This window comes from Peribacillus huizhouensis (assembly GCF_014138605.1).
Classification (GTDB): domain Bacteria; phylum Bacillota; class Bacilli; order Bacillales; family DSM-1321; genus Peribacillus; species Peribacillus huizhouensis.
The window spans coordinates 57,672-115,342 of sequence record NZ_JACJHX010000007.1 but is presented as its reverse complement, the minus strand read 5'-3'; the positions used below and the strand labels follow the sequence as shown (position 1 = coordinate 115,342).

At 38.2% G+C, this 57,671-nt stretch carries 58 protein-coding genes, 1 riboswitch and 1 other annotated feature (2 of these 60 cut by a window edge); of the genes, 40 read left to right on the top strand and 18 right to left on the bottom strand.

Features of this window, described 5'->3' with window-relative positions; genetic code table 11:
* The 3 genes from HNP81_RS12650 to HNP81_RS12640 form a co-directional block, all read left to right on the top strand.
* Nucleotides 1–316, top strand: partial view of a M20/M25/M40 family metallo-hydrolase gene (locus tag HNP81_RS12650; RefSeq protein WP_028391669.1) — the end only. Its footprint begins 806 nt before the window's first position; the window shows 316 of its 1,122 coding nt (coding positions 807–1,122); its start codon lies off the left edge, out of view; its stop codon occupies nucleotides 314–316.
* A 1,564-nt stretch (nucleotides 317–1,880) separates the two neighbouring features.
* Entirely contained in the window at nucleotides 1,881–3,188 is a 1,308-nt protein-coding gene (locus HNP81_RS12645) for an MFS transporter (protein WP_028391668.1), read from the top strand.
* 289 nt (nucleotides 3,189–3,477) lie between these two features.
* Nucleotides 3,478–4,734 carry a DNA polymerase IV gene (locus HNP81_RS12640; protein ID WP_182502850.1) on the top strand — a complete coding sequence of 419 codons (1,257 nt, stop codon included), beginning with the start codon at nucleotides 3,478–3,480 and terminating at the stop codon, nucleotides 4,732–4,734.
* 223 nt (nucleotides 4,735–4,957) lie between these two features.
* Here HNP81_RS12640 and HNP81_RS12635 read toward each other — a convergent pair whose 3' ends face one another.
* The 3 genes from HNP81_RS12635 to HNP81_RS12625 all read right to left on the bottom strand — a co-directional run bounded on the left by HNP81_RS12635 (nucleotide 4,958) and on the right by HNP81_RS12625 (nucleotide 6,065).
* Nucleotides 4,958–5,290 (bottom strand): ArsR/SmtB family transcription factor, encoded by a 333-nt coding sequence (locus HNP81_RS12635; protein ID WP_028391666.1) that lies wholly within the window; start codon nucleotides 5,288–5,290, stop codon nucleotides 4,958–4,960.
* On the bottom strand, nucleotides 5,290–5,721 hold the full coding sequence (locus HNP81_RS12630) for an SRPBCC family protein (RefSeq protein ID WP_182502849.1): 432 nt from the start codon (nucleotides 5,719–5,721) through the stop codon (nucleotides 5,290–5,292). The genes HNP81_RS12635 and HNP81_RS12630 overlap by 1 nt, the downstream gene beginning before the upstream one ends.
* 170 nt (nucleotides 5,722–5,891) lie before the next feature.
* Nucleotides 5,892–6,065, bottom strand: a complete 174-nt coding sequence (locus HNP81_RS12625) for an asparagine synthase (protein ID WP_182502906.1) — start codon at nucleotides 6,063–6,065, stop codon at nucleotides 5,892–5,894.
* Nucleotides 6,066–6,273: 208 nt separating this feature from the next.
* On the opposite strand from HNP81_RS12625, the gene HNP81_RS23650 reads away from it, so the two are divergent.
* Nucleotides 6,274–6,393: a DUF4407 domain-containing protein gene (locus HNP81_RS23650; protein ID WP_220478573.1), complete on the top strand. Its 120-nt coding sequence runs from the start codon at nucleotides 6,274–6,276 to the stop codon at nucleotides 6,391–6,393.
* Between the two features lie 49 nt (nucleotides 6,394–6,442).
* Here the strand turns inward: HNP81_RS23650 and zwf are convergent, their stop codons facing one another.
* Nucleotides 6,443–7,945, bottom strand: a complete 1,503-nt coding sequence (gene zwf, locus HNP81_RS12620) for a glucose-6-phosphate dehydrogenase (protein WP_312859677.1) — start codon at nucleotides 7,943–7,945, stop codon at nucleotides 6,443–6,445.
* A gap of 364 nt (nucleotides 7,946–8,309) precedes the next feature.
* Here zwf and rnz point away from each other — a divergent pair, with 364 nt between their 5' ends.
* From rnz to HNP81_RS12595, 5 genes are all read left to right on the top strand, one after another.
* On the top strand, nucleotides 8,310–9,263 hold the full coding sequence (gene rnz, locus HNP81_RS12615) for a ribonuclease Z (RefSeq protein ID WP_182502848.1): 954 nt from the start codon (nucleotides 8,310–8,312) through the stop codon (nucleotides 9,261–9,263).
* A gap of 91 nt (nucleotides 9,264–9,354) precedes the next feature.
* Nucleotides 9,355–10,173: a squalene/phytoene synthase family protein gene (locus HNP81_RS12610; protein WP_182502847.1), complete on the top strand. Its 819-nt coding sequence runs from the start codon at nucleotides 9,355–9,357 to the stop codon at nucleotides 10,171–10,173.
* Between the two features lie 173 nt (nucleotides 10,174–10,346).
* Nucleotides 10,347–11,357 (top strand): ABC transporter substrate-binding protein, encoded by a 1,011-nt coding sequence (locus HNP81_RS12605; RefSeq protein ID WP_182502846.1) that lies wholly within the window; start codon nucleotides 10,347–10,349, stop codon nucleotides 11,355–11,357.
* Between the two features lie 45 nt (nucleotides 11,358–11,402).
* A complete protein-coding gene (locus HNP81_RS12600; RefSeq protein WP_028391658.1) occupies nucleotides 11,403–12,428 on the top strand; it encodes an ABC transporter permease in 1,026 nt (341 codons plus the stop codon).
* A complete protein-coding gene (locus HNP81_RS12595) occupies nucleotides 12,403–13,197 on the top strand; it encodes an ABC transporter ATP-binding protein (protein ID WP_028391657.1) in 795 nt (264 codons plus the stop codon). Before HNP81_RS12600 ends, HNP81_RS12595 begins: the two co-directional genes overlap by 26 nt.
* Before the next feature lie 205 nt (nucleotides 13,198–13,402).
* Here HNP81_RS12595 and HNP81_RS12590 read toward each other — a convergent pair whose 3' ends face one another.
* Genes HNP81_RS12590 through tenA form a run of 4 tightly spaced genes read right to left on the bottom strand, consistent with a single transcriptional unit; the run spans nucleotide 13,403 to nucleotide 16,962 of the window.
* The gene (locus HNP81_RS12590) at nucleotides 13,403–14,173 is read right to left on the bottom strand and encodes an energy-coupling factor transporter transmembrane component T family protein (protein WP_182502845.1); all 771 of its coding nucleotides are present in this window, start codon (nucleotides 14,171–14,173) and stop codon (nucleotides 13,403–13,405) included.
* Nucleotides 14,174–14,185: 12 nt separating this feature from the next.
* Nucleotides 14,186–15,646: an ABC transporter ATP-binding protein gene (locus tag HNP81_RS12585; RefSeq protein WP_182502844.1), complete on the bottom strand. Its 1,461-nt coding sequence runs from the start codon at nucleotides 15,644–15,646 to the stop codon at nucleotides 14,186–14,188.
* A gap of 12 nt (nucleotides 15,647–15,658) precedes the next feature.
* Nucleotides 15,659–16,243 (bottom strand): ECF transporter S component, encoded by a 585-nt coding sequence (locus HNP81_RS12580; RefSeq protein WP_220478572.1) that lies wholly within the window; start codon nucleotides 16,241–16,243, stop codon nucleotides 15,659–15,661.
* Nucleotides 16,244–16,278: 35 nt separating this feature from the next.
* Complete coding sequence (gene tenA, locus HNP81_RS12575) at nucleotides 16,279–16,962, bottom strand: thiaminase II (protein WP_182502843.1); 684 nt, start codon at nucleotides 16,960–16,962, stop codon at nucleotides 16,279–16,281.
* Between the two features lie 239 nt (nucleotides 16,963–17,201).
* A riboswitch (TPP riboswitch) is annotated at nucleotides 17,202–17,355 on the bottom strand.
* 205 nt (nucleotides 17,356–17,560) lie between these two features.
* Between tenA and HNP81_RS12570 the strand changes: the two genes are divergently transcribed.
* From HNP81_RS12570 to HNP81_RS12560, 3 genes are read left to right on the top strand one after another with little or no spacing between them, the layout of a single operon-like run.
* Nucleotides 17,561–19,057, top strand: a complete 1,497-nt coding sequence (locus HNP81_RS12570; RefSeq protein WP_182502842.1) for a spore germination protein — start codon at nucleotides 17,561–17,563, stop codon at nucleotides 19,055–19,057.
* Between the two features lie 36 nt (nucleotides 19,058–19,093).
* A complete protein-coding gene (locus HNP81_RS12565; protein ID WP_028391651.1) occupies nucleotides 19,094–20,185 on the top strand; it encodes a GerAB/ArcD/ProY family transporter in 1,092 nt (363 codons plus the stop codon).
* Nucleotides 20,182–21,243 (top strand): Ger(x)C family spore germination protein, encoded by a 1,062-nt coding sequence (locus tag HNP81_RS12560; RefSeq protein ID WP_182502841.1) that lies wholly within the window; start codon nucleotides 20,182–20,184, stop codon nucleotides 21,241–21,243. Before HNP81_RS12565 ends, HNP81_RS12560 begins: the two co-directional genes overlap by 4 nt.
* 441 nt (nucleotides 21,244–21,684) lie before the next feature.
* Here HNP81_RS12560 and HNP81_RS12555 read toward each other — a convergent pair whose 3' ends face one another.
* Entirely contained in the window at nucleotides 21,685–22,191 is a 507-nt protein-coding gene (locus HNP81_RS12555; protein ID WP_182502840.1) for a MerR family transcriptional regulator, read from the bottom strand.
* A gap of 322 nt (nucleotides 22,192–22,513) precedes the next feature.
* Between HNP81_RS12555 and HNP81_RS12550 the strand changes: the two genes are divergently transcribed.
* Together HNP81_RS12550 and HNP81_RS12545 are read left to right on the top strand one after the other, a co-directional pair.
* The gene (locus HNP81_RS12550; protein WP_182502839.1) at nucleotides 22,514–23,695 is read left to right on the top strand and encodes an acetyl-CoA C-acetyltransferase; all 1,182 of its coding nucleotides are present in this window, start codon (nucleotides 22,514–22,516) and stop codon (nucleotides 23,693–23,695) included.
* 220 nt (nucleotides 23,696–23,915) lie between these two features.
* A complete protein-coding gene (locus HNP81_RS12545; protein ID WP_182502838.1) occupies nucleotides 23,916–24,152 on the top strand; it encodes a hypothetical protein in 237 nt (78 codons plus the stop codon).
* A 462-nt stretch (nucleotides 24,153–24,614) separates the two neighbouring features.
* Here HNP81_RS12545 and namA read toward each other — a convergent pair whose 3' ends face one another.
* Complete coding sequence (namA, locus tag HNP81_RS12540) at nucleotides 24,615–25,631, bottom strand: NADPH dehydrogenase NamA (protein WP_028391646.1); 1,017 nt, start codon at nucleotides 25,629–25,631, stop codon at nucleotides 24,615–24,617.
* A gap of 75 nt (nucleotides 25,632–25,706) precedes the next feature.
* Nucleotides 25,707–26,558, bottom strand: coding sequence for a pyrroline-5-carboxylate reductase (gene proC, locus HNP81_RS12535; RefSeq protein WP_028391645.1), 852 nt, complete (start codon nucleotides 26,556–26,558; stop codon nucleotides 25,707–25,709).
* A gap of 702 nt (nucleotides 26,559–27,260) precedes the next feature.
* On the opposite strand from proC, the gene HNP81_RS12530 reads away from it, so the two are divergent.
* The 11 genes from HNP81_RS12530 (at nucleotide 27,261) to HNP81_RS12480 (ending at nucleotide 41,697) form a co-directional block, all read left to right on the top strand.
* On the top strand, nucleotides 27,261–28,220 hold the full coding sequence (locus HNP81_RS12530; protein WP_182502837.1) for an MBL fold metallo-hydrolase: 960 nt from the start codon (nucleotides 27,261–27,263) through the stop codon (nucleotides 28,218–28,220).
* Between the two features lie 15 nt (nucleotides 28,221–28,235).
* Nucleotides 28,236–29,027, top strand: a complete 792-nt coding sequence (locus tag HNP81_RS12525; protein WP_182502836.1) for an SDR family NAD(P)-dependent oxidoreductase — start codon at nucleotides 28,236–28,238, stop codon at nucleotides 29,025–29,027.
* Nucleotides 29,028–29,876: 849 nt separating this feature from the next.
* Nucleotides 29,877–30,767: a nitrilase-related carbon-nitrogen hydrolase gene (locus HNP81_RS12520; protein WP_182502835.1), complete on the top strand. Its 891-nt coding sequence runs from the start codon at nucleotides 29,877–29,879 to the stop codon at nucleotides 30,765–30,767.
* Between the two features lie 341 nt (nucleotides 30,768–31,108).
* Nucleotides 31,109–32,482, top strand: a complete 1,374-nt coding sequence (locus tag HNP81_RS12515) for an NAD(P)-dependent oxidoreductase (protein WP_376766744.1) — start codon at nucleotides 31,109–31,111, stop codon at nucleotides 32,480–32,482.
* A 35-nt stretch (nucleotides 32,483–32,517) separates the two neighbouring features.
* Nucleotides 32,518–33,795: an NAD-dependent dihydropyrimidine dehydrogenase subunit PreA gene (gene preA / locus HNP81_RS12510; protein ID WP_182502833.1), complete on the top strand. Its 1,278-nt coding sequence runs from the start codon at nucleotides 32,518–32,520 to the stop codon at nucleotides 33,793–33,795.
* A 37-nt stretch (nucleotides 33,796–33,832) separates the two neighbouring features.
* Entirely contained in the window at nucleotides 33,833–35,245 is a 1,413-nt protein-coding gene (gene hydA, locus HNP81_RS12505; protein WP_028391639.1) for a dihydropyrimidinase, read from the top strand.
* Nucleotides 35,246–35,571: 326 nt separating this feature from the next.
* On the top strand, nucleotides 35,572–37,044 hold the full coding sequence (locus HNP81_RS12500; RefSeq protein ID WP_182502832.1) for an NCS1 family transporter: 1,473 nt from the start codon (nucleotides 35,572–35,574) through the stop codon (nucleotides 37,042–37,044).
* A 208-nt stretch (nucleotides 37,045–37,252) separates the two neighbouring features.
* Nucleotides 37,253–37,483, top strand: a complete 231-nt coding sequence (locus HNP81_RS12495) for a hypothetical protein (RefSeq protein WP_182502831.1) — start codon at nucleotides 37,253–37,255, stop codon at nucleotides 37,481–37,483.
* A gap of 93 nt (nucleotides 37,484–37,576) precedes the next feature.
* Nucleotides 37,577–39,043, top strand: coding sequence for a CoA-acylating methylmalonate-semialdehyde dehydrogenase (locus HNP81_RS12490; protein WP_182502830.1), 1,467 nt, complete (start codon nucleotides 37,577–37,579; stop codon nucleotides 39,041–39,043).
* A gap of 20 nt (nucleotides 39,044–39,063) precedes the next feature.
* The gene (locus HNP81_RS12485) at nucleotides 39,064–40,416 is read left to right on the top strand and encodes an aspartate aminotransferase family protein (RefSeq protein ID WP_028391635.1); all 1,353 of its coding nucleotides are present in this window, start codon (nucleotides 39,064–39,066) and stop codon (nucleotides 40,414–40,416) included.
* A gap of 36 nt (nucleotides 40,417–40,452) precedes the next feature.
* Nucleotides 40,453–41,697 carry a M20 family metallo-hydrolase gene (locus HNP81_RS12480; protein WP_182502829.1) on the top strand — a complete coding sequence of 415 codons (1,245 nt, stop codon included), beginning with the start codon at nucleotides 40,453–40,455 and terminating at the stop codon, nucleotides 41,695–41,697.
* 259 nt (nucleotides 41,698–41,956) lie between these two features.
* On the opposite strand, the gene HNP81_RS12475 is transcribed toward HNP81_RS12480, so the two are convergent.
* Nucleotides 41,957–42,490, bottom strand: coding sequence for a TlpA family protein disulfide reductase (locus tag HNP81_RS12475; RefSeq protein WP_246399333.1), 534 nt, complete (start codon nucleotides 42,488–42,490; stop codon nucleotides 41,957–41,959).
* A 235-nt stretch (nucleotides 42,491–42,725) separates the two neighbouring features.
* Between HNP81_RS12475 and HNP81_RS12470 the strand changes: the two genes are divergently transcribed.
* The 8 genes from HNP81_RS12470 (at nucleotide 42,726) to HNP81_RS12435 (ending at nucleotide 48,340) form a co-directional block, all read left to right on the top strand.
* Nucleotides 42,726–43,325, top strand: coding sequence for an exosporium leader peptide (locus tag HNP81_RS12470; protein WP_182502827.1), 600 nt, complete (start codon nucleotides 42,726–42,728; stop codon nucleotides 43,323–43,325).
* Between the two features lie 356 nt (nucleotides 43,326–43,681).
* The gene (locus HNP81_RS12465) at nucleotides 43,682–43,798 is read left to right on the top strand and encodes a YjcZ family sporulation protein (protein ID WP_082675207.1); all 117 of its coding nucleotides are present in this window, start codon (nucleotides 43,682–43,684) and stop codon (nucleotides 43,796–43,798) included.
* 322 nt (nucleotides 43,799–44,120) lie between these two features.
* Nucleotides 44,121–44,372: a binding site (T-box leader), on the top strand.
* A 79-nt stretch (nucleotides 44,373–44,451) separates the two neighbouring features.
* The gene (locus tag HNP81_RS12460) at nucleotides 44,452–45,813 is read left to right on the top strand and encodes an amino acid permease (protein ID WP_182502826.1); all 1,362 of its coding nucleotides are present in this window, start codon (nucleotides 44,452–44,454) and stop codon (nucleotides 45,811–45,813) included.
* Nucleotides 45,814–46,317: 504 nt separating this feature from the next.
* Nucleotides 46,318–46,788 carry a DinB family protein gene (locus tag HNP81_RS12455; RefSeq protein ID WP_182502825.1) on the top strand — a complete coding sequence of 157 codons (471 nt, stop codon included), beginning with the start codon at nucleotides 46,318–46,320 and terminating at the stop codon, nucleotides 46,786–46,788.
* A 276-nt stretch (nucleotides 46,789–47,064) separates the two neighbouring features.
* The gene (locus HNP81_RS12450) at nucleotides 47,065–47,634 is read left to right on the top strand and encodes a GNAT family N-acetyltransferase (RefSeq protein ID WP_028391630.1); all 570 of its coding nucleotides are present in this window, start codon (nucleotides 47,065–47,067) and stop codon (nucleotides 47,632–47,634) included.
* 39 nt (nucleotides 47,635–47,673) lie between these two features.
* Nucleotides 47,674–47,889 carry a DinB/UmuC family translesion DNA polymerase gene (locus tag HNP81_RS24645; RefSeq protein WP_182502903.1) on the top strand — a complete coding sequence of 72 codons (216 nt, stop codon included), beginning with the start codon at nucleotides 47,674–47,676 and terminating at the stop codon, nucleotides 47,887–47,889.
* Complete coding sequence (locus tag HNP81_RS12440; RefSeq protein WP_182502824.1) at nucleotides 47,865–48,011, top strand: hypothetical protein; 147 nt, start codon at nucleotides 47,865–47,867, stop codon at nucleotides 48,009–48,011. Before HNP81_RS24645 ends, HNP81_RS12440 begins: the two co-directional genes overlap by 25 nt.
* Entirely contained in the window at nucleotides 48,008–48,340 is a 333-nt protein-coding gene (locus tag HNP81_RS12435; protein WP_182502823.1) for a YolD-like family protein, read from the top strand. The genes HNP81_RS12440 and HNP81_RS12435 overlap by 4 nt, the downstream gene beginning before the upstream one ends.
* A 213-nt stretch (nucleotides 48,341–48,553) precedes the next feature.
* Here the strand turns inward: HNP81_RS12435 and crcB (HNP81_RS12430) are convergent, their stop codons facing one another.
* Entirely contained in the window at nucleotides 48,554–48,919 is a 366-nt protein-coding gene (crcB, locus tag HNP81_RS12430) for a fluoride efflux transporter CrcB (RefSeq protein WP_028391628.1), read from the bottom strand.
* Entirely contained in the window at nucleotides 48,916–49,305 is a 390-nt protein-coding gene (crcB, locus tag HNP81_RS12425) for a fluoride efflux transporter CrcB (protein ID WP_312859676.1), read from the bottom strand. The genes crcB (HNP81_RS12430) and crcB (HNP81_RS12425) overlap by 4 nt, the downstream gene beginning before the upstream one ends.
* A 265-nt stretch (nucleotides 49,306–49,570) precedes the next feature.
* On the opposite strand from crcB (HNP81_RS12425), the gene HNP81_RS12420 reads away from it, so the two are divergent.
* Nucleotides 49,571–49,903 (top strand): iron-sulfur cluster biosynthesis family protein, encoded by a 333-nt coding sequence (locus HNP81_RS12420; RefSeq protein ID WP_028391626.1) that lies wholly within the window; start codon nucleotides 49,571–49,573, stop codon nucleotides 49,901–49,903.
* 101 nt (nucleotides 49,904–50,004) lie between these two features.
* Here the strand turns inward: HNP81_RS12420 and HNP81_RS12415 are convergent, their stop codons facing one another.
* Nucleotides 50,005–50,934, bottom strand: a complete 930-nt coding sequence (locus tag HNP81_RS12415) for an alpha/beta hydrolase (protein ID WP_182502822.1) — start codon at nucleotides 50,932–50,934, stop codon at nucleotides 50,005–50,007.
* A 127-nt stretch (nucleotides 50,935–51,061) separates the two neighbouring features.
* Between HNP81_RS12415 and HNP81_RS12410 the strand changes: the two genes are divergently transcribed.
* Nucleotides 51,062–51,313: a YqkE family protein gene (locus HNP81_RS12410; RefSeq protein ID WP_028391624.1), complete on the top strand. Its 252-nt coding sequence runs from the start codon at nucleotides 51,062–51,064 to the stop codon at nucleotides 51,311–51,313.
* 96 nt (nucleotides 51,314–51,409) lie between these two features.
* On the opposite strand, the gene HNP81_RS12405 is transcribed toward HNP81_RS12410, so the two are convergent.
* Nucleotides 51,410–52,330 carry an aldo/keto reductase gene (locus HNP81_RS12405; protein WP_182502821.1) on the bottom strand — a complete coding sequence of 307 codons (921 nt, stop codon included), beginning with the start codon at nucleotides 52,328–52,330 and terminating at the stop codon, nucleotides 51,410–51,412.
* Between the two features lie 146 nt (nucleotides 52,331–52,476).
* Complete coding sequence (gene mciZ, locus HNP81_RS12400; RefSeq protein WP_084552325.1) at nucleotides 52,477–52,638, bottom strand: Z-ring formation inhibitor MciZ; 162 nt, start codon at nucleotides 52,636–52,638, stop codon at nucleotides 52,477–52,479.
* Between the two features lie 190 nt (nucleotides 52,639–52,828).
* Between mciZ and HNP81_RS12395 the strand changes: the two genes are divergently transcribed.
* Entirely contained in the window at nucleotides 52,829–53,380 is a 552-nt protein-coding gene (locus HNP81_RS12395) for an NUDIX domain-containing protein (RefSeq protein ID WP_182502820.1), read from the top strand.
* The gene (locus HNP81_RS12390; protein ID WP_182502819.1) at nucleotides 53,381–54,556 is read left to right on the top strand and encodes an endonuclease Q family protein; all 1,176 of its coding nucleotides are present in this window, start codon (nucleotides 53,381–53,383) and stop codon (nucleotides 54,554–54,556) included.
* A gap of 373 nt (nucleotides 54,557–54,929) precedes the next feature.
* Here the strand turns inward: HNP81_RS12390 and HNP81_RS12385 are convergent, their stop codons facing one another.
* The gene (locus tag HNP81_RS12385; protein ID WP_182502818.1) at nucleotides 54,930–55,493 is read right to left on the bottom strand and encodes a GNAT family N-acetyltransferase; all 564 of its coding nucleotides are present in this window, start codon (nucleotides 55,491–55,493) and stop codon (nucleotides 54,930–54,932) included.
* A gap of 210 nt (nucleotides 55,494–55,703) precedes the next feature.
* On the opposite strand from HNP81_RS12385, the gene spoIIM reads away from it, so the two are divergent.
* The 3 genes from spoIIM to HNP81_RS12370 all read left to right on the top strand — a co-directional run.
* Nucleotides 55,704–56,351 carry a stage II sporulation protein M gene (spoIIM, locus tag HNP81_RS12380; RefSeq protein WP_028391619.1) on the top strand — a complete coding sequence of 216 codons (648 nt, stop codon included), beginning with the start codon at nucleotides 55,704–55,706 and terminating at the stop codon, nucleotides 56,349–56,351.
* Nucleotides 56,352–57,005: 654 nt separating this feature from the next.
* Entirely contained in the window at nucleotides 57,006–57,470 is a 465-nt protein-coding gene (gene fur, locus HNP81_RS12375; RefSeq protein ID WP_028391618.1) for a ferric iron uptake transcriptional regulator, read from the top strand.
* A gap of 171 nt (nucleotides 57,471–57,641) precedes the next feature.
* Nucleotides 57,642–57,671: the start of a DUF4227 family protein gene (locus tag HNP81_RS12370; protein ID WP_028391617.1), read on the top strand. It continues 198 nt past the right edge of the window; only the first 30 of its 228 coding nucleotides appear in the window; its start codon is at nucleotides 57,642–57,644; the stop codon falls past the right edge of the window.

The window sequence follows — 57,671 nt, the reverse complement described above, 5'->3', positions numbered from 1 at the left end:
ATCCGTTGCATCTGAAATGGGTGGAAGAGCTGAAGTTGAAGTAACGGTTATGTACCCTGGTTTTAAATATGGCGATGGTGATCATGTTGTTGAAGTAGCCAAGAAAGCAGCAGCAAAAATCAACCGTCCATCAAAGCTACTTCAAAGCGGCGGTGGAAGTGATGCGAACGTCATTGCTGGCTTCGGCATTCCAACAGTAAACCTTGCTGTAGGCTATGAAGATATCCACACAACTAATGAAAAAATTCCTGTTGAAGAATTAACGAAATTAACGGAAATGGTCCTAGCCATTATCGAAGAAGTTGCAGGAGAATAATCGAACGAAATATGCCTGGAATTTAAAGAGATTTATATATCAGATATAGAATTTGATGTGACAATAAAAAACCATAGAGTGAAATTAAACTGCACCCCCCATTGTTAGACACGATCTAACAATGGGGGGTGCATTTTTTTATGACTAAATTTACATTGAATCAAAAAAATAGATGCTGTTGTAAGATAAAAGTGCAAAATTATTGGGAGCGAATTATCAAGTCGTTCGAATGTGGGGGAAGCAGTTGAATATCACGGAATAAGTGCTTTTGAAAAAAGCTATACAGTTTATTCAATGCAGTATAAATCAGACGTTCTTAACTATATAAATGAAAATGGAACGTCTCCGAATGAAACCGCCGTCATTTTTAATATTTCATCACCTGCATGGATTAGAAAATGGCGATTTCAACTAATTACAAAAGGAATTGAGTCCCTAGAATCAAAGAAAAAGAGATGTTCACCGATGAAAAACTAAAATCAAGAATACATTAAATTTGTAAAATATTGCATGGATGTGGGAGCAAAAGGTGTTGCAGTTAGTCGAAATATTAAACAGAATCAAATCCTTATTGGAGTATGTGCTGGTTTAAATACTAATATTCATAAAAGTGGAACTGGAAAAGAGGCTAATAATGTTTATCAAATGTAAAACATCCATTATTAAAAATATTTTAAATATTTGGAAAAGTATTGAAGAAATAAAAATGAATGATAAAATAATAAACAAGTTAAATATAGAAAATAATTACAAAATAAAGATAAATTGGTATTTTTGGTAGTTTAAAGGGAGGTGGTGAAAAATAAGTTTATATGTCACAGCTCAACGAGGCAATCTGATTTCGACAAGGAAATCAGATTATTTAGAATGTATTATCGCTGAAGTGAGCAAAGCTGGTTTTAAAGGGGTTGATGTTCAGATCGCTTTGTTAGAAGAATATTAGAACTCACAAGAATGACTTAAGGAACAAATGGTTAGTAAGGAAATTGAATTAGCAACTTTGACTTTACTATTTATCTGGGAAAATGATAAAAATTCGAGGGTGAGGAAGAGAAGGGAATGGAATGGCGGATTAATATATTAAGTATTTGAGGCAATTTCCTAATGCTCTATTGAATGTACTAGCAGGGGTGGACCTAATCGGAATACTTTATTGAAAAGGCAATGAGAGGTAATTAGCTGGGCAAATGCACTAGGGAAATAAAGGAGTAAACGGTTTGAACCTTCATTTCTAGTGCCAGAAGTCTATTATCCTATAAAAAATGAAAGGGGTTTCAATGCTAGTTTGATAGAGAAATTAGTTGAATAAGGGAGTTATCGTTCTTTCAAGATCAGTGATGGATATGCTAAATAAGAGAGTTATTAACAATTCTGTTAGAAGTACTTCAATTAAACAGATAAAAATATATATTTCCTTTTTAGTTACAAAATTGTGTTGACATTAACAAGTGAGCGTTCATTAGGAATAAAGTTGCAATATTTCAGGGTTATCAACTATATCTCTCAGAAGCACCTTGTTTTAGTTAAATTTGGTTTGTGATTTTTAATAAGAGGAGGAATTATTATGGAGATGAATACCGCCCCAAGTTTGCCGACACAAACAACTCAAAAGAAATATCGTTATACAGTCTTAATTTGGTTGTTAATAGGTGGAATGCTCAATTACTTAGATCGTTCTATTCTCTCCATTGCGGCTCCGAAAATGATGCCGGAACTTGGATTAAGTGTAACGGATATAGGTTTACTTGGCGCTTTTTTTTCTTGGTCGTATGCTATTATGCAATTGCCCTCTGGATGGCTTATTGACAGATTTGGTGCTAAAAAACTTTATTCGATAGGGATTTTAGTATGGAGTGCATCAGTCTTTTTTAGCGGAATGGCCAGTGCGCTTTGGGTATTCATTTTATTACGAGTTATTTTAGGGGTTGGTGAAGCACCTTGTTTTCCAACATCAGCAAAAATTACAGTTAACTGGTTTGCGAAAAAAGAGCGAGGACTTGCTGCAAGTATCTGGGATTCGTCTTCTAAATGGGGACCTGCGATTGCCCCTCCAATTTTAATTTTTATCATGATCACATTTGGATGGCGGGAACTATTCTATTTTGCAGGGGGCATTGGGATTATATTTGGATTTATCTTTTTGAAGTTTTACCAAAATCCAAATGATAGCAAGAGACTATCAAAGGAAGAATTAGAATATATAAAAGCAGATGGAGCCGGTGAAGAACAGAGTAATAAGAGTTCAAATATCAAATGGCTTTCCTTATTTAAGTACCGTAGTGTCTGGGGAATGATTTTGGGATTTTTTTGTACGATTTGGATATGGAATATCTTTCTCGTTTTTTTACCTTTATATCTCTTGGATGAATATCAAATATCATTGGCACAAATGGGGATTTATGCAAGTATCCCATGGATAGGTGGAGGAATAGGTAACCTTACAGGTGGATTTATGACAAAAAAAATGGTGGAGTCGGGATTCGCTTCACCAATGAAATCAAAGCAGATTTTAATTAGTATTTGTGCTGTTATGGCAGGCATTTCTGTAATTTTATTACCCTTTGTTAACAATATTGCTTCAACGATCGTACTTCTTACATTTGCGTTATTTTTTGTATCAGCGATTACGGGGAACGCATGGGCATTGGCCACAGATGTTGCTCCTTCATCAATGGTAGCGTCCGTTGGTTCAATACAAAATTTCGGCGGATACTTCGGAGGAGCCTTCTCACCAGTGGTAGCAGGGCTAATTGTACAATCCACCGGTTCATATTCGTTAGCTTTTATTAGTGGTGGTATTATAGCATGCTGTGCAGCTATTTGTTATTTGTTTATTGTGAAAAACCCAATTGAAGAACCAGCAAAGGCATAAATTATTGAAATTAGCTCAATGAAATAAAGTGAAATAAACTATTACATTTAAGTAAAAAGATAGGTTGGTATGCATGCGTAAACAAAATTCCTAGAATCATCCACTAGTAGAAGTAGATAGTTTATAGATTTATAAAACGACACTAGGAGAATAATTGAATAAATATGACTGGAATCTGAGATATCTTAGATTCCGTTTTTTTGTGTGGGAAATATTCTGGGAAATGGGGTCTGACCCCTTATTATGTTACAATAAGTATATCTGCTGTTTGTAAGGAAGTGACAGTTGAATGGATGAGATGTATCCTAGAAATGGAAAAGTAATTCTTCATGTGGATATGAATAGTTTTTTTGCTTCTGTAGAGATGGCGTATGATGCTGGACTTAAGGGGAAGCCGCTTGCAATCGCTGGGAATGTTGAGGAGCGCCGTGGAATTATAATCACGTGTAGCTATGAAGCAAGGAAATTTGGAGTGAAAACGACGATGCCGATTTGGCAAGGGAAAAAGCTGTGCCCTGAACTTATCATATTAAAGCCTAACTTTGATCGATACCGGAAAACTTCCATTGCCATTTTTGAACTGATGAGACAATATACAGACCTAGTAGAACCGGTTTCAATTGATGAAGGATATCTAGATATCACAGGTTGCGCGGAACTAGGTTCTCCAATTGAAATTGCCGATAGTATTCAAAAGCGGATTTTTGAAACGATGGATTTGCCTTGTAGCATCGGAATTGCCCCGAATAAATTTCTAGCTAAAACCGCTTCAGATATGAAGAAACCGATGGGCATCACGATTCTCAGAAAAAGAGATGTTCCGTTGAAACTTTGGCCTCTTGAGGTTGGTGAAATGCATGGAGTCGGCAAGAAAACAGCAGAGAAGCTTAATAGTATCGGAATTGAAACAATTGGCGATCTCGCTAAAGCTCATGATGTAACACTCAGGCAAGTTCTTGGTATTAATGGGCTAAAATTAAAGGAACGAGCGCAAGGAATAGACGGGAGAGCAGTCGACCCAGAATCCATATTTGATCATAAAAGCATTGGCAACTCAACGACATTGCCAAAGGATATAACGAATCAGAAAGAATTAATCGATATATTAGAGCAACTTTCAACAAAGGTAGCTCTTAGGTTGAAAAATAAAAAATTAGTAGGGCAAAAGATTGGTGTTACCATTCGTTATAAAGACCGAAGGACGATAACGAGAAGCAGAATTGTCGAAAATCCTTTTTTCGAGAAACCTGAGATTCATCAGCTTGCAGTCGATTTGTTTAAAAAGCATTGGAATGGAGAGAAAGTGCGTCTACTTGGAGTGACCGCTTTCGATGTAATGGATAAGGAAGCTGCCTATAAACAGCTAGATCTATTTTCTTATGAAGAAGATGCGGAAAAAGAACCGCTTTACTACGCTATGCAAAAACTGCAAAGCAAATATGGCAAGGAAATCATCAAAAGAGGAGTCGAAGCTGCTGAAAAGAAAGGGCAAGCGGAGACGAGTTTCAGCAAGGATTTTCTTGATAACTTGCGATTAACGGAATAATAGAGCAGATAATAATTGTTTGGTTCAGGAACAAATAAAAGGGATGTCATAAGGGTCTGACCTCGCACTCTAAATCAGTTTGTAGTGTTTCATACACGTATCTTACTCTGTATTTAGTGATTGTGGGTCTGACCCTTTGTTTTTGGGACACCCCGGTTACCTTTGTTGTGAATCAGACTTTAAAACTTAACCTATTGATTTTCAAGATCTGTTTTGATGACTTTTAATCTTTTTCATTCTGATTTTCAACAATATGTTTAAGGATAGATAACTTGTTATGCCAAAATTGTTCGAAATAGGAAAGCCATTGTTTCAATTCATCCAATGAATCTGGTTGTATTCGAAAACGTTTTTCTCTTCCTATTTTTCGTCCATTAACTAGTTTTGCTTCTGAAAGAATATGAAGATGTTTTGCAATAGCTGTACGACTCATTGGGAAATGCCCGGTTATTTCTAAAATAGATAATTCTTTTTCAGCGAGTAATTTGAGTATATCTCTCCGAGTAGGATCCGCAATAGCTTGGAAAACATCATGCTTTTGTGCTGAAGCAGACATTAATTAGTCACAATCTTTCTCAACTTTTCAATAATTCCTGTCCAACCTTGACTCATCCGGTCACGAATAATGGAGCTTTTCTCGTTCGGTTTCGGAAGGATGTAATCAGGGTTTTTCCATCCTCCATGAATAAGTGTAAACTCTGTCTTACCATCTACCTCTTTTAAGATAAAAGAAACGACCCAGCCATCTTCATCCCATGAAAAAGAAAGTCGATTAGGTGGATCTAATTCAGTGACTTTGCAAGGCGAAGGTCCGAACGGTGATTGTAAATAGAATTCCTGTCCTACTTTCGGTTGAAAATCATTGGGCATGAACCATAAGGCAATTCCTTCTGAAGTTGAAACTGTATCCCACACTTTTTGAATGGGCGCATCAATAATGACTGTTTGCTTAATATCTTGTAATGTAACCTGATAATTTTCTACCAAAATAATTCTCCTTTTTGTATAAATATAAAACCAGATGGTTTTGTTTTTATAATATATAACACCTTTTGGTTTCGTGTCAATGGTAAAAGAGGCTGACCCGTAATGATAGGGTCAGGCCTCACAATTCTTTTAGTACGTTTATAAAATTGTATAAAGCGTAAGGTCCTCTGTTAATGTCGATGCTCTACAAGATCAATAACACCGAGAACGATATGTGCTAAACCGAAGCCAAATAGAGTGTTGGCGACCATTTTGTTGGACTTCCTATTTTGTTTCATTGCATACCCAGTTGCCGTTACCGCTGTGCCTAGAGCAGTAGGGATTAAGCCTTCTCGAATGTGTATCATGTTATCCCTCCACACAAGCGAAATTTGATGTTACATCAATAGTTTAACCTTTTTGATAGTCACAAATCAGGTGAAAACAGGAGTAAGTACCTAGTATGAATTAGGGATTTTGGAATTTGAAAATTTTGGTGTATGTCAGATAATGTAATCAATATAGTAGCGAGGCAGAAAGAGTAGATTAGATCATTCAAGGAGGGCGTAATAAATGAATTCTAGCTGGATTTTTGGAGTGTTATTTTTATTTTTCATTGCCATCGAAACAGGAATCGCTTTTTGGCTTAACTTAGGAAAAGGGGAGTATGTAGACCGAGAACAACATGAATAAACAAGGCTGATTCTTAAGTGAAAGAAGTCAGCCTTGTTTTTTATCTATCTTAATTATCGATTTCTAGATTTTCAACTGGCCACCAGAAATGACCGTCTTTTTCCAGTAGGTTATCTGCACATTTTGGACCTATGCTTCCAGCAGCATAATTCGGGAAGCTTTCATCTTTCGTGTTTTCCCATACATCTGAAATGATGTCAACAAATTTCCAAGATAAAGCGACTTCATCCCAATGGGTGAAATTGGTGGCATCTCCACGCATACTGTCGAATAATAATTTTTCATAAGCTTCTGGAGTATTCATTCGGTCAATGCTTGTATTGGAGAAGGAAAGTCTAACTGGTTTCGTTTTCATTTGGTTGCCATTTTTCTTAGCGTTTAAGAGTAGGGTGACACCTTCTTCTGGCTGGATATGGATGACAAGCAAGTTAGGATGGACGTTTTCTTCTGGTTCTTTGCTATAGTATAAATTCATCGGAATATCTTTGAATTGGACAACAATTTTCGTTGATTTAACATCCATCCGCTTCCCTGTACGAATATAGAACGGTACTCCTGCCCAACGGAAATTATCAATGAGTAACTTACCAGCTACATATGTTTCGGTATTGGAGTTAGAAGCGACAGATGACTCATTTCGATAGGCAGGAAGTAAGGAGTCGGAAACAGTGCCTTCTCCATATTGGCCTCGGACAAAGAAAGCGTCGACCTCTTCTTTTCTCATTGGACGCAATGAGCGCAATGCACGTGCTTTCTCACTACGAATTTCTTCGTCAGTTAATTTGATTGGCGGTTCCATTGCAAGCAATGCAACCATCTGCATCAGATGATTTTGGACCATATCACGAAGCGCTCCACTGGTTTCGTAGTAACGACCTCGTTCTTCAACGCCAAGCGTCTCACTGGAAGTCACTTGGATATTAGATATGTATCGGTTATTCCATAGCGGTTCAAACATTGCGTTTGCAAAGCGAATCACTTCAATGTTTTGGACCATTTCTTTTCCAAGGTAATGATCAATTCGATAGATTTCATCTTCAGAAAAGGCTGTACGAATTTGTTCATTAAGTTCTTTAGCTGATTCAAAGCTAGTACCGAATGGTTTTTCAATCACGAGTCTTTTGTATCCTGGCGTATCTGTTAAACCTTGGGCTTTCACTTGCTCAGCAATTGTACCAAAGAATTCAGGTGCCATAGCTAAATAGAAAATTCGATTGCCTCCTAAATCATATTGTTCATCCAGCTTATCTGCTATGTTTTTTAATTCAATGTAAGATTCTGAACTGCTCACATCATGGGAATGATAAGAAAAATGTGAGACAAATTCATCGACATTTTCATGGCTGTCAGCAAAAGTCTGAACAGAATCTTTAACATTTTCTTGAAATTCAGCGTTTGTTAAAGGTCTTCTGGCTACCCCAACCACTGCGAATTTCTCAATATTTTTTTTTTGAAACAATCGATAAATCGACGGAAATAGTTTCCGTTTGGCCAAATCTCCGGTGGCCCCAAAAAGGATGATTAATGCGGACGGTTTATTCGTTGATATCACTTGCATAACCTCACTTTTCATAAAAAATATTCTATTGTTCATATATTTAACTATAAAGATACATGTAAGTGAACGCAATATACTTGCACTTTCATTATTTAAGGATACCCATAACTTGACTATTGTATTTAACCCAGTTTAACAGCCTGTAAAACCCCTTTGGTGAGATAAAGTGAAACTTACCTTTATGGTTTTCAAAGGTATAGTTGAACCAATCGGTTTTTTAATGTTTCTATATCGAAGTGTTGGCCTTCGATATAGACACTAAAACGGGACTAACCATAGGTGGGGAACTACACTCACTTATGGAAGTTTCACTTTATGTTATAATAAAAAAAGGAAATGATACAACGGAGGTAATATTTTGGATTTTGTTTTTTTAGGAACTGGTGCAGGTATACCTGCCAAGGCAAGAAATGTGTCGGCAATCGCGCTTGAATTGCTGGAAGAGCGAGGAGTGGTCTGGTTGTTTGATTGCGGTGAAGCCACCCAACACCAAATATTAAAAACATCAGTTAAACCACGTCGAATTGAGAAGATTTTTATTACGCATTTACATGGTGACCACATATTCGGTTTGCCTGGACTACTGAGTAGCCGCTCTTTTCAAGGAGGAACTGAAGACTTAACTGTATACGGTCCTAAAGGGATTGGGGACTTTATTCAAACAAGTCTTGCCATAAGTGGCACTCATCTTAAATATTCTCTATCCATAGTTGAAATAGAAGAAGGTATCATCTTTGAGGATGAGCAATTTACTGTTTCAGCTTTAGCGCTTGATCATGGAATTCTTTCTTACGGTTATCGGATAGTAGAAAAAGACAGACCTGGGACCTTGCTTGTCGATAAGCTGAGAGATGAAGGTATAGCACCTGGCCCTATCTTTAAAGCTATTAAAAACGGTGAAAATGTTACATTGGAAGATGGACGAGTTTTAAAGGGATCTGATTATTTAAGTGAACCAAATAAAGGAAGAATCCTAGCAATCCTCGGTGACACGAGGACATGTGAACAGGCTATTTTGCTTGCGAAAAATGCGGACTATCTCGTTCATGAAGCAACTTTTTCCAAGGAAGAAGGAGAGATGGCATTTGATTATTTCCACAGCACGACAGCGCAAGCAGCTGAAACAGCAAAACTAGCTGGTGCCCATCAGTTAATTTTGACACATATTAGTGCTAGATATATGGGAGAAGACATTGCTGTACTGCAAAACGAAGCGTGTGAAATTTTTCAAAACACGTTGATTGCAGAAGATTTACTCCAGATTAAGGTCCCTTTGTATATAGAAAAACAAAGAAAGACGATTATTGAATAGACCTTTTTGTATGGTATGATAAAGTGAAACTTCCATAAGTGGGATGAATTATTAAAAAAATGAAAGTTGTACATAAAAAAGGAGCTTTAATATGAGCGAAGAAAAAGATTTACAAAAGAAGGCCCATGATTTTTTAGTGCAAACGAGCCGAACCTTTGTTATTCCAATTAGCCAGCTTCCTTCTGGATTACAGGAAACCGTGGGGGCAGCGTATTTATGCATGCGTGCAATCGATGAAATTGAGGATCACCCCTTACTTCCTGCTGAGATAAAAAGTAAGTTACTAAAAGAAATCAGCAAGTTGTTGAGAAATGGTTACAATCGTGAGGAGCTGCTGAAAATCCTCCTTCCTTATGAAGCTTCCCTTCCTGACGTTACGTTATTTCTCAATGACTGGATTGCAATCTGTCCTGAAACGGTCGTAGATAAAGTACTTGATGCTACGGCAGAAATGGCAGAAGGAATGGCAAAATGGGTTGAATTGGACTGGCAAATTCAAAATGAAGAGGATTTGAATGAATATACGTATTATGTGGCTGGACTTGTCGGAACGATGCTATCGGATCTTTGGAATTGGCATGACGGTACAGAAACAGATAAAGAACTAGCCATTGCATTTGGTCGCGGACTCCAAACCGTCAATATTCTTAGAAACAAAGCAGAAGATGCGGAAAGAGGTGTGAACTTCTTCCCGGAAGGCTGGGAGTTCGAAGATATGCTTCAGTATACTGAACAGAATTTGCAACGCGCTAATTTATATTTGGCAGATATTCAAACAACATCCATCCGCCATTTCTGTGAAATTCCATTAGCATTTGCCCATGCTACTGTTTCGGCGTTAAAGGATGGCAAAGAAAAAATAAATCGAAAAACTGTTACCGACATTGTAACAAAAATTGTTGGCAGTTAATTATTATAGAACCGTTTAAAAAAGTGTATTTCACTTTTTTGAACGGTTTTTTTGTTTATTTTTTTAAAATATTATCGGAAAAATTAGAATTGTATTGTAATTGGTCTAGGTATTTGGTTATAATTTATTTCAACAAAGCATAAAAGCGATAAAGGAAATAGGGGGATATATTCATGAGAAACACATGGTTTAAAACTGCAGCGGTCTGTTTAGCGGCAAGTGTATTGTTAGTAGGGTGCGGAAGTGATACTAGTAGTTCCGGTGACTCTGGAGAAGCGTCAAAGGAAAAAACATATCAAATTGGTGTTTCTCAAATCGTCCAACATGCTTCACTTGATGAAGCATACAAAGGGTTTCAGGAAGCATTAAAAGATAAAGGAATCGATGCAAAATATGACGAGCAAAATGCACAAGGAGATCCAAATAACTCATTAACAATTGCGCAAAATTTTGCTGGGAAAAATGTTGACTTAATCTTTGCTAATTCTACGCCAAGTGCAATGGGAGCATTAACTGCAACAAAAGACAGTAATAAGGACATCCCAATTGTCTTTACATCTGTAACTGATCCAGTAGCAGCTGAATTGGTCGCTTCGCTTGAGGCCCCAGGTGGAAATATCACTGGAACGACTGATGCACACCCTGATGCAATTGCTAATTCAGTGGAATTTATTGCAAAAGAACTTGGAGCGAAAACGATCGGAACGGTCTACAACTCAGGAGAACAAAATTCAATTGTTCAGATTAATATGTTAAAGGCGGAAGCGGAAAAACAAGGAGTTAAAGTAGTTGAAGCTTCTGCTGCGACGTCTGCTGATGTGAAACAGGCAACTGAATCACTCGTTGGTAAAGCTGATGCCTTCTTTATCGTCACAGATAACACGGTTGTTGCAGCACTTGAATCGGTTATTATGGTTGCCAATGAAAAAGATATTCCATTGTTTGTTGGAGAGTTGGATTCTGTTGGTCGCGGTGGGTTTGCGGCATATGGATTCAGCTACCACGATATCGGATATGAAGCAGGGGAGATGGCTGCAGACATTTTATTAAACGGAAAAAAACCTGCAGAGCTTCCGGTTCAATATCCGCAAAATCTTAAACTTGTCATAAATGAAAAGGCAGCAAAGGAAATGGGAATCGAATTGAAGGAAGAATGGAAATCAGAAGCAGAACTTATTAAATAAAAATAAAAAACATCTAGAATAAGCTTCTAAGAAAGGGATGAAAGGATGCCTACAGCAATCTTTAGTTCATTTGAATCGGGACTGATTTATGCCATCATGGCTCTTGGCGTATATTTAACATTTCGGATTCTTGATTTTCCAGATTTAACAGTTGATGGCAGCTTTGTAACAGGAGCAGCTGTCACAGCAATTATGCTTGTAAATGGCTACTCACCGATAATCTCAACGGGCGCAGCTTTACTAGCTGGTTTTGCAGCTGGTTCGATTACAGGCCTCTTGCATACAAAAGGGAAAATCAATCCGCTACTATCTGGAATATTGATGATGATTGCCCTATACTCGATAAATTTACGAATTATGGGTAAATCTAATATTCCTTTATTTTCTGAATCAACGATTATTACGAGTGTTAAGGAAATTTGGTCAAAAACAGGACTGGATTCCTTTTTAAATAAAGGAATGGAACTGTTAGGACTTGGAAATTCAGTGCCAAGCACATGGGCAATTATTTTTATTATGCTCGTCATTTCACTAGTCATAAAATTTGCATTATCGCTTTTCTTAAAAACAGAAATTGGTCTGGCTATCCGCGCTACTGGTGATAACCAATCGATGGTGAAAAGTTTTTCCACCAATACTGATAACATGAAGGTACTCGGACTTTCAATTAGTAATGCACTAGTTGCTTTCTCTGGGTCACTTATTGCCCAATACAATGGTTTTAGTGATATTGGCATGGGGATCGGCATGATTGTCATTGGGCTCGCTTCTGTTATTATCGGGGAAGCAATCTTTGGGGCAAAAACGATTGCACGAGCTACCCTTGCTGTAATTGGCGGTGCGATTGTATATCGAATTGTCGTTGCACTCGCGCTTCAAGTTCAATTCCTACAAACAGGGGATGTAAAATTAATTACCGCAGCGATTGTTATCGGTGCATTAATCATTCCGCAGATAAAGGATAAGCAGAAAGAAAAAAGTATGAAGAGGAAACGTTTAAAAGAATTGCAAATGCAGCAAACATTGGTGAAGGGGGCGAAAGAGGTTGCTACAGCTAAATCAAATTTATAAAGTGTTTAACCAAGGAACTCCAGATGAAAAGCTAGCGTTAAAATCTCTCGAGCTTACCCTTGAAAAAGGTGAATTTGTGACCGTCATCGGTAGTAATGGTGCCGGTAAGTCAACACTGATGAATATGATTTCCGGTAAGTTGATTCCTGATGCAGGTTCAGTGATCATAGATGGCAAAGATGTTTCATCCGTCGATGAGTATGTACGTTCAAAAATGATTGGCCGTGTTTTCCAAGACCCAATGGCTGGAACTGCTCCACATATGACGATTGAAGAGAACTTGGCAATTGCATATGGCAGAACGAATAAAAGAGGCTTGAGATTAGGTGTCACGAAAAGTCGACGTAGCTTTTATAAAGAAAAACTCGAGACTTTGCACCTCGGATTAGAAAATCGGATGAATGCGAAAGTAGGAATGCTTTCAGGCGGTGAACGGCAGGCGTTGTCGCTATTGATGGCGACCTTCACGAATCCGAAAATTTTGCTACTTGATGAACATACAGCAGCTCTCGATCCATCACGAGCCGACCTTATTACTAAACTTACAAAAGAGATTGTTAGTCAAAACAATCTTACGACATTAATGGTCACTCATAATATGCAACAAGCCCTTGATCTTGGCACCTCCTTAATTATGATGGATAAAGGTCAAATCATCTTTGAAGCAAGAGGCGAAGAAAAGCAAAAGTTAACCGTAGAGAAGCTTCTTCATGAATTCCAACGAATTAAAGGGGAAAAAATGCTGAATGATCGAGCTGTATTGATTTAAATAAGGAAGATTGTTTTTATTACATTTTTTAGAAACATATATTGACGAATGTAGAAGCAGTGAGATAATTATGAAATCTCACTGCTTTTTTATGATGATCTCAAGTGGTTTAGTTGGATGTAAGTAATCTATCAGTGCAACCTTGCTAAATATCCTTTGAATAAGATTTTTGTATCAATAAGTCAGCGCCAGATCATTGAAGATATCAAATCCCCTTAACTGCTCCATAATATCCTCCTAGAAGTAGGATGACAAAATATAATATGAATACAAGATCATGTTTAGAAAAGCCGATTTCGTAATAATATGTCCGGTCCCGAGTGTCGGAAAATCGCTTTGCTTCCATGGCTATAGCAATCCGGTGTGCACGTCGGATACTCCCTGATAACATTGGGATGGAATAAGCTTTCATTTTAAAAAAAACGGACCGTATACCTGTTTGTCTGACCACACCACGCACTTTCATAGCATTTTGAATCGTTTGAAACTCCTCCAGCATAATCGGAATTAATCTCAATGCTGCCATAAAACTATAAGCATATTTTGGCTTGAGTTTGACTTGTTGCATTAAAGAATAGAACAGATAGACGGGTCTCGTAGTTAAGGCAAAGGTCAATCCTAGCACTGCAAATAGCAAGGCGCGAAAACCAACGAGTAGTCCCCTAAAAAAGCTTTCTTCGGTAATATGAATGAGCCCCCACTTAAACCAAGTGGTGTTTCCTTGTCCAAATAAAATCATCGAAGAAGAAGTCGATAAAAATACAACAAAAAAAGGGATAAAGAGTAATAAAATTCGTTTGAGCGGCTGTCCTGTAAAACACAAAAATAAAATCAATACGATTATCGTTAAGTTTACCATGAAAAGTAAATTATGAACTAATAACACAACTATACACAACATAATTAATACGAATAACTTAAGGCTAGGATTAATTCGGTGTAGCCATGTTTCTTTACTCGAAAAATCTAATTGCATGACGTTCCTCCATTACACGGATACTAATTCAGGATTAATGCTTATACTTTGTGTTTCATCGCTGATCACTTTCCCAGCCTCTATTGTCCAAATTCTTGTTGCAAAGTTGTTTGTAATCTGTTCATCATGGGTAATCATGATAATCGTCGTACCTTTCAGTCTGAGTTCTTCAATCCATTCAAGTAACGCAAAGGTGTTTTTGGAATCTTGCCCAAAGGTAGGCTCGTCTAAAAGAATGAGTTTTTGTTCATTTACAATCGATGCAGCTACACTTAAACGACGCTTTTGTCCCATTGATAATTGATAAGGGTGCTTATCCCGATGGTCTCCTAATCGGAACCATTCTAGAAGTTCTTCGACTTTTTTTTCTATTTCTCGAGAATCCTTTTTGTCTACTTTTAATGTGTAGGCGATTTCTTCATAGACTGAATTTGTGACAAATTGAAATTCGGGATTTTGAAACACGAATGTCATGAAATCTGATTGTTTTTTCACTTTTTTAATAGCAGTCCCTAATAGCTCACAATGTCCTGTTGTTTTGATGAATTGCATGAAAGCATGTAAAAGTGTACTCTTGCCAGCACCATTTTCTCCTTTAATAACAATCCATTCTCCAGAATAGGCTTGCAATTGATCTACTCGTATTTTTTCTTCCTTTTGCCTAAATCCCTTAAAGTTTTGCACATCTAATATTTTCTCCTTTTTTTCAAAAGGCGTCCTCAAACGAAGCAGGGGGGTGGTATCTAAATACTCTTCCCAAACACCTGGAAACCAGATACCTTGTTCCCTCATTTCCTCTTGATACGTTGACAAGATGATTTCTTTTGGTCCATCGGCTATAATCTGACCAGCTTCATTAAAAAGAATGATTCGATCAATGAATTCTAGGACATGATCAATTTTATGTTCCACTATAATGACTGTTTTTTCTTGGCCGACTTCTTTTAATACATTCCAAATCTCTTTTGTTCCTTTAGGATCAAGCATTGCTGTTGGTTCATCTAAAAATAATACATCGGGTTTTAGGGCCAAAACCGATGCTATCGCTAAGCGTTGTTTCATACCCCCAGATAGTGTTTGAATGCTAGTATGAATATTTGGTAAATGTAAGCCGACCTGCTGTAAGTGATGATGGATTCGATCAATCATTTGTTGTTTTGGAACGTTTATATTTTCAAGGACGAATGCAATTTCTTCATCAACAAATGGCATGCAAAACTGACTATCTGGGTCTTGAAAAACATACCCAAAAGAAGGGGGACTTACTAATTCTTCAGCTTTCATAGGAACTTCAATGGAATGAGGTATTAAGCCGCTTAAAACTTGTAAAAGCGTTGACTTCCCGCAACCTGATGGTCCGAGCAGGAGGACTTTTTCCCCTTTATAAATGGTAGAAGATAAGTCCTTAAATATTAAGGAAGTATCTCCTGGGAATTTCAATCGTAATTTATCTACATGTGCAATTCGTTCCATAGTTATCAACCCTTACTTTTGATCCAGTTCTGCATAATCTTTACTTGATGCTGGACGAACAAGATTTGTTACGCCTGTCGCTTCTAAAACCCTCACTAGATAGTAAGCAAACACTCCAGCAAAAAGAATAGACCCGAGAAATCTAGCAATCATAAATAATGTTAAATTCCATGCCGCAAGCTTGCCGATTTCTCCATAGGCGAAATCCATAAGTACCGATCCTAAGCATGCAGCGATAGCCGATAATATCGCTACTGAAATATGAAATCGTTTATATTTGAATGCCATAAAGACAAGCTCTGCAAACAATCCTTGGACAACGCCATAAAGTAGTACGGTTAGCCCCCATGGTGAACCTAAAAGAAATTCACCAGACGCCGCTGCGATTTCGGCAAGCAATGCAACGCCAGGTTTACGGATGATCAAAAAAGCAACAGTAGCAGCAATAAACCACATTCCATACACAAATTGATCGGCATGTAAGCCAATTGGTTTTAGAGCATAATACACCGAGCCCCATAGAATATAAACAATGCCAAATGCAATGGCAATCACAATCGTCACTAATATGTCTGTCAATTTTAATCCCTTTGTCATGTTACGAATCTCCTTTATTGAGAATTTGCTAGCCTTTATACTTCCAATATTTCTTTTCGAACCGGCCATGTTTCTAACCGATACGCCATCTCCCAAAAAGAGTATTCATATTGACTACTAAGGATGAAATGCTCTTTCATTCGTAGTTTATCCTCCTCTGTCACTTTTTTCGCAATCTCATCGATTCTCTTAATCTGTTCTTCTACCAATGTCCGGAACCAATCGCCTCCATATGCAGCAATCCACTCTTGATAAATCGGTTCTTCTGGTGTACATTCTTTTAGTCTTTCACCGATTTCATAATACAACCAGTAACATGGCAGAATCGCCGCAATTACGTCACCTAAATGTCCTGAATAGGCAGCACGATACATATGTGATGTATATGCATAAGCGGTAGGTGCAGGCTTAAAATTTTTCTGTTCCTCTTCGGTAATGCCCAATCGTTTGGAAAAATTCTCATGCAGCGATAGCTCAGCTTCATACGTTCCTTGTGCATGGCTGGCAAGTCGACTCGTTGTGTATAAATCTGTTGCTTTTACTGCCCCTAAAGCTTGTACTCTAGCAAAATGAGATAAATAATAAGCATCTTGCATCACATAATAGCGAAAATTGACTAGTGGAAGTGACCCATTTCCAATTCCTTCAACAAAAGGGTGATGAAAGCTTGCTTCCCAGATGTGATCAACTTCTTTACGAATTTCCTTTGAAAATGTCATATGAATTGCCCTCCATTTTTTTAATTATTAGACATAAATGAAAATAATGATTCGGTATCATCTTTTAAAATAAGTTATGTTAAAGGTCATTGTTGATTTTGGCACTATGTTGATTGGAGCGAAAAGCCAACGCCTTTCGTTTCAATCAACAGACATACTTAATAGAGACACAACATAAAAAACCACTTCCTTTTTAGCATAAGAAAGTGGTTTAGATCGATTACAAAATAGGTATCTTCGTTAAGACGCCCCCACTTCCCTACGCTGGTATAATCCAGATCAGGTTCTAAGGGTCTTAAAGTCTCACTTTAATCTCAGCCTTTTCGGTCTACGAAGCATCAAATATCTTCTTCAGCTTCATATCCCATTCAAGAGGCACCCCTAGTGGTAAAAATTGTTTATTTAATTGGTATTTGTCTAAATACTATCATTAAATTTATAATTGTCAACCTTTTGTGAAATAAGAGTGGTATATTCCGTTTAATATAACGTAACGGATAGCTTCTTCAAGCCCATTTTTTGTTCCTCTTACCCAACTCATAATTTATCCATAAATGGAAACTATATAAGCAATGGTAGAAATGAAGGTGATGAATCAATGAAAAAAGGTTGGTTTCAAAATAAAAACGGACAAGGGGATACGGAACAAAAGAATGCGACACAAACATTAGCAAAATCAAAAGACTTTACTAAAACTTGTTATTACAATCAAAAAACTAATATTGATTTTTGTTTAACATATTTAACTACTTTAGTTGACGAAAAAATCATTGAGCAAAGTATTCTTTCATCTTTATTGGCAGGTGATTTTCATTCGATTAATGATATTAAGAAAATCATGCCTCTTTATGATGTTCAAATTTGTAATGATCCTTCTAAAATTGAGGAAAATTTATGTAGCGGTTATGTGCTACTGACGATTGAAACTGAAGAAAAGAATTATGGTTTGATTGCTGCCAAAAAGGAAATTGTTCGTGCGCTATCACCTCCAGAAGTAGAAATTTCCGTTGTTGGCCCAAAAGAAGCTTTTGTGGAATCGATTGCGACAAATTTAAACTTAATTAGAAGAAAATTGCCTGTTAAAGAATTAGTCATTGAAGAATTTACAATTGGTAGATTATCTAAAACAAAAATTGCTATCTTACACATTGAAGGCATTACAAATCAGGAAAATATAAACACCGTCAGGCAACGTTTAAAAGACATTGAATTTGATGATATATCTGACAGTTCTTACATCGTGCAAATCATATCCGATAATTCGAATTCACCATTTCCCCAGTTACTCGATACAGAAAGGCCTGACAGAGTCGCTGCAGTTTTGGCTGAAGGAATGATCGCCATTTGCGTTGATGGTTCACCACAGGTTTTAATTACGCCGACTACGTTAGTTAATTTTTTTAGTTCATTCGAAGATTATTATTTAAATTGGATAATTGCTTCATTTTTTAGACTGCTTAGGATGTTTGCGGTTACTTTTTCGATCTTGATCACGCCCCTCTATGTGGCGGTACTTACTTATCATTATGAAATTATTCCACATGATTTATTAAGTACATTGATTACATCAAGGAGAATTGTTCCTTTTCCACCAATCTTAGAAGCAATAACGTTGGAATTAACGATTGAATTGTTAAGGGAGGCTGGGGCGAGACTACCGACAAAAGTTGGCCAGACAATTGGTATCGTAGGAGGTATTGTTATTGGAACCGCTTCGGTTGAAGCAGGTCTAACAAGTAATATTCTGCTTATTCTCGTCGCACTGGCCGCTCTTGCTTCTTTTACGACGCCCGTTTATAAAATGAGCAATACGATTCGCTTACTTCGCTTTCCTTTTTTGTTGTTTGCTCAACTTTGGGGATTAGTTGGCATTGTCTTTTGTGTTTGTATTGTATTAACCCATCTAATCCGCCTTACTTCCCTTGGTAGGCCATTTTTAGATCCATTCTATCCACCAAGGTGGCAAGACTTAAAAGATTCCTTGCTCATGTTACCGTTCAAAGAGCGATCGATGCGTCCACAATTTTTAAGAACGGAAAATCCTTACCGCTTCAGTAAGAAAAAAGCAAGCGTCAAAAAAGATATTGATGAATGAAAATGATGATAACGAAAAGTAGGTGATGACTCAGTTATGCAAGAGCAAACCATTCCTGATAGACTGAAAATTTCTCCTTTTTTAATTTTTTATGTGATCATGGCCATGCAGATAGGACTCGGTGCGTTGGATTATCAGCGTATAATTGCCAAAGATGCTGGTTACGACGCATGGATTTCGATAGTGTTTGCCGGTACATGCCTACATATTATTGTTTGGATGATATATAAAATTGCTAAAATCGTGAATGGAGATATCGTAACGGCTCATATGTATGTTGCTGGGAATCTCATTGGGAAGGTTTTAAGTTTTCCATTTATTTTCTATTTTCTTTTGCATTCCTTGGCTTCTCTTCGTACATTATTCGAAATCCTCCAAGTTTGGATATTTCCTACTTTGAACCTTTTCTGGTTTTCACTAGGGTATATGTTGCTTTCTATGTATGTTGTTTTTGGCGGATTGCGGACAGTTGTTGGAATTGCCTTCTTTTCCTTAGTCTTGCCAGCTTTTCTTGTATTTACATTTTTTCCTAATTTATTGTATTCTAACTTTGAAAGTTTATTGCCAATTTTTGACCATTCGGTAAAAGATTTGATAAAGGGTTCCTTTCACATGTCACTTCCCTTTATCGGCTTTGAAGTCGTACTGTTTCTATATCCTTTTATTAAGGAATCACAAAAGTCGGAAAAATGGGCCCATCTAGGGTTACTTGCGACAACGTTTCTTTATACGATTTTGGCGATTTTAACCTTTGCTTTTTTTTCGGAAGGACAGTTGCAAAAAGTAATGTGGCCAACATTAATGATGTGGAAGATTTTTAAATTATCGTTTGTAGAGCGTTTCGAATTTATCGGCATTGCATTCTGGAATTTAATTATCCTACCTAATGTTTGTATATCAATCTGGATTGGATCCAGGCTAGTGAAAAGAATTTTTAAGATTAGGCAGAAAAAAGGGGTGTATTTGTTGATTATCGCCCAATTGGGGATGATCACATTCATTCATACACGGGAAGAAATTAATTTATTAAATAGCTTGATGGCGAAAGTAGGGTTTGCTTTTACGATGCTGTACATCCCTCTATTATTCATAGCTGTCTACATTGTAAAGAAGGTGAAGAAAAAATGAAAAGTCTTATGATGTACTTATGCATACTGTGTCTACTGTCAGGTTGTGTTGAAACGAATACGATTGATGATATTAATATCATACTTGCTGTCGGATTAGACCAATCTGATCGTAAACAAATGATGGGTACATTTCTTACTGACAATTTCATGCCTGATAAAAGTATCACAAATAAAACGTATACATCTAAGGCACCTTTAAGAAGAGATCTATTAATCAAAGCGAATCATCAAGCAGCACAACCACTTGTCACCGGTGGTGTAAGTGTGACCGTGATTGGTGAGAAGCTCGGAAAGCAAGGAATTGATGATATCTTAGATATTTATCAAGGAGATGTGACCATTGGCGCCAGAAACTTTTTCGCAATATCAGAAGGAACTGCTAAGAAGATATTACAAGGTCAATATGGGCCGGAAGGAAATGGGACTTATTTATATAATCTTTTGGATAGCAAAATCAAGAGCAAGGAATTACCTGAAACGAATCTCCATTTTTTATTACGAGATTATTATCAAAAAGGAAAAGATATTTATCTTCCTAGACTTAAACAAATAAGCACGAATCAAATTGAAATAAGTGGGGTTAGCCTTTTTAAAAAGGATAAAGAAGTAGACGTGATTCCTAGTGGAAAATTGTTTTATTTTAGATTGTTGGTGGATAAGCACAATAAAGGTTTTTTTTTCGTCCCTAAAAATAAAAAAGAAGCGGCATCTATTAAAGGTCTCAGTTCAAAACATGAATTTATCCTATCTAAAAAAAAACCTTCTGAGGTTACTGTTCAAATTACGATAAAAGGAGCCATTCAAGAATATACAGGTAAAAATTTAGGAGTGAAACAAGTAAAAGAAATACAGAAAAATTTAGAAAAGAAGGTAGAAAAGGAGTGCCTTCAGCTAGTAAAGAGTTTTCAAAAAAACGATACTGATCCGATGGGATTAGGTGCATTTTATAAAAGTAGGAATCGAGGGTTTGACTACGAAAAGTGGGCAGAAAATTATAAAAATCTGAATATTAAAGTAGTCTGCCGGGTCACAATTGAGGAACCTCTTATTATCTAAGGGAGGTTCGCTAATCTACGAAAAATAAACATATAGAATTGTGCGTTTTTTTGAATGAAGGACATGGGGCGGGGCTCCGCAATCCTATAATATAGCTCATTTTTAGAAAGTCTTCCAAAACCCAGTTCCGCACCCCCCACCATTTTGATTATGTGAGTCTAGCGAGTTCCATGATTGATCCGTTATGGTAAATGGTGGCGTATATCGCTATATGGGTTTTGGATGAATGTTTGCTAAGTTTTAGTCTGATTAGGATTTTAGCTTTTGTGCTGAGATTGAACTAACTTGCTTTTTTAGTGTATCGCTTTCAGAATACACTTTGTTCCTAGACTCCTTTTGATGTGAAAAAGTGCGTGAAATGAGTAGAAAACAAAGTGGTTATTTGTGGTAATTGTGTGAAAGGTATAAAAATTCGAGCAGTTGATTCTGCTCGAAGCTTGGTTAGCCGAATAAAAATTGGAAAATATGTCGCTTTTTCTTGCTTCCATCAATGTCAAAAGTTGAACGTTCATTTTCGTTATTTCTCCCGGTTTCAAGCACTTCGATCCGATTCGCCATGCGTTCGATCTTTTTGTTTAGATCTTCAATTTCACTTCGATGTTGAAGGAGTTGGTAAGATGCTACACCATCCGCTTTATCGTCCAGCCGTCTTTCTAATTCTTGAACCGATAACAGTAGCTTCTCTATGACATTCTGATTTTCAGGAGATTGAACCATGGGTAGGATTGTTCCTTTCCTAGTCTTTTTTTCTCCTAATGCGACTTGATGGAGCACAAATCCTTCGTTCAATTGTTGTTGTATTTGTTTTAATTGCTGTATGTTTTCATCCGTAAATAAATAGTGACCATGTGAATTACGCTCAATCTCCATATTGCATACTGTGACCCAACGCTTTACTGTACTTTGAGAAATTCCTAATTCATTTGCTACTGCTCCCGAACTTTTCATTAAAAATCCCTCCTCTTAAAGTTAATATAATTCTTCCTTAATCATGCATATCCTTTCCCTATGACAAAACAAGTTTCAATTCGGCAAAGAAAGTGCATTTGCAACGTATTTTTTAGTAGATGTCGATTTTCGATTTCCTAAAACAGCTCAATAATACGAAAGTGAGTAGGGAGGAGATAATGAGAACTCAACCAATTTTAATGTCTTATCAGCCTTCGGTGATAAAAGTTTGTTCAGAAAACTCTAGACATTATTAAATGAGCGGTTATAATCCAGTTATATAATGAATATTCTGATAATTGATGGATAAGGAGGTAGAATTATGAATAATGTGTATGTAATTGAAGGAGCAAGAACAGCATTTACGAGTTTTGGAGGATCCTTTGCGTCAGTTTCAGCTGCCGATTTGGGGGCAACGACAGCACGGGAAGCATTAAAACGAGCAAACATAGCGCCAACAGATATAGATCATGTCATTTATGGGAATGTTATTCATTCCTCTACGAATGCATCTTATTTAGCGAGACATATCGGCTTAAAGGCGGATGTGCCTTTTGAGATTCCTGCGTACACTGTAAATCGTTTATGTGGATCAGGTGTACAGTCGGTTGTTTCTGCTGCGCAACATATTTTATTAGGAGAGGCCCAAATCGTACTTGCTGGTGGGGCGGAGAATATGTCAATGTCTCCATTTGCTAATTTTAATGCACGATTTGGTGGCTTAAAATATGGAACGCTTGTTTTTGACGACATGCTGCAATGTTCATTAACGGATGAGTATGCAGGCAGTGGAATGGGCATGACAGCCGAGAGATTGGCATCCATGTACTCGATTTCTCGTGAAGAACAAGATGCGTTCTCTTTATTAAGTCAACAGCGGGCAGTAAAAGCGAGAGATAATGGTGTATTTGCTAAAGAAATTGTTCCTGTAGAGATTCAACAACGGAAAGGCAACAAATCTATTTCCGTGGATGAACATATAAAAGGGGATGTAACAGCTGAAAAATTGGCATCATTAAACCCATCGTTTAAAACAGATGGAACTGTTACACCAGGAAATGCGAGTGGGATCAATGATGGAGCAGCTTCTGTTGTTGTTGCAAGTCAAAGTACTGTCGACGAAAGAGGCATACAACCACTTGCGCGAATTGTTTCTTGGGGAGTGGCCGGCGTGGATCCAGCAATTATGGGAATCGGCCCCGCTCCTGCAATCCGCCAAGCATTGGAGAAAGCGAAATTGACGATTGCAGAAATGGATGTAGTTGAAGTGAATGAAGCATTTGCTGCGCAATATATATCAGTTGAGAAGGAGCTTGGACTCGACCGTGATAAAACAAATGTCAATGGGGGAGCGATTGCACTAGGTCATCCAGTCGGTGCGAGTGGAACGCGTATCCTATTATCACTAGCGTATGAGCTCAAACGGAGGGGCGGACATTTTGGAATCGCAAGCCTTTGTATTGGTGGTGGACAAGGAATCGCTGTTGTTTTAGAAAACGTCTAAAGGTTGTATCATAAAAGCCCAAGTATCTAGAAACTAAAAAGGGGGATTTTCCCCATTTAGGAGAAACGAAATTGAGGTTAGAAACGGGGGAGCATTTAAAAGTAAGTCTATTTTAAAGGCTCTTTTCTAAAAGATTGTAGCTAAATGGATAATTATATATATATATAATATTATCAACAAAACAGAATGCTATTTAAATAGTTTTAGTAGGTGCTTTTAGATGAAATTAAAGTGTTTTATTGTTACCTTCTTATCGCTTGTATCAACAACAGTTATGCTTTTGTTAATTGGTCATTTGTTTTCTATCCCTTGGTTAATGTTTCACCTCGAGTATATAAATAACTCAAATGGATTTATCATTTCAACAGGTTCATTCGTTCCTTTAATAATTGGTTTGATTGTAAGTTTTTTTGCAGAAAAGATTTATGTTAATAAATACCGACAAAAATTTGATTGATAATACCAAGTTTTTATAGCCTCTTATTTTTGCACCGCTTATAAAATTTACTCGTTGACAAGAAACTAGGAGCATTTCGTTAACAATGAATTCTTGTTTCGAGCTAAAGTAGGCTAACTTTAGGAAATCAAAAAGGCTGTTTTCACATACTTTGTTGCTTTTCAATCATTTTTACACTAATAACCCGGGGTGATTTCCGTTGCAGGTACTCGCTTTCCGCGGGCAGTCTCAGAAGCCTCCTCAGTGCTTTGCACTTGCGGGGTCTCCCTCAACACGCTTTTCCCGCAGGAGTCTCGCACCTTCCACTACAATCAACATCTGTTCGAATTGGTTTCTTGCTAAAAACAACAATCTTTACGAAAAGAGCCATCAAAAACAAGCAATAAATATGGAGAGAAAACGATCCTCCATATTTATTGCTTGGATTATGTTAGGTTGAACAAGATACTTGGGCTTTTGTTCTTACCAGCCTCTTTCATACTGAACGGGTGGTGTCAGTTCAGCGTTCAGTTCTTGAGCTGCTGTTCGCGGCCAATACGGATTTTTAAGCAGCTCCCTTGCAAGAAAAACAAGGTCTGCTCGGTCATTCTGGAGGATTTCTTCTGCCTGAATGCTCGAGGTGATGAGGCCAACTGTGCCTGTCGCAATTTCTGCACCGTGTTTAATCGTTTCACTAAATGGTACTTGGTAGCCTGGATACGCATGAATGTGGGCAGGAGCTACTGCGCCAGAACTTACATCGATTAAATCAACGCCATCTTCCTTCATCCATTTGACAATTTCGATATACTGTTCTGGAGTCATTCCGCCTTCTAAATAATCATAGGCTGAGATGCGAATGAATAGTGGTCCATCCCATACTTCTTTGACAGCAGTAATTGTTTCCTTAACGATTCGGTAGCGATTTTCAGCAGAACCGCCGTATTCGTCCGTTCGTTTGTTACTGATTGGTGAAAGAAATTGATTGAGCAAATATCCGTGCGCTCCGTGAAGTTCAATCACTTCAAAGCCTGCTTTCTTGGCACGCTCTGCTCCTTTTTGAAAAGCAATGACTGTTTCTTGAATATTTTCTTTGGTCATTTCTTTTGGAGTTTGATATCGATCATTAAACGCTATAGCAGAAGGAGCAATAATTTCTTCTTTAAGTTCAGCTTTACGACCGGCATGAGCGATTTGTATGCCGGTTTTTGCTCCTTGTTCTTTTATGAGTGAAACTAGTTCAGATAATCCTGATACATGTTCATCACTCCAAATACCTAGATCATTCGGAGAGATTCTACCTTGTTCAGTTACAGCTGTAGCTTCAACGATAATTAAACCTACACCTCCAACTGCACGGCTTGTATAGTGAGTTTTATGCCAGTTTTGGACAATTCCGTCTTCAGCAAAACACGAGTACATGCACATTGGTGACATAACAATCCTGTTTTTTAAGGTAATATTCTTAATTGTATAAGGTGAAAATAGCTTAGAACTCATTTTGCTCAACTCCTCGGATTATGTTATGGCTAGTATATCAACTTCTTTTTGATTCTGCCAAAAATTTGATTATCCTTAGAAATTAAGACTGGAAATCTCCTTATTAATATCTTTCGAAATTTCATCACCCATCCGTTTTGCTTGTTTCGTAGCTTCTTCAATACAAGAAATAAAAGCACTCTTAACTTGATAGTCGTCCAATACTTTAAGTCCTGCTTCTGTAGTACCTCCAGGGGAAGTTACTTCTTTACGGAGCGTTGCTGGCGTTTTAGGAGATTGATTAAGCATTTCTGCTGCTCCTTGAATCGTTTGGATAATTAATTGCTTAGCAGTATCGGAATCTAAGCCTAATTCTTGGGCGGATTTTTCCATGGCCTCCACTACGTAGTAAATATAGGCAGGGCCACTACCTGAAAGCCCAGTTACCGCGTTCAATTTGTTTTCCTCAACAACCGAAACTGTACCGATGGATGAAAAGAGATCAATTGCCAATTGTAGCTGTCCGGTTCCTATTAATGAATTTGCGGAAAGAGCAGTAGCTGATAAGCCAACAGCAGCCGACGTATTTGGCATGGCTCGAACGATCGCCATTTTTTTGTCAATAATATTTTCGAGGTTTGCTAGATTAACACCTGCTGCTACGGAAATGAGCAGCATATTTTCAGTTAAATAGGGGCGGGCCGCCGATAATGCAGCTAGTACGTCTTTAGGCTTCACCGCAAGAAAGACTACATCTGCATTCGTTAGAGCTGCTTCAAGAGATGTATATCCATGTACCCCATATTGTTGTTGTACATACGCTAACCGTTCTTGATTCGACTTGTTTGCTACTCTAATTTGTGTAGGGTTGACTCCACCTCTTGCAATTATGCCTGATATAATCGCTTCTGCCATTGAGCCGATGCCAATATATGCGATATTCTTCATTTCATTCGCTCCTTTTTTAGGCTTTTTTAAACTTGCCTGTTGATTGCAATGAGAGGCGTTCGCTTACCGCGGGCAGTCCGGAAGCCTCCTCGGCGCTGTGCGCCTGTGGGGGTCTCCCTTTGACTAGCTTTTCAAGCAGGAATCTTACGACTTCCGCCCCAAACAACAATGTGCCAAAATCAACAACTAGATTAAACATAGCCTTTTTAATAAAGTGAAACATCAATTAGCGGGGGTTACCGCCCATTAATGCGGGATAAATAAAAAAAGCCTTTCATCCAATAAAGGACGAAAGACATTGCTTCCGTGGTACCACCTTCGTTCATCTTTCTTTGAAAGATGCAGCTCACAATCCGTTATCGCCAGATAGACGTCAGGTTTTCCTGATGGCTCATAAGGAAGGTTCGATAAACAGCGGGTGGTGAAGCCTTGCAGCCAACGAGCCTCACTCTCTTGCACCATAATTTATGTACTGGTCTTATTCATCGCCTATTATTTACATTGTGGGATGTAACTTTAATCGATTATAGTCAATCCGCTATGGATAAATTATGATGGAAGTTTCAACTTGTTGTCAATAGCCATATCTATAATTTTCTGATTGTTATGCGAAAATAATGACAATGATTGAGCCAGAATGTAAAATATAGACTATATTATGATATTTACGATTCGAATGATTTTATTAAAGGTGGAATCCACATGACAAGATATGACGCGGAAATTGAAAAACTATCAATCCCAACTCCTTATGCTGTTGGTGATGTAAATGTTTATGTGATAAAAGGGGAAGCACTTACACTTGTGGATGCTGGACCGAGAACTCCTGAAGGCAAAGAAGTATTAGCGAAAAGTCTTCGTGATTTAGGGCTCTTAATAAGTGATTTTGATCAAATTGTGCTGACACATCATCATCCTGATCATGCTGGTGGTATTGATTTTTTTCCTGAGCAAACAAATGTATTTGGCCATGCCAACAATCAAAGATGGTTAGAACTGACGGATGAGTTTAAAGAGTCGCTCCATCTGTTTTATTTAGGTGTCGGAAAGGAATTAGCTGTACCCGAAGAGATGGTCGCTTCGATGAATAACTATCGTGGAGGATATATTAGTAAGCGTACTGTGCAAACTTTATTGCAAGAAGGAGATGAAATCCCCGGTCTATCTGGCTTTCAGGTCATTGAAACGCCTGGGCATGCTCAAAGTCATATTTCTCTTTTCCGTGAAAGTGATGGGGTTATGATTGGTGGAGATCATCTGTTGGACAAAATTTCGCCAAATCCTATCTTGGAACCACCGATTTCACAAGATGTATATCGGCCTGAGCCGTTAAATCAATACAATAGCTCACTTAGGAAGTGGCTCGAGCTACCCATTTCACTTACCCTTTCAGGTCATGGTGATGATATTTCCGATACGCATGAATTGATTAGGCATAATTTTGCTCGACAGCATGGTCGTGCTATGCAAGTCAAACAAATGCTAGAAGTTAAGCCTCAAACTGGGTTTGAGATCTGTAAACAGCTTTTTCCAAGAGTTTATGAGAGGGAACTTGGCTTAACGATTTCTGAAACAGTCGGCCAACTTGACTATTTAGAGCTTTTAGGTGAAATTAAAAAGGAAGATCAAAACGGGATCTATATGTATTCAGTAAATAGTTGAAAAGAGTGGTGGCTAATGAGTAGATTACATAAAAAATGCGTCGTTGTTACAGGTGCTTCTGGTGGAATTGGTAAAGAAATTGCTAAGAAAGCAGCGGAGCAGGGAGCACGTGTCGTTCTGCTTGCCCGAAATACGGATAAATTAGAGGAGCTAAGGAATGAGCTAAACAACCAGTATGGCGATGTAGCTTATGCATATGAATTAGACGTTTCAAATATGAAACAGATTGTTGACGTATTTACAGATATTTATACAAATATTGGCGAAATCGATGTTCTCGTAAATAATGCTGGGTATGGTACTTTTAAAGAAGTCGACGAAACTAATATCGAGGAAATCCAAGCCATGTTCCGTGTGAATGTAATTGGCTTGATGGCTTGTACGAAAATGGTCGTTCCTTCGATGAAAAGGCGGAAATCCGGTCATATCATCAATATTGCTTCAATGGCTGGGAAGATTGCAACACCAAAATCTACCTTGTACTCTTCAACGAAGTTTGCAGTAATTGGCTATTCCAATGCGTTGCGCCTGGAAGTAATGCGCGAGGGTATTCATGTGACTACTGTTAATCCAGGACCGATTGCAACAAATTTTTTCGATATTGCTGATGAAAGTGGAACTTATGTGAAGAATATCGAAAAGTTCATATTACAGCCAGAATATGTGGCTGAGAAAATCGTGTCCGCGATGCTTACGAAAAAGCGCGAGATCAATTTACCACGGTTCATGAATGCGATTAGTAAAATGCATACACTTTTTCCTAACACGGTAGAAACGCTAGGGAAAAATGCGTTTTTTAAAAAGTAAAGGCGGAAATTTGATACAAGACCAGTTTGATTATTCACTGGTCTTATCGCTTTTATTCACTTCATTTTTAGGTATAAATCCTCCTCTATAAGGGTCCCATTGTTTTCCGCCTTTCTTTTCTCTAATTCCATAGATTGTAAACAGACGTAATGTCAAATCCGTAATAAAGAAGACAAGAAATAACAGCAAAACTAACCTGTATCCATGCAGAACACCATGGTGGAATAAATGGCGTTTGACGTAAAAATAGTCCAATAATTTGAAACTTCAATCAGTGGGGGTTCTCTTCATACCCCACTGATTGTTAGTCCCGTTCTAGAGTCGCTAATATCTCCGCTCCACTTCGATAAATCGACTCTACGAACCTGATTGGTTCGACTAAACCTCTGCTCACGCATCGGTAAGTTTCACTGTATCTCACCAATCGGGCTCTTACTGCCCGTTAATGCGGGATAAAATACAAGACGGGAATCAAAACCAATGCGTCTTGCCGAATATAGATTATGAAAAAATCCATCTGGCAATCTTTCCTCTCGAATGCTTCTTTTTTCATTTCTTCATGAGTTATCTCTGTCGATGTACCCAAAATAAGGCGAGTTTAATAGCGGGAATATAATAAGCGTGAGCGTATTAAAAAACATATCCCTATTCATTAAATGTATGGAAAAGTATTAATTACAATTTATGTATTTATATACAGAATTGATATAGGTATTACATGTATAAAAATGGAGATCAGCAATTTATTTAATCTTGGCGCTTCACTTTTGTAAGCGTTTTCCAGACGAATGATAAAATCATTCATATATTCGAAATGTACATGCATATCATAATTGAGGAGGGATACTTATGGCAGATAATGTGAAAATTGGTCTTATTCAAGCCTCTAATGATGTCGATGGAAATCAACCTGTAGAAGTTCACAAACAACGAGCAATTGAAAAGCATTTGAGGCTTGTAAGAGAAGCAAAGGAAAAAGGTGCACAAATTATCAGTTTACAAGAGATTTTTTATGGACCTTACTTTTGCTTAGAGCAAAATACGAAATGGTATGATGCTGCAGAAGAAATTCCGAACGGCCCGACGACAAAACTATTCCAGGAGCTAGCAAAAGAACTATCTGTAGTGATTGTTTTGCCAATCTACGAGAGAGTAGGGATTGCTACATACTATAATACTGCAGCGATCATAGATGCAGATGGATCGTATTTAGGTAAATATCGAAAACAACATATTCCCCATGTAGGAGTAGGCAATGAAGGCTATGGGTTTTGGGAAAAATTCTATTTTAAACCAGGAAATTTAGGCTATCCAGTGTTTGACACTGCCTTTGCAAAAGTAGGGGTTTACATTTGCTATGATCGTCATTTTCCTGAAGGTGCGAGAATACTAGGGTTAAAAGGAGCTGAGATTGTATTAAACCCTTCTGCGACAGTAGCTGGACTTTCCGAATACTTATGGAAGCTTGAACAACCTGCGCATGCTGTAGCGAATGGCTACTATCTTGGCGCCATTAATAGAGTAGGAACAGAAGGGCCATGGAATATGGGAGAATTTTACGGACAATCTTATCTTGTTGATCCAAGGGGGAACTTTGTCGCAATGGGAAGTCGCGACTGTGATGAAGTAATTATTGGAGAAGTGAATAAAAAAATGATACGAGAAGTTCGTGATACATGGCAATTTTATCGAGATCGAAGACCAGAAACGTATCAGGAAATGTCTGAGTTATTGCCTTAATAAACGGATTTTTTTCAATGGGGACTGTCTCATAAAGACTATTGTATATTGTTATCTGGTGTGTAAAAGTCACAATGATCGGTATATAGAGTGGGGGGCGGCACCTTCATCTAGAAAGTTTGGCTCTATTGAACTTGCCTGTTGATTGGAAGGTAAGGTGTTCGCTATCCGCGGGCAACCGGGAGCCTCATTGGCGCTGTGCGCTAGAGAGGTCTCTCTTTTCTGCAGGAAGGAGTCTCACGCTTACCGCACCAATCAAGATAGTGCCACAATCAACAACAAACTTTAACATAGTTTAACACGGAGCTAATAAAGATCGTCTCTAAAGGAGGATGTTTATAGTGAGTAGTGTAAAGAATCCAAGAATCTCGATTGAAGATTTAAGTGGAAATTTCCAAGAAGTTTATCAAGGGTTAACGAAACAGGAAGCAAATGAAGAATCGAACCGTTGTCTCTATTGTTACGATGCTCCTTGTATTACGGCATGTCCAACTAGTATTGATATTCCAACATTTATTAAAAAAATTGCATCTGGCAATCTGAGAGGGTCAGCTAAGACGATTATGACAGCAAACCCAATTGGAGCAAGCTGTGCCCGTGTATGTCCAACTGAGGAATTATGTGAGGGTGCTTGTGTTTTAAACCATCCTACAAAACCGATAATGATCGGAAATTTACAGCGCTATGCAACAGACTGGGCGATACAAAATGAGCAGATATTGTTCCATCCAGGAAAGAAGAACGGTAAAACAGTCGCTATTATTGGTGGAGGTCCGGCTGGTTTGGCAGCTGCTCGAGAATTAGGTCTATTAGGCTATGATGTGACAATTTTTGAAGCAAATGAAAAAGCGGGAGGTTTAAACACGTATGGCATTGTTTCATTCAGACTGCCAAAGGAAATCTCTTATTGGGAAGTGAAACAAGTTGAAAGCTTACAAGTGTCTATTCGTACAAATACCCGTGTAGGTAAAGATATTTCAGTAGAAGAAATCCTTGAAAACTATGACATTGTGATTCTGGCAATTGGCATGTCTAGTGTTCCAAATTTGGGAATTAGTGGGGAAGAACTAGCTGGTGTGTATGATGCGATTGAATTTGTAAAAGAAACGAAAACAAAACCTATTTCGAATCAGTTTCTCAAAAAACGGGTCGTAGTAATCGGAGCAGGTAATACAGCAATTGATGGAGCTACTTGTTCGGTACGCCTCGGTGCTGAAAATGTAAAAATTTTATACAGACGTACAATTGAAGAAATGACAGCTTACGAGTTTGAATATGAATTTGCGAAACAAGATGGTGTTGAATTTAGATGGCTTACTGCTCCAAAGCGGATTATTGGCGATGAACAAGGGCATGTAAAAGCAATTGAATGTATCAAGATGGGATTAGGTGAGCCTGGAGAAGATGGCCGACGTCGTCCGGTTCCAATTAAGGGATCTGAATTTACACTTGAAGTAGATGCGGTTATTAAAGCGATTGGACAATCAAGATATATAGATCTAATTGAGGAATTTGCAGTAGCGCATAATGATGGCGTTGTACAAATTGATCCACACACCTTTCAAACATCCAATGAGAAGGTGTTTGCATGTGGCGATGTAATTTTTGGAAAAGGGCAGGGCGAAGCAATGGTAGTATCAGCTGCACAACAGGGGAAAGAGACAGCACATGCCATTCATAAATTATTGTTTAATCCTGTTTCAGAAACGGCATAATCAAAAACCTATTTTACGAATTAGGAGGTAAATTTATGGCTGATTTACGTATTAACTTTGCAGGAATTGAATCGCCCAATCCATTTTGGCTAGCCTCTGCACCGCCAACCAATTCAGGGTATCAAGTCCAACGTGCATTTGAAGCGGGGTGGGGAGGAGCTGTTTGGAAGACATTGGGCGACCCTATATTAAATGTTACATCGCGATTTGCTGCAGTTAGTTTTAATGGTCAAAAAGTGGCGGGTTTTAACAATATTGAATTAATCACCGATCGACCGTTGGAAGTAAACTTAAAGGAAATTTACGAAACAAAAAAGCTTTTTCCTAATCATGCGATCATTGCATCATTGATGGTTGCGCCTAGCCAAGAAAAATGGCATGAAATTGTCAAAAGAGTAGAAGATGCGGGAGTGGATGGATTAGAACTGAACTTTGGCTGTCCGCATGGTATGGCTGAAAGAGGTATGGGTTCTGCTTCAGGTCAGGTGCCAGAATTAGTTGAAAAACAAACGTATTGGGCAAAGGAGGCTGCCAAAACGCCTGTAATCGTTAAGCTAACACCTAATATAACTGACATTACGGTTACGGCTGAAGCTGCTGTAAATGGAGGCGCTGATGCGATTAGCATGATCAATACAATCAACAGTTTAGCAGGGGTCGATATAGATTCTTGGAATACGATTCCCCATGTCGGTGGGAAAGGGGCCCATGGTGGCTATTGTGGACCGGCTGTAAAACCTATTGCTCTTCATATGGTTGGTGAATGTGCGAGAAATCCTCTAATTCCTATCCCGATATCAGGAATAGGTGGCATATCTAATTGGCAAAATGCTGTTGAATTTCTTTTAATGGGTGCAACGGGCGTGCAAGTATGTACAGCGGCTATGCACCATGGTTTTCGAATAGTAGAAGATATGATTGAAGGATTGGATCATTATTTAGATGACAAAGGAATCGCCTCGGTTATGGATTTGGTAGGAAAATCTGTTGTGAAATATTCAGATTGGGGCAATCTTGATCTTAATTACAAAATCGTTGCGAAAATTAACGCTGATGTTTGTATTAATTGTAATAAATGCCATATAGCCTGTGAAGATACGTCACACCAATGTATCGACATGTTGAAAGATCTCGCGGGAAACAGCCAATTAAAAGTTAGAGAAGAGGACTGTGTAGGTTGTAATCTATGTTCCATTGTATGCCCAGTGGATGGGGCAATTGACATGATTGAAATACCAAGTGGTCTTCCGCCAATGACTTGGAATGAACGTCAAGCAGCGCTAGGGGTAGCTTCATGTGATTCAGAAAAATAAATCTGAATATTCATACTCTTTAGATAGGAGGATATCTATGAAAAAAGTGATAAAAAACGGCACGATAGTCACGGCAACGGATACGTATCAAGCAGATCTATTGATTGATAATGGGGTGATTAATCAAATTGGCAAGCATCTTCCACTTGATGACGCAGAAATCATTGATGCAAAAGGTTGTTATGTGTTCCCAGGAGGCATTGATCCACATACTCATTTGGAAATGCCGTTTGGCGGGACGGTAACAAAAGATGATTTTGAAACCGGTACAATTGCTGCAGCCTTTGGTGGTACGACATCAGTTATTGATTTTTGTTTAACGAATAAAGGCGAAACATTAAAAAGTGCGATTGAAACTTGGCATGCAAAATCAAAACATAAAGCGGTGATTGATTACGGTTTTCACCTGCAAATTGTCGAAATGAATGATGATGTATTACATGAACTGCCTAAAGTGATTGAACAGGAGGGGATTACATCATTTAAAGTATTTATGGCTTATAAAAATGTGCTGCAAGCTGATGATGAAACACTCTTCCGTACGCTTATTTCGGCAAAAGAACTTGGAGCGCTCGTCATGGTACATGCAGAAAATGGCGACGTCATTGATTATTTAGTGAAAAAAGCATTAAAACAAGGCAATACCGATCCAATATTTCATGCTTTAACAAGACCTTCTGAAGTGGAAGGGGAAGCGACTGGAAGAGCAGCGATTTTGACAGGACTAGCCAACTCACAACTTTATGTTGTTCATGTGTCTTGTGCAGATGCTGCGAGAAAAATTGCTGAAGCAAGAAATAATGGAATTGATATTTGGGGCGAAACTTGTCCGCAATATTTAGTGTTGGATCAGTCCTACTTAGAAAAGCCGAATTTTGAAGGGGCAAAATTCGTATGGTCCCCGCCTTTACGTGAAAAATGGAATCAAGACGTGTTATGGAATGCTCTAAAAACCGGACAGTTGCAAACAGTAGGCTCGGATCAATGTTCTTTTGACTTCAATGGACAAAAAGATCTTGGCAAAGGGAACTTTTCAAAAATCCCAAACGGGGGGCCGATTATCGAGGATCGTGTTAGTATCTTGTTCTCAGAAGGTGTAAAAAAGGGAAGAATCACATTAAATCAATTTGTAGATCTTATTTCAACAAGAGCAGCCAAATTATTTGGATTATATCCAAGAAAAGGCACCATCGCTGTTGGGGTGGATGCGGACATTGTCATCTTTGATCCGACAGTAGTGAGAACCATTTCCGTAGAGACCCACCATATGGCTGTTGATTATAATCCATTTGAAGGAATAAAAGTAACAGGAGAACCTATTTCCGTCTTATCTCGAGGCGAATTTGTCATCCGAGATAAGAAATTTGTAGGACAATTAGGTGCCGGTCAATATTTGAAACGAGGGAAATATGGTGCAAGCGATCATTCAGGAACAACAAATCTTGTATAACTTTCAACAGGTTACAATGTTCTTTGTGCCTTTCTTTAAAAAAAACAATTTTTAACGATATAAAAAAATGTAACAAGATGATTAGGTGGAGGCGTAAATATTTCATAGCCTTTCCTTCTTTTCTGTGGAAAAGAGGCGGGCTTTTAAAAAATCAGCTTCTCACCGCCACCCTCATCAGGTGATGCAATTTGAGAACCTGAACCTTTTTCATCTTTGAGTTTTAGAGCAGACGCTCATGGATGTTTAATCTCAAAAAAATAGCGAACGTGTCAAGTGTGATAATGACCCAGAATATAATAAAAACAACGAAGAAAAGGGGTACTTCAATGAAAAAGAGTGGGAATTATCTCAAGTCTCCAGATTTATTGCCAATTTCACATGGAGATAGAAACATAGGGACGAAGGGTTTTGCAGTAATTTGGGTAGGGATGGCCGTTGTTTTAGCCGCTTTTGCCATTGGTGGTGCAGGCGTACAAAGTTTATCGCTAGGATGGGTGATTGTTGCAACGATTATCGGATCTGTTGCGATTGGGATATTCATGACCATTATTGGTGATATCGGGATTGAACACGGTCTTTCCTTTCCTGTCTATATGAGGGCGCCATTTGGTACCATTGGCACACATATTCCATCTTTAGTACGTGGTGTAACCGCTGCTTGTTGGTTCGGTATCAACACGTTTTTTGGAGCAACTGCCATGAATGGAATCTTGAATATCCTTCTTGGATTCGATAATTGGTTTGTTTGCTTCTTACTATTTGCAGCCGTTCAATTAGTAAATACAGCACTTGGAATCAAGGCAATTGAGCGTTTTGCCGATTTAGCTGCGCCGACGATTATTCTTATTTCAGCATGGATGTACACCTCCCTTTCTGATCAAGCAATGGAGCAAGGAAGAGAAATCTGGACTTGGGTGGAGAATCCTGTTGTTGGCAGAGCCGCCATAACCGCTTTTATGGTCGTAGTCATGAGTAATATGGGCTTTTGGGCAACATTGGCAGCTGATATGCCTTCTCTATCCAGATTTTTTAAAGCTCCAAAAAATGAAAGGAACTGGTTTAAACGAAATAAATCACAAATTGTAGGAAGCATTATTGTCATGCCGATTGTAAACACATTTATGATCCTTATCGGGGCCGTTTCCTACATCGCAGTCTCCAATTTTGATCCTGTAGCTGCACTTCAAGAAGCAGCAAGTGGCTTTATCTTAGGAATTCTTTTATTGATGATTGTATTTGCACAATGGTCTACGAATACGTCCGCCAATGTCGTTCCTGCTGCTACGATTTTCTCCAATGTTGGTGGTCCAAAGGTGCCGTTTTGGGTAGGGGTTATAATAGCTGGTATCATAGGCATCGTCGTACAACCATGGAGTTTATTTGATGTTATTATCCCGGCTCTACTTGTTATTGGAGGAATCTTGTCTTCGATTGTAGGTATTTTATTTACGGACTACTATGTGCTTCGTAAGAGACGAGTAAATGTGCATGAACTCTATGAAGATCATGGCCAATTTAAATACATGAATGGATTTAACCTAGCTGGAATGATTGCGTGGGTCATTGGCGGTTTTGCTGCCTATTGGTTACCGGCTTATTCATTTCTCGTTGGTTTTGTAGTTGGTGCTGTTATTTACTACTTTTTAGCAAAATATTGGTGGTTTAAGAAATATCAACAAGCAGAAATTGCAGATCCGAGTGATGAAAAATATTTGGGAATTACAGTTGGCCGTGATTGGGTAATTGAAACAAGAAGCGAACCGGTCGTTGTTCCTGAAAGTGTTGACCCACAATTATAATCATATTTGGTCTTTGTCCGCTTTTTTTGAATATATTCTTGATAAAGTGAAGCTTCCATCGGAGGGGATTTTTTTCCTCTGATGGTTAGTTGAACCAATCGGGGATTTACAGGCTGTTTATCCCTCACCTATTTATTTCTTAAATCTCTCCCAGGAATTGAGATAGGGGGATTACGGCCTGTTAAACCGGGATAAAGGAGAGAAAGCAATGTCCGAGTACCAACAGTTCTTACAAGAGCGAGATCGAATCGATTTCCTCCTACAAAATGAGTATAAAATTAAGAAGATTACGGAAAATTTGAGTGGTGCTTTTGTAGAATTTGAAAAAAAGAAACATCATAAGGATGAGAGTGAGTATGCAACAATCCACATTACAACCCCAGAAGCTCGGAAATATTTTTCCGTTATTTTGATCAAACAACAAACAGAAGATGCATAAAAAAGCTAGGTTGATTATTAATGAAGAAAGATGGGGCAGTCCCATTATTAATTAATTTGAAAATTTATACAAATGAAAGGAGGCTACTTATTCATGGCAGGAACCAAAAAAGAAACCGTAGTATTGAAAAATTATTTGAACGGAGAATGGGTAGCAGCACAAAGTACGGAAACAGCAGCTGTTTTAAACCCAGCAACCGGAGAAATATTAGTCAGAGTTCCCATTTCTACAAAAGAAGATGTCGACCAAGCGGTAAGTGCTGCTCATCAAGCATTTAAAACTTGGAAACATACACCTGTCCCAAAACGAGCGAGGATTTTATATAAATATCATTATCTATTAACGGAGAATCATGAAAAACTAGCTAGACTTGTTGTGGAAGAAAACGGGAAATCATACAAGGAAGCGTACGGTGAAGTGCAAAGAGGGATTGAATGTGTAGAATTCGCAGCAGGTGCCCCAACCTTAATGATGGGGGAAACGTTATCAAATATTGCTGAAGAGTTGGATTCAGAAATGTTCCGATACCCGCTTGGTGTAGTTGGCGGAATAACGCCCTTCAACTTTCCGATGATGGTGCCGACTTGGATGTTCCCACTGGCAATCGCTTGTGGGAATACATTTGTATTGAAGCCCTCTGAAAGGACGCCGATTTTGGCAAATGAGCTCGTTCACTTATTTACCGAAGCGGGGGCTCCAAAAGGGGTATTAAATGTCGTTCACGGTGCACATGATGTTGTAAATGGATTGTTAGACCATAAAGATGTAAAAGCCATTTCATTCGTTGGCTCGCAGCCGGTCGCTAAATATGTATATGAGCGAGCAGCTGCAAATGGAAAACGTGTTCAAGCACTATCTGGTGCGAAAAATCATCACATTGTTATGCCTGATGCTCCGATAGAAAAAGCTGTTGCTAATATTATCAGCTCCGCATATGGAAGTGCGGGTCAGCGTTGTATGGCATGTAGTGCTGTCGTCGTTGTAGGAAACGGTGATGAGTTTGTTAATCAGTTAAAACAAAAAGCAGATGAGCTAATGATCGGAAACGGATTAGATGAAGATGTGTTTCTAACTCCAGTAATTAGAGACTCTCATCGTGAGAAAGTATTGCATTATATTAAAACAGGCTTAAAGGAAGGAGCATCATTAATCCGAGATGGTCGAAAAGAAATGACTGAAATGAAGGAAGGAAATTTCTTAGGTCCGACCATTTTTGACCATGTAACACCCGAAATGACAATAGCCAAGGATGAAATATTTGCTCCTGTTCTAAGTTTGTTACATGCAAAGGATTTAGATGAAGGACTTGAATTTATTCGCAAGTCTCGCTATGGGAATGGTGCCACAATCTATACGAATGATGCAAAAGCCATTAGACAATTTAGAGAAGAAGCAGATGCAGGAATGCTAGGGATAAATGTTGGTGTACCAGCAACGATGGCTTTTTTCCCGTTCTCTGGGTGGAAGGATTCCTTTTACGGAGATTTGCATGTGAATGGAAAAGATGGAGTAAACTTCTATACTCGGAAAAAGATGATTACCTCGAGATATGACTATTAAAAGTGAAAGGGTGGAACTAAATGGAAAATGTTAAACGAAGTGGCGATATCCATGCGTTAGACCAAGAGTATGTTTGGCATTCGATGAAGCCATATAGCCCTGGCTCCACAATGGTTATTGAAAAGGCGGAAGGATCTTGGGTAACCGATCATACGGGCAAACGCTATTTAGATGCTATGTCTGGTTTATGGTGTGTAAATATTGGTTACGGAAGAACTGAATTGGCTGATGCTGCTTATGAACAGTTAAAAGAAATGGCATATTTTCCGCTTACACAAAGTCATACTCCGGCAATTAAATTAGCAGAAAAGTTAAACGAAATGCTAGACGGAGAATATGTCATCTTTTTTTCCAATAGCGGATCAGAGGCAAATGAAACGGCATTTAAACTAGCAAGACAGTATCATCAACAAAAGGGTAATCATGCTCGTTACAAATTTATTTCTCGGTATCGAGCCTATCATGGGAATTCAATGGGCTCTTTAGCGGCAACAGGTCAAGCACAGCGCAAATATAAATATGAACCATTGGCTCCTGGATTCATTCATGTTGCACCACCGGATTTATATCGACAGAAAGACCATGCTGACTGTACACCTTCAGAATTAGAGTCCGTGAAAGATATTGATCGAGTGATGACTTGGGAGTTAAGCGACACAATTGCTGGTGTCATCATGGAACCGATCATTACGGGAGGCGGCATATTAGTTCCGCCTGATGGTTATATGGCCGGTGTCAAAGAGGTCTGTGAAAAGCATGGGGCTCTACTTATAGTAGATGAGGTAATCTGTGGCTTTGGCCGTACAGGGAAACCCTTTGGCTTTATGAATTATGGAGTTAAACCAGATATTATTACAATGGCCAAAGGGATTACAAGTGCCTATCTCCCTTTATCGGCAACTGCCGTGAAAAAAGAAATCTATGAGGCGTTTAAAGGCTCAGAAGAATATGATTATTTCCGCCATATTAATACATTTGGCGGGAATCCAGCTGCTTGTGCTCTGGCTATAAAGAACCTTGAAATTATGGATGATGAAAAATTATCTGATCGATCAAAAAAATTAGGAGAATACTTGATACAAAGCTTATCAACTCTTACAGAAGGGCATCCATTTGTCGGCGATGTAAGAGGCAAAGGTTTGTTAGTTGGGATTGAACTTGTCAAAGATAAAGCAACGAAAGAACCGCTGGAAGCTGGGTTAGTCAATAAAGTCATTGCAGGCTGTAAACAAAAAGGACTCATTATCGGGAAAAATGGAGCAACTGTTGCAGGGTATAATAATGTGATTACGCTAGCTCCACCATTAAATATTTCAGAAGAAGATTTAAACTTTATTATTAAAACTTTAATAGAAGAGTTGAAAGCTATTTAGAAGGTGATCTGAGATGGGGGGAGAATGTAAAACGTAATGCAAACTTTAACAATAAACAAAGACCGATTAGAGCAAAAAATAAAGGACCTCTCGCAAATCGGCAAAATTGCAGGTACAGGAGTGTGTCGGCTTACACTGTCAGACGAGGATAAACTAGCAGTTCTGACAGTGAAACTATGGATGGAAGAGGCTGGATTAACGGCAAGGATTGATCATTTCGGCAATCTAATTGGCCGATTAGAAGGAGAAAATCCAGAAGCGCCGATATTGATGCTAGGTTCACATATCGATTCACAGCCATATGGCGGAAGATTTGATGGTGTCATCGGAGTACTTGGTGCACTTGAAGTTGTTCAAACGATGAAAGAGCAAAACATCTTACCAAGCATGCCTATTGAAGTCGTAGCGTTTTCGGATGAAGAGGGATGCCGGTTTAATAAGGGGTTATTTGGGGTTAGAGGCATACTTGGAAAACTAGAAGACGGTGAATTAGAACGGACTGACAAAAACGGAATGACAAGAAAAGAGGCATTAATTAATTTTGGGTGTGACCCGACAAAGCTGAAAGAGTCGGAATATTCAGATCGTAGTATTGCTGCGTTTCTTGAGATGCATATTGAACAAGGACCTGTTCTTGAAGCACAGAATACTCCTGTGGGCATTGTTACGGGTATTTCAGGACCATTATGGTTAACGGTAGAATTAGAGGGCTTTGCCGGTCATGCCGGCTCAGTGCCGATGCTAATGAGAAAGGATGCTCTCGTTGGAGCAGCGAAAATTATTGTAGCGCTCAATGAGCTAGCTAGCGCAGACTCTTCGGCCCCTACAGTTGGTACAGTAGGAAGTATGAATATCTTTCCAGACTCACGCAACATTATCCCTGAAAAGGTGAGTTTTACAGTTGATTTAAGAGATATTGATATCAACCGTAGACATACAATTGAAAAGCAATTAAGAGCTAGAATAGCAGAAATCACGGAGGAGCATCAATTAGTTTGTAAAATCTCAGAAGACACCAATAGTGAGCCGCGCTACTGTTCCGAAAGAATTATGAATGTAATGAGGGAAGAAAGTGAGCAAATCGGCTTAAATCCAATTGAATTAATGAGCGGACCATTCCACGATTCCCTCGCTATGTCGTATGTTTGTGAATATGGAATGATCTTCGTTCGCTGCAAAGATGGGATCAGCCATAATCCAAAAGAGTTTTCCTCCATTGAGGATATTTCATTAGGAACGGAACTGTTGTACCGGACGACTATTAAGATGGCGAGTGAATAACTTTTAACTATAAATTGTCGATTGAATTGCTGCTTTCTTTACGAAAACTATGTACAATCAGAGGGTAAATTTTCGATCCGGAACTGAGATTTACAAGCCAGAATGAGTAATAATCGATCCGGAACCGAGATTTACAAGCCGAATCGTTTTATTGTGAGGAATAAATATGAAACACCTGCTTTCAGTGGTTTAATGATGACCCCAAAAAGCAGGTGTTTTTATCTTCCATACGAGTACTACACTACGGAAAAAAGATTTATCAGCTCGCCCCATGTGCCAAAATAGCCATTTTCTCTTCATCCATCGGACCAATCACCCTTTCTCTAATAATGCCCTCGCGATCGATAATATAGCTTGTTGGGATTGAAATCGTTTTGTACAGCTTTCCAACAGTATCCTTTTTGTCTAACAAAATCGGGAATGTTAATTGATAGTCTACAACAAAATCACTGACCGCTTTTTCATTTTTTTCTTGAGCAGTTAAATTTACTGACAACAGCGTAATATCGGAATTTCGACTTTTTTCATAAAAACTTTGCATTTCCGGCATTTCCGCTTTGCAGGGCGGACACCATGTCGCCCACAAGTTTAGTATCACGACTTTGCCTTTATGGTCCGAAAGTTTTACTTGCTTTCCTGATAATGTCGTTAATTCGAAATCCGGCGCAGGGCTGCCTATTTTAACAACAGGGCGTTCTTGTATGATTGTTGTTAACCCATTAGCACTGGTGTTTGAGCCTCCTGCTATTAACCAAACCCCTATAAATAGGATGGTATAACATAATTTCCTCATTAACATTCCCTCCTTTTTTACATCAACTTCTCTTAATTTTCCCTGAACACTTGCAAATATGAAAAGTAGTTGAATTACAAAAGAAAAAAAGTAATCTAGGGTGGAAATCTCAAAGACTAAGCAGAGGAGTCAGGTGGAGGTCTTGATTTAAATTGTTGAACAATGGACAAGCATACATGCAAAAAAAAGATAACCGAATAAATTATCTTATATGTAAATAATAGAGGTGATCTTTTTGAGTTCATGTAGAAGAGATTGTTCATGTAACCTTTGCAATCCATGTTTTATTCCAGGACCGCAAGGGCCTCCGGGACAACCAGGGGCTCCAGGACAACCAGGACCTGCGGGACAACCAGGACCAGGGGGAGCTTTAGCCTACGGTTCACTATACAATGTGTCGAACAATTTTATTAGGCTGTCTCCACCCTCTTTCCTTATACCAGGGCCGAAGGTTATTTTCGGTGGCACCCCTGGACCCTTATTGGGCACAACTCCTGTTGGTACTACCGATCTTCAGGTTTTGAGTGATGGCGTATATGAAATCAGTATGGACCTCACAGTCGCACTTCTTGCCCATAACGACGAGGTTTTTGGTTCGGCAGTGGCATTTGGCTTGTACATCAATGATACACTTGCAGTGCCTGGAAGTATTTTCTGGTCCTCAAATACAATTGGCAGTACTACATCCATAGGGTCCGAAACGCAAAACACAATAGGAAAAACAATACAGCAGCGATTAAATGCAAATGATAGACTAAGTATCATTCCTGAATTTGCACTTGGAGATGTAAAATATTTATATCCTTCGTTAGTGGTAACAAAAATCGCGAATTAACTCCTAAAAAATACCCCAAAGGAGAGCGAAAATCTGTCAAGTTTGTACTCCCTTGCTCTCCTAAGACAAACCAAATCCTTATTATGTCTAAAATATGCCACAATTTCATAAATTGGTGAGAATAGAGAACTCAATCTATTCCATAAAAATAGAGTAGTCGAAATGACTACCCAGTTTATGAAAGCTTTTTTGACTGGAGTCGGGGCGCTATACCCATTTCTATATTATGCTTTAATTTAGTAAATGAGCTTATCTTCATTCAAAATATAGGTAAAAACCCAACCACATCATTATTTTAAACATACAATAAATTAGCTCATGAAAGTACCTCCTTAAAAAAAAGGAGTTGTAAGTATATGTCAGGTTGTGGTGTTGATGGCGGCTGCGGATTTGGTGGAGGATTTGCCTTATTAATCGTATTGTTCATCCTCTTAATCATTATTGGAGCCAGCTTCTGCGGTGGATTTTTTTGATAGTAAATAACAAAAAGGATGGCCATTGATGGTCATCCTTTTTTATTTATAAGATTACAAAAGAACCATTAATTATAGATGAAACAAAGAATTCCTATTGGAGGGATTTTTTATTCTTACTGATGTTGTAAAATTCAAGTATGTTACTCCACTAAAGGGCCAGATTGTTGAATAACATTCTTAAAAGAACTTTACTAACATTTGTTGAAATATTTCCTTTAGCTTTTATATTTAAGTGGGTTATGAAGAAATTTCAAAAATTATATTGACAAAATATTTTTTTTCTGTAAAATGAAAAACAATTCAAAAATATTTGTATAGAACAAAGGCTATGAAAAGAAATAGTATCAATTATTTTTACGAACAGAAAGTAACCGGTTGATGAGAGGTGCATGTAAAACGATTGAGAATTCATCTTGGAGCTGTGTACCGAAAAGATCATTCTAAGTAGGCTACGCCGGTAAGCACCCGTAATCATGTGCGAGAGTATCGTCAAATGACCGTACTTCATAAGGTAAGTAATGTGAATTGCTTATAAATTAAAGGTGGTAACACGAGTTGAATCGTCCTTTTGGTTAATCCAAAAGGGCTTTTTTTTATTCCTTTTTTGAGCAAAGTATTTGAAAATCTAAACGTATTAGGAGTATGACATTATGAAAGACAATCATCAAGATTCACAGCTAAAGCGCGGATTAAGTACTCGTCACATGCAATTAATTGCACTTGGTGGATCCATTGGGGCCGGTTTATTTTATGGCTCTAGTTCAACAATTCAAATGGCTGGGCCATCTATTTTACTAGCTTATTTAATTGGCGGATTAGTTATTTTCACAATTATGCGTGCATTAGGCGAAATGGCAGTAGAGGAACCTGTATCAGGCTCGTTCAGTACGTACGCGAATAAATATTTAGGACGTTTTGCTGGGTTCTTATCTGGTTGGACGTATTGGTTCATGTGGATTGTCGTTGGCATGGCAGAATTAACAGTAGTCGGTGTATACATTAACTACTGGTTCCCTGATATTCCACAATGGGTAACTGCCCTTGTAGTACTTGTTATTATGACGCTTGTAAACTTAGCAAATGTAAAAGCTTACGGAGAATTCGAATTCTGGTTTGCAATGATTAAAGTTGTTGCGATTATCGGTATGATCGTTCTAGGATTAACCATTATTTTCTTCGGTGTTGGCAACCACGGTGAAGCAATTGGCTTCGATAATTTATGGGCACACGGTGGCTTCATGCCAAACGGTTTCCATGGTATTTTAATGTCACTAGTATTAGTTATGTTCTCATTCGGTGGGGTTGAATTAGTTGGTATATCTGCAGGAGAAGCAAAAAATCCTAGCAAGTCAATTCCTTCAGCTATTAACAGCATCGTTTGGCGTATTTTAATTTTCTACATTGGTGCATTAGGCGTTATGATGGTTATTTATCCTTGGAACGAAGTTGGTTCAGAAGGTAGTCCGTTCGTTCAAATTTTCGATTACGTCGGCATCCCTGCTGCGGCTCACATTATTAACTTTGTTGTAATTACAGCAGCAATGTCTGCATTTAATAGTGGTTTATACGGTTCAGGACGTATGCTACACAACTTATCGATACAAAAAAGTGGTCCAAAATATTTTAAAACAGTAAGCAAAAACGGTAGTCCGCGTAGAGGGATTTTATTTTCTTCAGCGGTTTTATTAATTGCGGTTGTCTTAAACTATGTAGTACCTGAAAAAGTGTTCATCTATATTTCTGCTGTTTCGACTGTTGCAGTCATTACAAGCTGGATGATTATTTTATTAGCACAATTGAAATTTAGAAAGTCAAAAACGAAAGAGGGAGTAGCCGAACTGAAATTCAAAATTCCGCTTTATCCACTTTCTACGTATATTGCCATTGCATTCTTATTAATGGTTATTGTGTTAATGGCGTTTATTCCAGATATGCGTGTTGCCCTATATGTCGCGCCAGTTTGGTTTTTAATCTTATTTGTTGGATACAAAGTAATAAATGTTAAAAAGTAGTTAAATCATTTCATTTAACTGATACTTCTTCAACGAAGGCATATGTTAAAAAGTCCTTTTGGTTAACTCGATTGGTTACATCTATCTCAAGATTAATAATTTTTATACACTAGTAAACGTTAATAACGTTCCCAAATGAAAGTTTGGAAAGAAGCCGAAATCCGAGAAATGCTGTTAAACCAACATTTCTTGGATTTCCCTTTGAATATTGCCTATACAGCTTTTTACGCAAATATATAAACATGGCTACGTTAGTACTTTTCAGAATTATTCAGAGTTTGTTATTTGAATAAAAACCTGTAAAATTGACGCTTTAAACCTACATTTTTTAATCGTTCCTATACTTCAATTACAGGGGCTTTAGTTGAAAACGATCTTCCACAAATCGGGCGCTTTTCTGTAAATAAGAAACAGCGCTATTTTCATTATATGGTCGCTTGGTTGAATAAGACAGTTTTAACAGATAAGATGAACGGAATATACATTCGCTGCAAGGAGGAACTCATGAATACATACTGTATTAATGCATTAAATCAAATCAAGATAGCATTAACAAAAACTGTCGAGATAATGGATACGTTAGATGAGACCGATTTAGATTATAGACCTACTCAAGATAAACATTCAATTGGTGAACTATTAGTGCACATAGCATCCATTTGTAAAGCGGATTTACTTATTGCAAACGGGGCAACACAGGATGAGATGAGTGCATTTTATTCTTCTGTTAAATATGGATCCTTAAGTGGGATAAAGACTGGTCTTTTAGACAATTTTCAAATACTCGAAGAAAGCTATTTGAACTATATAGAGGCAGAACTTCAGCAAGAAATTACTTCTTTTTGGGGTGTAACCTACTCAAGATATGAGTGGTTGTTAGAAATATTGGCACACATTTATCATCATAGAGGTCAATTACATGCTATACTTGTACACTGTTATGCAAAGGACCTCAAAGTATTAATGTTTGAATAGTTATCTAATCTAATAGGGGATTAGTATCCAGGAAGGAATTAACGTTCTTTCTATAGACTACTAAATTAAAGGGTAGCTCACTTTAATAACGATCTTCCACAATCCTGCGCGATTCTTCAATAAAGAAGATCGCTTTTTTTCATTATATTGCCAGATTGGTTGAAGAAAACTTGTCAGTTGAATTGGATATTTATGTTGAAATATAGATAAGATTGTGAATAACTGTTCTTAATAAGGTTAATTGAAGTACGGTTTGAATTGAGAAGGAGTTTTGGGGTGCTTAAAGTGGAGATAAGAAGGCCAAGAATTGAGGACATAAAAGAGTTAAATTCATTTTTTAGAATAGTGATTACTGATACGTTTATTAAAGAAGGTTTAGGCGAGAAGTTGAATGATATTAATGATGAAGTCGAAGTTAAGGAAAAATACTTAGAAAGTGATTTTGAAAGCAATGGTGAGAAACGATATTTTTTGATTGCTTTAGATGGGGATAAAATTATTGGTTCAATTGAATATGGCCCAGCAAGTGATCTCATATGTAATTGTACAAATAACACTTTCAGAGAGCTAAATGAGATAGGTACAGTATTTGTTCAGCCGGACTACCAGAGAATGGGGGTAGGGAATTTGCTATTGAATACAATGTATTTTACTTTACAGAGTAAAGGCATAGAAGAATTTTGTTTAGATAGTGGATATATTAGTGCACAAAAAATCTGGAAAAAGAAATTTGGAGACCCTAATTATTTGTTAAAGGATTATTGGGGCAAAGGATTCGATCATATGATTTGGAGGATCAAGATCAGATTGCTCTTAAACAACGGTTTTAGGGACATTTTTGATTAAACTTTTTTCGTGCGAGGAATTCTAAAGTGATGGGGGACCATCTCTGTAAGTTGTAGTGGTGCCAGTTTTGATTTTCCTACTGGTTTTCATAGAGAAAGAAAGCTTAATGAGCCAACCAATCATACAATGGAAATTTTTTATGCTGCATGGGAACTATTTTTAAAATTTTGGAATGATCAGCCGATCAGAAGAATTGGAATAAGCATAACAAACCTTGTGTCCGATGAGGTTTGGCAGAGGATAAAAGGAAGCTAGATTATACAATCGATGATCTAAAAAAACGATTTGGAATGACGGCTGTTATTCGTGCTGCATCCTTGAAGCCGGCAAGTCAAGTATTTGAGAGGTCGCAAAAAATAGGAGGTCATTATAAATGAGTGAGCATTTAAGAAGGGGAAATAAATTATGGGAATCTAGTCGAATGTTTTTACTCGAGCATAAACAAGCATTAATGAACAGGAAACTCAAGCAAAAAGAATTTCAACAACCATTTTTGGACCAGGACCACTATGAAAAACTTAACAGGATTATTATGGACTCTATTAAAAATGAACAATCTATTACGATAACATATTCTGATACGTATGAATCCCGTCAATTTTGGTGCTGGATTACGAAAATAAATCAACATGAAAACTGGCTGAAGTTCATGAATGAAGAGGATGTTCCAATTTTAAACTTAGAGAGGATTTTAGATGTGGAATGAATGTTTAGGTTAGAAAACGACGCGTTTTCGTTATAGAAATAAGCTTAACCAGAAGAGAAGACTAAAGATAAGGTAGGAGTATAAACGAAAAAGCCTGATATCAGAACAACTCCATTGATACAGGGGAAGATGATCAAGTAATCCTGCTTGGTAGATGGGTGAGAGTTTAGCCAGCTGCATTAGCTGGAATAGTGAAATTTAGATCGCTCGTTTCTAATTTAAGATCACTAGACCAGCCCATGCTGAAAGAGTACCTATAATAACAGAAGTGATCACATAAATGACAGCTAATTTTATGTGATTTGCTTGAATTAAAGTAATTGTTTCATGTCCAAAAGTAGAAAAAGTCGTATAGGCACCACAGAAACCGACACCGAAAAATGCAAAAACCAAGTCACTGATTTGATATGTCTGATGCAAACTAGTAAGAACTCCAAGTAAAAATGAACCTGTACAATTAATTAACCATGTACCTATTGGGAATGGATACACTCTTTGCGTTTTGTTCGTAATGAAACGACCTAATAAAAATCGAGTAGCAGCTCCTAATGAACCGCCTAGTCCAATTAACCAAATCATAGTAGCTCTCCTGTTTGTTGGTGTGATAATGCTAATTTTCGACCTATATAAGCGAATAGTAAGCCGAGTATTGTCGAAGCAAAAACATAAAGCAATGCAAGAAAAAATAGTCCTTCTTGGAATAAATGAATAGTCTCTACTGAAAAGGTAGAAAAGGTCGTAAACGAGCCGGTAAACCCTGTTCCAATCAACGAAGTAACTTCAGGTCTGATTGTTTTCTTTTGACCGATAAATGTTAGAAACCAGCCTAGGAATAGGCACCCAAATAAGTTTATGATGAATGTACCTATAGGAAAACCGTGTTGTGCAGGGAACCCTATACCTACCCCGTACCTACATACAGCACCGAAAAAACCGCCAATCAAAACTGCCAATAAATGCATCATAATCACCTTTCTCTATTCCTAAGGATTAGTAACTTGAGGAAATAATCAATTTAAGAGCAGAAATTCCCAATTATTCCTACCCACTATTGTAGTATTTTTAATTGTAAAGGAAAAGAACCTTACCAAGCTATAAGTAAATATGTGCGTTTCTATTTTACAAATCAAGACACCTGAGATTTGCTTACTGATTAATCGGCTTATAAGCAAAATAATTAACGCAATCGAAGAGATTCGGTATAATAGGGCACGATAAGGAGTGGAAAGTATGAAAATTGAATGGACAGAGACGGCTCAACAGAAAATAACGGAAATGCTTAATGGTCAGGAAGGCTATATGAAAATAAAGTATGATACAGAAGGCTGCGGCTGTGTGATGAGTGGTGTAACGGCATTATGGCTAGTGTCAGAAACTGAAGCAGATGACGTGCAGATTGACACGAATCTTATGCCTGTATATATAGAGCGTACTAAAGCCGTTTTCTTCGACGAAGTAATGAAAATTGATTTTGTACCGGAAGTGAATAGTTTTCAGCTAAAAAGCCCAAATGGTATGCTGAATCCGCGATTAAGCTTTCATAATAAAGTGAAACTCCCATAAATAGGGAAAATTACTATTTGTGGTTAATTGAACCAATCGAGATTACGCCTGTTAAACCGGGATAAAGCAGTATGAAAAAAAGCCGTTTTGCGGGTGAATTCCTACAAAGCGGTTTTTTCGTTATTAGCTAATACATATTTATCAAGAAAATCATCAATCACCTGCTCATACTCTTTGCGGTTTTCATTATAGCTTTGAGCATGTGCACCTTTAACCGCTAAATATAATTGCTTCGGCCCTTGTTTTTTTTCAAATAAATCAACAGTCATCGAAGCTGGTATGAACGAATCATTTTGACTATGAATGAACAGAACGGGTTTCTTAATATTATGTACAAAGTCAATTGGAGAGATTTCACTCGTCCAATAATGGTCGCGAAGCTTGATAAAAGCACGCCCAATTGGAAGTACTGTCCAGGCAGGCAAAGGGATTTCTTTTGTAATCTGATACTGTAACTGCTCGTCAAAATTAGAAAACGGACAATCGGCAATATAAAAATCAGCCCCATCATCAATCATTCCGGCATACAAAAGTAAAGTGGCCGCACCCATGGACTCACCATGAATACCGATTAGAAGATCATCACCTTTTTGTTTTTTTAACTCAGCAATTACCGCTTGTAAATCGAATTTTTCATAATGACCATAGCTACTCGTTTTACCGCCAGATTCTCCGTGTCGGCGATGGTCATAAATAACAGTATTAAAGCCACGTTCAAGAAATATCGAACTATATTTAATAGAGTTCACCTTATTTTCCGTTACGCCATGGCAAATAATTACCCATTTATTTGATTCATGTGGCTCTATAAAAATACATTTCAATCGATATCCTGATGGTGAATTGACCCAGCTTTCCATTTTCGGCAACCCCGCAAAATCTTGAGGATTTAAGCGTTTTGCTGTAATTTCACGATTTTTAATAAATTCAACTTCTTTTTTCTTCATAAACATCACTCGATTGGAAAAATAGATGCCGATTCCGATTATGTAAATTAGCACCCCGGCTAACGCAAAAAAAACTTTTTTCATCTTACATCCCTCGATTTCCATGAAATACTATCATTATATAGCTGGCAGAATCAGATGACAAATGAATCCTAACAATGAAGCAATCATGATATACTAATAGGTACGAATTTAGAGGAGGTTTTTAACGATGAAGAAAAAGCAAACGAAGCAACAACATCCAAAAAGAGAGAAAGACGATTCGTTAAAACTTGGCGATTTAATCGGCGGGGATATTATGGCTCAGCTTAAAAGCAAACAGAAAGAGCTAACAGAGGCTCAAGCGGCAGAAAAAGCAGCAGAAGAGGCGAAACAAAAAGAAGAACGAAGATTACGGGAGAAAAACAAGTCGTTTGAAGAACTGCTTGGTGAAAGTGATCTTAATTGGAAAAATTATAAATAAGTACGAAAGGGACAGACCTCGCACACTATGAACAGTTTAAAGCGGTACTTACGCTTAATTTGAGCTGGTATAGTTGCGAGGTCTGCACCTTCCTAGTTAATCACGATGGCTGTCGTAAATTCCTGCTTTCGTCAGTTGTTTTAGGAATAGAATTTCTTCTTCAGAAAGTGGCGTGCCACTAGCAGCACGGCAGTTTTCACGAAGTTGTTGTACGGAGCTTGCTCCTGGAATCACTGCCCCGACTTCTGGATGGGACAGAACATATTGTAATGCCGTTTCGTTCAGATTGCGTGGAGATAGTTTTTCTTTTATATGCGGCAGAATGAGTTCTAATTCTTTATAGCTATAATCTAAGTATCCGTTCTGTCTCATCTTTTCAGAAGCTTTCTCTAACATTTTTTCGCTCAGAAGTCCTTTGGCAACGGGGCCCCGGGCAATCAAGCTGATATTATTTTCAGAAAGAAGCGGTAGCCATTCTTCAGGTCTGCGATCAAGCAGGCTATACTGCATCATCACAGATTCGATGGTGGAATTCTTTGCAAATTCTTTAATAACATTCGGGCGAATAGAGGAAATGCCGTAAAAGCGGATGTACCCTTCTTTTTTTAATTCTTCGAAAGCGTCAATTGTTTCCTCGATATTATCTTCCATCGTGCCTCCGTGAAGCTGATAGAGATCGATATAGTCCGTCCCCAGACGATGTAGGCTATCTTTTACTGCTTTTTTTATATAATCTGCGGAAGGATCCCATCTCCAACTGTCATGACTCTCATTCCAGCGATTACCAACCTTTGTGGCAATCACCACATCAGCACGGATTGACTGAAGCGTCTTACCAACAATCTTTTCATTTTGACCAAAATGATATAAATCTGCCGTATCAAAGTAATTAATGCCTTCGTCAAGCGCAGCCATAATAATTTCTTTTGCATGGTTCTCATCTGTTCCTAACGACATACAGCCAAGACCAATCTTAGAAATTTGTAGGTCAGAATTCCCTAACTTTCTCTTTTCCAATGCTTTCACTCCTTATCATGACTGTTTCAATTGAAAATTTAATATAAATCAATTGTAATGGAGGAAGGCGACTAACTCAAAGAATTACCATTATCTGAATCGAAAGTTTTCGTTCGCTTTAAAATAATCAAGTAATAGAATGTCTTTCACTTAATACGAGTAGGCGTTGATTCTTTTTTCGGTGTGTGAATGTCGTTAATCCAATCACTGACAAATTCATATTTCACTTGAAATTCTTTAAGTTTTTGCTTAATTTCCCAACTCTTACCTGTAAGAACAATTGCTTTTTCCAAGATATACACCTTCATAAAAATCACTCCCCAGCATTAGAGGTTGTTCAAAAAGTCCGGTCAAAAGAGCTGTCAAATATCTTCATCTCTCCGATCCTCACGTATGAATTCAAACTCGTTGACTTTTTTGATCCAGCTTTTTGAACATGCATTATTATGGTAAAATATATGAACCAACATGCTAGAAGTAGAACAAGGAGGGGACAGAATGAAGAAATTTGAAGAAAGAACACTAACGTCACAGCCTATATTTAAAGGAAAAATCATCAGCCTACAGGTTGATGAAGTTGAATTGCCAGACGGGAATACGAGCAAGCGGGAAATTATTAAGCATCCAGGAGCGGTGGCTGTTATTGCCGTAACCGATGAAGGGAAGATTATTATGGTCGAGCAGTATCGCAAGGCCATGGAAAGAAGTCTTGTAGAAATTCCTGCGGGTAAGCTTGAACCAGGAGAGGATCCTGCTGCTTCTGCTGCACGGGAATTAGAAGAAGAAACTGGGTATGGATGTGCCGAAATGGAACATCTTACATCTTTTTACACATCACCTGGATTTGCTGACGAAATTGTACATATGTATGTGGCTCACGGTTTGCAAAAAATTGAACAGCCAGCCGAGACGGATGATGATGAATTTGTAGAACTAATGGAACTAACCTTAGAAGAAGCTATCCAGTATGAGTCAGAAGGAAGAATCAAAGATGCAAAAACGGCATATGCAGTTCAATATTTACAATTACAAAAAGCGATTGGCAAGTAAATGAATGAATATTATGCAGACCTGCATATTCACATCGGCCGGACATGGACCGGTAAAGCAGTTAAAATCACTGGTGCCAAGTCCTTAACATTATCTGAAGTGTTAATGGTATCAAGTGAACGTAAAGGGTTGGATATGATTGGTGTTATTGATTGTCATTCACCAGAGGTCATTGAAGAGATTACTGAGTTAATGAGGCAGGGAAGTGTAACTGAATTAGCAGGAGGCGGTTTGCGGTTTGGCAAAACGACCCTCATTCCTGGATCAGAAATCGAAGTGTACGATAGCTATTGTCAAGGTCCGGTGCATGTGTTAGCTTATTTTCCGACAATAGATAAGATGAAACTGTTCTCAAATTGGCTAGAACAACATGTAACTAATATTCAACTTAGCTCCCAACGTGTTTATTGCGACGGCAAAACGCTGCAGTTAAAAGTGAAAGAACTAAATGGTTTGTTCATTCCAGCCCATGTGTTCACCCCCTTTAAAAGCTTGTATGGAAAAGGAGTCACAGAAAGTCTAACGGAAGTATTTGACCCGTTACTTATTGACGCGATAGAGCTAGGATTAAGTTCGGATACAAGTATGGCCAAAGAAATAAATGAGCTGAACGATTATGTATTTATTACGAACTCTGATGCTCATTCACTCGGAAAAATTGCTAGGGAGTATCAAAAACTGGAATTAAAAGAACCGAGTTTCTCTGAGCTTAGAATGGCGCTTCAAGAAATCAATGGCAGAAGGGTTGTCACGAATTATGGACTAGACCCGAAGCTAGGCAAGTATCATAATACAGTTTGTGCGAAATGTTTTGCGCCCGCTGAGGCAAATACGAAAATATGTTTGAAATGCGGAGCTAAAGCAATCGTCAAAGGTGTTGCAATTCGGATTGATGAGTTAGCGAATATAAATAACATCCATAATGAACGCGAACGACCTCCATATATTCATCAAATTCCACTCGATTTCATTCCAGGACTTGGACCGAAAACAATGGACAAGCTTTTGGATTATTTCGGCTCGGAAATGAATATTTTGCATGAAACAACCTTTGAACAATTAAATCAAGTCGTTCCTGATAAAATCGCACGTTATATTGATATGGCACGTAAAGGTCAATTGGTGATTGAGACAGGTGGCGGTGGAAGATATGGCAAGGTGAAAGCTGAAGAGTGATTTCATTGAAGAATCATTCGCAATAAATTGAATGGTGGCTATGTTAAAGCACGTTGTTGATTTTGCCACTATGATGATTGGAGCGGAAGGCGTGAGACTTCTGGTGGAAAAGCGAGTCAAAGGGAGACTCCACAGGTGCATAGTGCCGAGGAGGCTCCCGGACCGCCCACAGTAAGCGATCGTCTCTCGTTGCAATCACAGGCAAGTTTAACAGTGAAAAACACTAAAACAAGGAACAAAGATTACGGCGATACTATATAACTGCAGAGAAAGAGGATGTCTTAAGAGAGTTTAACCCAACACTCATCACAGTTTATTTAAACTATGGGTTGTAGTTGCAGGGTCTGACCTTTCTTATGGGACATCCTCTTTTTTATTTTGTGATTTTCGAAAAAACACAAGTATCCCGTACTGATTTTCCATCTACGCTTATACTATCGTTTCGAAGAATAGCTTCCAGAATAAAGCCCAATTTCTCAGGGATCCGTCTGCTATTTAGATTGCTCGGGTCACAGCGGATTTCAACTCGCTTTGCTTGGTAATAGTCAAATGCGAAATCGGTTAAAGCGCAGACGGACTCTGTGATATAACCTTGTTTGCTATGGCGAGTATCAATCCAATAGCCGATTTCAAATTTAGGAACATTCCAGTTGATTCTGTGAAGTCCAGTTGAACCGATGAAAGCATCGTCCTTCTTTCGGTAGATATGTAACCGAATATCTTCCTTCAAAATAAAATCAGCATAAGCACTGCGGATATTTTCTTCTATATTTTCCAAAACAGGCTCATGGATTGCAAAGGGAAGCCATTCTTTTAACTGATCGCGGGAATGTAAAATGGCCCGATGGACATCATACCCATCTCCTGGCCGACAAGGTCTCATATAAAGCCTCTCTGTTTCAATTCTCTCTGGGAAATCCTTTAATATCGCCTTCATTTCATTACCTCCTTAGATGCTTACTGATCGACGGCCATTGGCGCCAAAAAAATTCATCCTATATATCTAAAAGTTTAATTGGAAAATTATATCACGAAAGATAACCGTTGTCTGAAAAAAAGAATAGATGTATATATTCAAAAAAATCCAGAGTCATAATAAACACGGTTCGTCATACAATCTACTAAGCAATAGTCAGGAGGAAAAAAGATGAAGAAAAAATCCGTCGTACAAAACGCAGCAATTAATCATATCAACGAACATTCCTCATTGTATGTGTTTATTACTGTCCTATTTTTAATGGGAGTGATCTTTGGGGCCATTCTTGTAAATAGTTTGAGCTTTACTCAGAGCGATGACTTATTTTACTATTTATCACAATTTTTTGGACAAGTATCCGAGGCGAAAATTGCAGCTGATTGGGACATGTTTACCCAAAGTGTTGCGCATAATGTGAAATATATAGCGTTTATGTGGATATTAGGAGTGTCAGTAATTGGCCTGCCTGTGATTTTGGTGCTATTGTTCTTAAAGGGTATGGTAGTCGGATTTACGGTTGGCTTCTTGGTTAGTCAAATGGGGTGGGGGGGCTTCTTGCTTTCGTTTGTTTCGATTTTGCCGCAAAATATTATTATCGTGCCTGTATTTATCATTATCGCAGTCATTTCCGTTTCGTTATCTGTGAAAATGATTCAAAGAATTCTCATGAAACAAATTCGCGAGCCTTTAAAACCGATTATCATGCGCTATATATTAGCATTGACCGTATCGATCGTCTTTTTAGCTTGCGCAGGTGCAATTGAAGCCTATGTATCTCCTTCTTTAATGAAAAATGTTGTTAGTTTACTAAATAGATAAAGTGAAATTTCAATCAGTGGGGGGCTTCATCTTCCACAGGTTGTTAGTCCCGTTCTACTGTCGCTAAGATCGCAGCGACAGCTTCGATCAATCGGACAGTACGAACCCGAATCAATGAATCACAGACTAAGTACGCCGCGTCCTCATGTCTACGTCTGTGTGACCCACGTCCTGTGGGCCTCAATTATACCATTGAAAAATCACATCGGGCTTTTACATCAAAAAGCGAGGCGAATGGTGTGGGAACGTCTCCTAAGATCGCGCTTACGTCCTGTGATAGTCCGACAAGTATAAGAAGGAATACGTATTGGCGTAGTTTGCCACAGAGTATTACAGCTTATGACTTCGAGGGGCTAGGAGCCGCAACTAGATTAGACAGTTATCCCTCAAGCTTCCTCGATTCCGCTAAGCTTTAAGGTGGGGGTTTTGACCGTTAATGCGGGAAAAAACATCCGTGAGCGCTAGCTCCCAATTCGATGATGAAAAAGGTTCAGGTTCTATGACGGCATCACCTTATAAACGTGGCTGTCCGGAGTTGGTTTTGCAAAGCCCTGCCCCTTTTCTACAGAAAAAATAAGCAAATGGCGATTTTCTCTTTTGACAGTTTTCCCTCTTTTGATATAATAGAAACGATACGGCGCGGGAGGGAAAAGTATGGAGACCAGAATCGATCGAATAAAAAAGCAGTTGCACTCGTCCAGCTATAAATTGACGCCTCAGCGAGAAGCGACCGTTCGCGTTTTACTTGAACATGAAGAGGATCATTTAAGCGCTGAAGACGTGTACCTCCTTGTCAAAGAGAAGTCGCCGGAGATAGGCTTGGCAACTGTATATCGTACGCTTGAATTGCTTACTGAATTAAAAATAGTTGATAAAATTAACTTTGGTGATGGAGTGTCCCGATACGATTTAAGACAAGAGGGCGCAGCGCATTTTCATCATCATCTTGTATGTGTTGAATGCGGGGCAGTGGACGAAATTCAGGAAGATTTGCTTGAAGATGTAGAAACGATCGTTGAACGTGATTGGAATTTTAAGATAAAAGATCATAGATTGACCTTCCACGGAATTTGCCACAGATGTCATGAAAAAACAGAAGATGATAAAGCGACTGAATGAGTTACGCAGCCTTTTCCTATCCTTAGGAGAAGGTTTTTTTGCATATTGCCCTTAAATAAAGTGAAAATCCGTATAAATCCTTTCTTACTTGGCATAGATTGAAGTAAGACAAGTTATTCGAACTGTGTACGAACGAGTGCATCTTGAATAATGAGGGGACGGAGGGTAGAAATGAAGACATCATTTTCCATGTTACTTCAT

Excerpts from the sequence above, each read along its gene's own strand:
- HNP81_RS12645 (WP_028391668.1), top strand. The coding sequence starts at position 1,881 with ATGGAGATGAATACCGCCCCAAGTTTGCCGACACAAACAACTCAAAAG.
- HNP81_RS12640 (WP_182502850.1), top strand. The coding sequence starts at position 3,478 with ATGGATGAGATGTATCCTAGAAATGGAAAAGTAATTCTTCATGTGGAT.
- HNP81_RS12635 (WP_028391666.1), bottom strand. The coding sequence starts at position 5,290 with ATGTCTGCTTCAGCACAAAAGCATGATGTTTTCCAAGCTATTGCGGAT.
- HNP81_RS23650 (WP_220478573.1), top strand. The coding sequence starts at position 6,274 with ATGAATTCTAGCTGGATTTTTGGAGTGTTATTTTTATTTTTCATTGCC.
- HNP81_RS12610 (WP_182502847.1), top strand. The coding sequence starts at position 9,355 with ATGAGCGAAGAAAAAGATTTACAAAAGAAGGCCCATGATTTTTTAGTG.
- HNP81_RS12605 (WP_182502846.1), top strand. The coding sequence starts at position 10,347 with ATGAGAAACACATGGTTTAAAACTGCAGCGGTCTGTTTAGCGGCAAGT.
- HNP81_RS12600 (WP_028391658.1), top strand. The coding sequence starts at position 11,403 with ATGCCTACAGCAATCTTTAGTTCATTTGAATCGGGACTGATTTATGCC.
- HNP81_RS12590 (WP_182502845.1), bottom strand. The coding sequence starts at position 14,173 with ATGCAATTAGATTTTTCGAGTAAAGAAACATGGCTACACCGAATTAAT.
- HNP81_RS12585 (WP_182502844.1), bottom strand. The coding sequence starts at position 15,646 with ATGGAACGAATTGCACATGTAGATAAATTACGATTGAAATTCCCAGGA.
- HNP81_RS12580 (WP_220478572.1), bottom strand. The coding sequence starts at position 16,243 with ATGACAAAGGGATTAAAATTGACAGACATATTAGTGACGATTGTGATT.
- tenA (WP_182502843.1), bottom strand. The coding sequence starts at position 16,962 with ATGACATTTTCAAAGGAAATTCGTAAAGAAGTTGATCACATCTGGGAA.
- HNP81_RS12570 (WP_182502842.1), top strand. The coding sequence starts at position 17,561 with ATGAAAAAAGGTTGGTTTCAAAATAAAAACGGACAAGGGGATACGGAA.
- HNP81_RS12565 (WP_028391651.1), top strand. The coding sequence starts at position 19,094 with ATGCAAGAGCAAACCATTCCTGATAGACTGAAAATTTCTCCTTTTTTA.
- HNP81_RS12560 (WP_182502841.1), top strand. The coding sequence starts at position 20,182 with ATGAAAAGTCTTATGATGTACTTATGCATACTGTGTCTACTGTCAGGT.
- HNP81_RS12555 (WP_182502840.1), bottom strand. The coding sequence starts at position 22,191 with ATGAAAAGTTCGGGAGCAGTAGCAAATGAATTAGGAATTTCTCAAAGT.
- HNP81_RS12550 (WP_182502839.1), top strand. The coding sequence starts at position 22,514 with ATGAATAATGTGTATGTAATTGAAGGAGCAAGAACAGCATTTACGAGT.
- HNP81_RS12545 (WP_182502838.1), top strand. The coding sequence starts at position 23,916 with ATGAAATTAAAGTGTTTTATTGTTACCTTCTTATCGCTTGTATCAACA.
- namA (WP_028391646.1), bottom strand. The coding sequence starts at position 25,631 with ATGAGTTCTAAGCTATTTTCACCTTATACAATTAAGAATATTACCTTA.
- proC (WP_028391645.1), bottom strand. The coding sequence starts at position 26,558 with ATGAAGAATATCGCATATATTGGCATCGGCTCAATGGCAGAAGCGATT.
- HNP81_RS12530 (WP_182502837.1), top strand. The coding sequence starts at position 27,261 with ATGACAAGATATGACGCGGAAATTGAAAAACTATCAATCCCAACTCCT.
- HNP81_RS12525 (WP_182502836.1), top strand. The coding sequence starts at position 28,236 with ATGAGTAGATTACATAAAAAATGCGTCGTTGTTACAGGTGCTTCTGGT.
- HNP81_RS12520 (WP_182502835.1), top strand. The coding sequence starts at position 29,877 with ATGGCAGATAATGTGAAAATTGGTCTTATTCAAGCCTCTAATGATGTC.
- preA (WP_182502833.1), top strand. The coding sequence starts at position 32,518 with ATGGCTGATTTACGTATTAACTTTGCAGGAATTGAATCGCCCAATCCA.
- hydA (WP_028391639.1), top strand. The coding sequence starts at position 33,833 with ATGAAAAAAGTGATAAAAAACGGCACGATAGTCACGGCAACGGATACG.
- HNP81_RS12500 (WP_182502832.1), top strand. The coding sequence starts at position 35,572 with ATGAAAAAGAGTGGGAATTATCTCAAGTCTCCAGATTTATTGCCAATT.
- HNP81_RS12495 (WP_182502831.1), top strand. The coding sequence starts at position 37,253 with ATGTCCGAGTACCAACAGTTCTTACAAGAGCGAGATCGAATCGATTTC.
- HNP81_RS12490 (WP_182502830.1), top strand. The coding sequence starts at position 37,577 with ATGGCAGGAACCAAAAAAGAAACCGTAGTATTGAAAAATTATTTGAAC.
- HNP81_RS12485 (WP_028391635.1), top strand. The coding sequence starts at position 39,064 with ATGGAAAATGTTAAACGAAGTGGCGATATCCATGCGTTAGACCAAGAG.
- HNP81_RS12480 (WP_182502829.1), top strand. The coding sequence starts at position 40,453 with ATGCAAACTTTAACAATAAACAAAGACCGATTAGAGCAAAAAATAAAG.
- HNP81_RS12475 (WP_246399333.1), bottom strand. The coding sequence starts at position 42,490 with ATGAGGAAATTATGTTATACCATCCTATTTATAGGGGTTTGGTTAATA.
- HNP81_RS12465 (WP_082675207.1), top strand. The coding sequence starts at position 43,682 with ATGTCAGGTTGTGGTGTTGATGGCGGCTGCGGATTTGGTGGAGGATTT.
- HNP81_RS12460 (WP_182502826.1), top strand. The coding sequence starts at position 44,452 with ATGAAAGACAATCATCAAGATTCACAGCTAAAGCGCGGATTAAGTACT.
- HNP81_RS12455 (WP_182502825.1), top strand. The coding sequence starts at position 46,318 with ATGAATACATACTGTATTAATGCATTAAATCAAATCAAGATAGCATTA.
- HNP81_RS12435 (WP_182502823.1), top strand. The coding sequence starts at position 48,008 with ATGAGTGAGCATTTAAGAAGGGGAAATAAATTATGGGAATCTAGTCGA.
- crcB (WP_028391628.1), bottom strand. The coding sequence starts at position 48,919 with ATGATTTGGTTAATTGGACTAGGCGGTTCATTAGGAGCTGCTACTCGA.
- crcB (WP_312859676.1), bottom strand. The coding sequence starts at position 49,305 with ATGATGCATTTATTGGCAGTTTTGATTGGCGGTTTTTTCGGTGCTGTA.
- HNP81_RS12420 (WP_028391626.1), top strand. The coding sequence starts at position 49,571 with ATGAAAATTGAATGGACAGAGACGGCTCAACAGAAAATAACGGAAATG.
- HNP81_RS12415 (WP_182502822.1), bottom strand. The coding sequence starts at position 50,934 with ATGAAAAAAGTTTTTTTTGCGTTAGCCGGGGTGCTAATTTACATAATC.
- HNP81_RS12410 (WP_028391624.1), top strand. The coding sequence starts at position 51,062 with ATGAAGAAAAAGCAAACGAAGCAACAACATCCAAAAAGAGAGAAAGAC.
- mciZ (WP_084552325.1), bottom strand. The coding sequence starts at position 52,638 with ATGAAGGTGTATATCTTGGAAAAAGCAATTGTTCTTACAGGTAAGAGT.
- HNP81_RS12395 (WP_182502820.1), top strand. The coding sequence starts at position 52,829 with ATGAAGAAATTTGAAGAAAGAACACTAACGTCACAGCCTATATTTAAA.
- HNP81_RS12390 (WP_182502819.1), top strand. The coding sequence starts at position 53,381 with ATGAATGAATATTATGCAGACCTGCATATTCACATCGGCCGGACATGG.
- HNP81_RS12385 (WP_182502818.1), bottom strand. The coding sequence starts at position 55,493 with ATGAAGGCGATATTAAAGGATTTCCCAGAGAGAATTGAAACAGAGAGG.
- spoIIM (WP_028391619.1), top strand. The coding sequence starts at position 55,704 with ATGAAGAAAAAATCCGTCGTACAAAACGCAGCAATTAATCATATCAAC.
- fur (WP_028391618.1), top strand. The coding sequence starts at position 57,006 with ATGGAGACCAGAATCGATCGAATAAAAAAGCAGTTGCACTCGTCCAGC.